Below are 55,734 nucleotides of genomic sequence, written 5' to 3' on the forward strand. Positions count from 1 at the left end.
CTTGTTCGGGAACGGCGTGTGGACGTACATGATGTTGCCGATGATCAGAGGGCCGCCTTCGTGGCCGCGCAGCACGCCGGTCGAGAAGGTCCAGGCCACCTGGAGCTTGCCCACGTTTTGTGCGTTGATCTGATTGAGCTTGGAGTAGCGGGTATTGGCGTAGTCGCCGGTCGGCATCACCCAGTCTTTCGGGTTCTGCGCCATCTTGTTCAGCTCCTCATTGGCTGAAGCGCCTCCGACGGCAAGAGCCGCCGCGGAGCCAAGAAAGGTCGCCAGTAGTACCTTGCGCATAGTCATTCCTCCGTTGTCTCGTTTTATTGTTTCCGAAGCATTGCTCAATCACCGGGCTTCTCGTCCGGCGTCTGCTCGTGCAGGGCGGTCACGGTTGGGACCAGAAACGATGCTGTGGTGGTTCCTCCTCCGGATCAGAGCCACGGGTCCACGTGCAGAAGCGGCCCGTTCTTGTTGTTCCTGACTCAATCCCTAACGACTTCGCCATCGGGAAACTTGCCCAAGAGAGAAGCTGCTTTGCTTGACAGCGCACGGACGCGAAGATTTTGATTTTGCAGTAGCGAATTCAGCGGCTTCGCACTGCTTCGCGACCGCGTTCGATACTCAGGTTCCCCTTGACGGCGCTGCAACTAAGGCGGAGGATTAACCTTCAAGGGTGGCAGTGAAACGATGGCGCTCGTTTCAAAAGACCGCTCAAATTCGAGGTAAACGTCATGCAATCACGGCTGAGGGCTCCGGCAGCGCTGGTCGCGATTCGCATCGAATCTCCGGATCAAACCAGTGGCTGGATTAATGTCCGACACAATACATACGCTCTCGACGACCGGTATGACGCCGAAGCGGCAGATCCAGAGCTGGATCGACGGGCTGACGAGCCTGTGTGGGCATTTTGACGTCGATCCGCTGGAGGCGTCCTCGCTCGAGGGCCGCATCGATTACACCAGCGTCTCGCGCCTGAAGCTCTGTCAGATCGAGGTCAGCCAGCATCGCATCGCGCACACGCTGGCGCGCGCCAAGGCCAATGAGCACCCGTACATCAAAATTCACTTCCAGACCTATGGCGTGTCCTATTTCGAGCAGGAAGGCCGCCACATCGAGATCAATCCCGGCGACATCATCGCCTATGATGTCTCCTGCCCGCATTCGATCATCAGCCCCGCCTTCACGCGCCACGACGTGGTGATCGTGCCGAAGGCACTGCTGCGCGACCGCGGATTCCCGTCGCAGCGGATGCCGGCCTGCAAGCTGTCGGCGAAGACGGGGACGGGCCGGATCGCCCATGATTTCGTCCATGCGACCTTCGACGAGGCGGCCAAGTTGTCGGCGAACAGCGCCGTCGGCGTTGCCGATTCGCTGATCGACCTGCTGCTGCTGCCGCTGCGCGAAGCCGACACGATGTTCGACCGCGTCGGCCCCGAAGCGATGTATGTGCGTGCGCAGTTCTTCATCCGCGAGCATCTGCGCGATCCGGATCTGTGCATCGACCAGATCTCGGCTGAGCTCGGCTGCTCCAAGCGCTACCTTCACATGCTCTTCAGCGAGCGCGGCACCACGGTCAGCGATTACATCTGGCAGGCCCGCTTGCAGAACTGCCGCCAGGAGCTCGAGGCCCACGCCGGCAAGACCATCACCGACGTCGCGTTCTCCTGGGGCTTCTCCAGCTCATCGCATTTCAGCCGGGTATTCCGCAAATATTTCGGCGTGGTGCCGTCCTCGATCCACAAGGCGCAGCAGGGTGCTGCGGCTGCGGGCGAGCATTAGACGGGCGGCCGCCTCGAGGTTCAAGCCGGCTCGAGGCCGAGAGATTTTGCGCTTTCGATCCAGATCGGCAGCTCGCGCTGATACAGGGCATTGGTCTCCTTGAAGCCGATCGCGGGTTCGAGCACGAAGGTCGCGAGAACCTCCTTCACCTTCGGATCGCCGTTGGCGGCGACGCAGAGTTCGGCGAGGCGGTCGACCACCGGCTGCGGCGTAGCCTTCGGCACAGCCCAGCCGGTAAAACCGCTCACGGTGAAGAATTTTGACGTCGCGCCCTGCTCGGGCAGGGTCTTGACGGTGGGGATCGCATCGACCTTCTTGGAATGCACCGCGAACACGTTGCCACGGTCGCTTTGCAGAACCGATTGCGCTGCCGTGTAGCTGCCCATCGCGGCATCGAGCGTGCCCTCCAACATGCCCGTCCACATCGGCGCTTCGCCACGATAGTGGATCGGCTCGATGTTGAGGCCGTATTGCTTGTTGAGCTCGTGGATCGTCATGTGTGGCGACGAGCCCGCGCTGTAGGTGCCGAAATTCACCTTGCCGCTCTTGCGCGCGAAGGCAACGAAATCGTCCAGCGTCTTGACGCCGGTTTTCGGGTTCGCCACCAGCAGCAGGCCGGCGCCCGGGATGACGCTGACGAGCGTCAGGTCCTTGTCCATGTCGTAGCCGGGAGTCTTCATCACCACCCGGTTCATGATGTAGGTGGTCGAGATCGAGCACAGCATGGTGTGGCCGTCGGGCTCGGCGCGGGCGACCTCCGCCGTGCCGATCGCGCCGGAGGCGCCGGGCTTGTTCTCGACGACGACGGTCTTGCCGACCTGCTTGGAGATGAATTCGCCATAGGCGCGCGCGAGCAGGTCGGTCTGTCCGCCGGCGGGATAGCTGCAGATCATGCGGATCTGCCGCGACGGCCACGCAGCTTGCGCCGAGGCGCTGCGCGCGACGAACGGCATTGCGAGTGCGCTGGTACCGGCGGCGATGAAGTGGCGGCGATCGAGTTTGGCGGACATGATTCCCTCCTGATTTTTGCCGAACCTACTGCATCAGGGCGTCTCTGCCATGACCGGCAGGCGAGACAGATTGGCGCATTCGAACGATGACGCAGTGCTCAATTGCACGTTATCCGGGCGATCGGGGTCTCCGCAGGACCCGCAGCCAGACGATCTCGGTCAGGGCCACCGCAATCAGGCCGAAGGTACCACCGATCAGCACGTTGACGATGCGCTCTTCCGCGATCCCGCTGGCGCCGCCGGCAAAGGACGCGGCCAGCGCGATGAAAAAGCAGCGCAGGCCGAAGCCGAGGACATAGCGGGAAAACGAGATCAGCGTGAGGGTGGCCGCGAGGACCGCGAGCGCATAGCCGACCCGGCTCTGCGGCAGCACCATTCCGGCCAGGAAGCCCAGCGGCACGCCGACGAAGGCGCCGATCGCGCGCTGCTTCAGCTTGTCGGTAGAGGCCGTGAGATCGCCGACCACGACGCTTGCGGCCGACCACATCACCCATTGCCCTTGCGCGAGGTCGAGGATTTCGACCAACGCTGCGGCTGCGAAGACCGCCATGGCGGTTGCCAACGCGGGCAGGAACCACGCGGCGGCGGGCCGTCCGAACGTGGTTGCGACGTCGCCTTGCCGTCGCTGGTCGTAAATCCTGATAGCGCAGACCAGAGCCAGCGCGATCGGCGAGGAGGCGATAATCACGCCGGCATGACGCAGCGCTTCGGAGGCGCTGACGCCCTCTCGCACCTCGCAGGCGAGATAGACGGCGGGGATGAACACCCAATTGCCGGGCGTGCGGAAATGTTCGCCATAGCGTGTCGCGGCGACCGCGAGGAAGCCGGCAAGCGCCGTCAGCACCACGAAGAGCGGCTTGACGGGCGCGGCGAGAAAGAGCGCGGCAAAGGTGACGAGGATGGCAAGGTAGTGCCAGGCGATGGCCTTCGGCGGCAGGTGCAGCCGCAGCGCCGGAATCAGCAGCGAGACCGCGACGAGTCCGAGATTGAGCAGCGCCGTCTCACGTGCGATGAAATAGGCGGCGACTATAGGGCCTACGACGATCAGCGCGCGCAGCAGTTCGGCGATCTTGATCTCCCGGGAGAGGACGTCGCGCAGGCTGGTGGTGGTCGGCGAATTCAAGGATGCACCAAAGGGGCGAATGAAACGCCTAGCATAGCACGGAATGCGAACTCGGCGTGTGGAGTGACGGCGTTGCCACGTCCTCGGTGTCATCGCCCGGCTTGACCGGGCGATCCAGTACGCCGTGACGGGTGTGGTTCAATCGATGAGCTGCGGCGTATTGGATGCCCCGCCTGCGCGGAGCATGACAGCGGTGATGTGGCGGCACGTGCGGCTGCGTCACCGCTGAATGATCTTCATCCAGACATCACCGAGGATCGCAGGCTCGCGCGGCGGCAGATAGGTGAGGCCGGCCTGCTTGCCGAACTCCGCGATCTTGCCCTCCGCGGCAAGCGCCGTCAGCGCCTTGTTGACAGCGTCGATCAGCGCGCCATCGCTAGCAAGCCCGACATAGCCGCGATTGGCGCCGATCGGATAATAATAGCCGGACGCGGTGATCGCGGTGTCGGGATGGGCGGCCCGATGGGCGTCGAAGCGGGCGAGGTCGATCAGCGTTGCGTCATAGTCGCCGCGATTGAGCGCGCCGAGGAGATCGTCGCGGCCGGGGACCAGGTGCGTGATGCTGTCGATCAGGCGGCCCTTCTCGAAGGTCATCAGGACGGCATCGCCCAGCGATCCGCTCTCGATCGCGAGGCGCAAGCCTGCGAGGTCGCCGATATCGTTGATCTTGCGGCCCTGCGCCTTCGGCCCCACCACGACCGTCATCGGCGAATAGACGTAGGGCTGGCTCGGCGAGAGCACACCCAGCGCGACGCGGCGGCGGCGGTCCTCGCGCGTGGCGCCAGCGAAATCCGGCAGGCGCGCCGTCTTCATGCCGGGCTTGACGAGAGAGTCCGTCGTCAGCGCATAGCCGCCGACCAGCGAGCAGCGTCCGTCTGAGAGCAGCGCATTGGCTTCGAGCTGCGGGCTGGAATCCTCGTCCAGCTTGCTCTCGAACCACTGGATCTTCAGCGGCCGTCCCATCCGCTCCGTGACCGCTTGCGCCAGCTGCACGTCGAAGCCGGAGTCGGGAGTGCCCTTGTGATGCATCGAGAGCGGTGGCCGGTCCTCGTCGAGGCAGATTTTTAGCGGATCGTCGGCCGCGTGCGCAGCCGTGAGTGCCGCGAGGACCGCAGCAACGTTCCACGGGGCGAGCCGACGCCTCATGGCTTCCTCCGGCTTGAGATGAAGGCCCAGAGGTTGCCGATCTCGTCGTCGCTGAGGATATCTCCCCAAGGCGGCATCTTGTTGTTCTTGCCGTTCTTCACCGTGGTGACGAAGCGCGTCCTGTCGTCTGGGAAGGTGCGGAGGTCCGGCGTGATGGTGCCGGGGTTCATCATGTTGGGGCCGTGGCAGTGCGAGCATTTCTCGGCATAGGTCGACTTGCCATGGTCGATCTGTGCCTGCGCGGGATTGCCGGTTGCGTCGTCCGCGGCACGAACGGTCGCCGCAAGCGCGACCGTCAGCACCGCGACGGTGGCGAGGATCGCCACCGTCTTGTGAGACATGTCTTTCAGCATCGTGCCGCGGTTACTGCTTGACCGCAAACACCCACAGCGAACCGCCGGGCGGCACTTTCGCAAGTCGCTCGTCACCCGAGAACAGCGAATAGACGCCGCCATAGCCGCTGGTGACCGCGACGTACTGCACGCCATCCTGCTGCCATGTCACCGGTTGCCCCTCGATGCCGGAGCCGGTCTGGAACTGCCAGAGCTTCTTGCCGGTGTCGGCATCGAAGGCCTCGAACTCGCCGGTCAGCGCACCCGAGAACACGACGCCACCTGCGGTCGACAGCACGCCGGAGAAGCGCGGGATGTCGCTTGGTGCTTCCCACTTCGCCTTGCCGGTCATGGGATCGATCGCTTTCAGATGACCGCGGGGGCCGTCACCCCACTCCCAGAGATCGGTGAGGTCCATGCCGAGATACCATTCACCCTGTTTGAAGGTGACGGGCTCGGTCTTGTATCTGCCGCCGAAGGCGAGCGTGTTGGCGTAGGCGAGCCCGGTCTGGGGGTTGAACGACATCGGCTCCCAGTTCTTGCCGCCGAGGATCGACGGATAGACGGTGACCTTCTTGCCGTCGCGCGCGTCCTTCGACACGTCGGTCTCGATCGGCCGCCCCGTCTTCATATCGATGCCGGTCGCCCAATTCACCTTCACGTAAGGATTGGCTGCGAGCAGCTTTCCGTTGGTGCGGTCGAGCACGTAGAAGAAGCCGTTGCGGTTGGCATCCATCAGCACCTTGGTCGGCTTCCCCTCGACATTCATGTCGGCGAGGACCATCTCGGCCACCGAGTCGTAGTCGAACGGATTGTTCGGCGAGAACTGGTAATGCCACTTGATCTTGCCGGTCTTGGGATCCATCGCCAGCACGGAGCAGGTGTAGAGGTTGTCGCCGGGACGTACCGCCGAGTTGAACGGTCCGGGATTTCCGATGCCCCAATACACCGTGTTCAGCTCGGGATCGTAGGAGCCGGTGATCCAGGTCGAGCCGCCGCCGAGCTTCCAGGTGTCGCCCTTCCAGGTGTCGCCACCGGGCTCGTCCGGCGAGGGGATCGAATGGGTGCGCCACAGATGCTTGCCCGTTGCCGGGTCCCAGCCGTCGATGAAGCCGCGGGTGCCGAACTCGGCGCCGGAGATTCCGGTGATGACGACGCCGTCGGCGACCAGTGGCGCCACGGTCATCGAATAGCCTTCCTTGATGTCGGCCACCTTCTGTCGCCACAGCTCCTTGCCGTCCTTGGCGTCGAGCGCGATCACATTGGCGTCGAGCGTGGTGCGGATCACCTTGCCGTCGTAGAGCGCGGCGCCGCGGTTGATGATGCCGCAGCAGACGATGCGCGGCGTCTCGGCGGGATATTCGACCTTGCTCTTCCAGATCTGCTTCCCGGTCTTGGCGTCGACCGCCATGGTGGCGTTGTGGGAGGTCACGTAGATCACGCCCTGATACACCAGCGGCTGCGATTCCTCGCTGCGATCGTCGTTGAAGGAGTAGTTCCAGACCGGGACGAGGTTCTTGACGGTGTCCTTGTTGATCTGGTTCAGCGTCGAGAAGCGCTGCAGATTGTAGCCCATCCCGTAGTTGAGAACGTTTGATGTATCGGTCGCGCCCTTGACCAGTTGCTCGGTGGTTTGGGCGTTTGCATACGTCGATGCAAGCATGACGAGGCTCGCGGCCATCGCAAGGCGTTTCATCCGTTCCTCCCAATATGCGCGTCTTTTGACGCTGCGGCTGCAACACTCCGCCCGAATGCAAAACGCGTCAATACGAAAGTCGTAGCTGCGTCGCCGATATGTTGGATGCCAAGACGCCGGTCACCTGACGGAAACCTGACAATCGACTTTCACTTGTGCGCAGACGCTGGAAAAATTCCGCGGCATGAAGCGGTGCCGGCTTGGGCGGCCCTGCTCGGACGGTCGGGTTCCGCGAGTTGTGCGGTGCCCAGGTTGCAATTCCGGGCTTGAACCGGGGCTCGCTTGTAGACTTATGTCGTTTCGATCCCGCGCGAATCGGGGGTCTTGGCCAGGAGGGTTTGATGATTTCACGTCGCTCAGTTGCGCTTGCGCTCACGATTGCAGTGCTGTCCGGTCCAGCGTGGGCTGCCTCCGGCAACGCCGTAAAGATGTTCGATACCGACAATGACGGCACGCTCGATCTCGCCGAGGTGAAGAAGGCCGCCGCCGCGTTATTCGCCAAGCTCGATCCCGATCACGACGGCACGCTGGACGCGCGCGAATTGCGCGGACGGTTAACGGCGAAAGAACTTGCCGCCGCCGATCCCGATCACGACGGGACTCTCACGCTCGACGAATATCTCGCGGTGGTGGAGCAGCGCTTCAACGCGGCGAATCCCGACAAGGATGGAACGCTGGATGCGAAAGAGTTGAATTCGCGCGCCGGCCGCGCGCTGTTGCGCTTGTTGCGGTGAAATCAGCAGCACTTGACTGGGAGCGAAGGCGCTTTGCCCGAGAGGGAAATTTGCGAGCGCGATGCGACAGTTCGCTGTGTCCGTGGTCCGATTCCATGCTTGCGCTGTACCTGACGCAGCCCTAGTTTTTGGCCCGCGCGATGTCGCGCTCAATACCTTGGGAGACCCCCGAATGGCTTGGAAAGCTCCGAAGATCGTGGAAGTGCCGGTCGGCATGGAAATCAACATGTACGCCTGCGCTTCGCGCAAGTAAGACTGACGGACCTGCCGCGGCTTCGGTGGCGAATGCCATCGAAGCCGTGGTAGTGTCAGGAATGCGCGCGAGAGCCCGAGCATTCTGGATCATAGTTGCCTGCACAGGCACGCTTGCGCCGGCATGCGTCAGTGCCGAAGAGGGCTTTGATACCGAACATATCTTCGGCTTCATGATCGGCACCGACGTCGGCAATCCCGGCGAGCGCGAATTCCAGACCGAGACGACGGGGCGCTTCGGCAAGGGCGGCGGCACCTATCGCGCCCTCCAGCAGGAAGTCGAGATCGAAATCGTTCCGCTGCCGAACTTCCGCATCGAACTCGGCGGCACCGCCAGCCTTCACGACATCACCGGCGTTCCAGACATCGGCGATCGCCGTCAGTTCAATTTCCAGGGCGCTTCGCTCGACCTGCGTTATCGCCTGCTCGATCGCGAGCGCGCGCCGTTCGGCATGACCGTTGCCGCCGAACTCCATGGTGACCGCATCGACGAGACCAGCGGCGCGAAGGGACGGATGTACGGTACTGATTTCACGCTCGCCTTCGACCGGGAGCTCGTTCCGAACTTTGTCATTGGCGCGCTCAATCTGATCTATCAGCCGGAATGGGCGCGCTTCGAGGTAGCGGGGCTGTCCGAGAAGAGCTCGACCATTGGCGCAGCGTTTGCGGGCCTCGTGCGTGTGCGCCCCGATGTGCTGCTTGGCGGTGAGATGCGCTACTTCCGGCAGTACGAGGGCATCGGTCTCGGCGAATTTTCGGGCCAGGCGCTGTTCGTTGGCCCCACCGCCTATTTTCAGCTTTCCGAGAAATCGCGGCTCACCCTGAGCTGGAGCATGCAGGCCTGGGGCCGCCCGGCCGGATCGGCCGCCAATCTCGACCTCGTCAATTTCGAGCGGCATCAGGCGAGGCTGGTGTTCGGCGTTAATTTTTAGTGGCGGAGGTTCCGCCGGTATTCCTCCAGCGAGATTGAAACTTCACGTGATTTGAACCGTAACCTTTTGTGCTATTCTCCATCGCCCCATGCGAGAGGATCCCGACATGAACCCGATTGACCTGGTGGTGACTGTATGTGCGGTGCTCTCGCCTGCGAACTGCGAGGAGCAGCATATCGTATTCAACTATGCGGGGTCGCCGCGGCAATGCGTGATGGCGGCGCCGCCCTATATCGCGCAATGGATCGGTGATCATCCGAAGTGGCAGGCGGTGCGCTGGCGCTGCGAATATCCGCACCCGAACGACAAGGCGTAAAGCGTCAGCGCTATTTCGTGCAGTCCTTCAGATCCTTGTCGGCGATCGAGAACACGGCGTCCGCCTTGATCTCGATATCACGGACCACGCACTGACGCGCATTGGGATAGCTGATCTTGGCGTCGTAGCGGCCGGGCTCGACGCCGGTGATGCGGAGCCGCTCATCGTGGTCGACCTCCTTGTCCTTGTCGTTCAGGCACTGGTTCGGGCCCCAGTCGGTCTTGCCGGCCGGCGAGAGCTGGAAGCCGGAAATCGTCTCCGTCGTCAGATTCCACAGCCGGATGCCTTTGCCCTTGGCCTGCGCGAGCGCTGCGCCCGGCATCGCAACCAACAGGATGCCGATCGCAATCAGCGTACGCCGCATGGTGAACCTCCCTCGACACTCTCGTTGGGTCCAGTTGACCACGAGTTCTCATTTCGATTCAAGCTGCTGCACTGCCGCGAGCTCGGCCCTGATCCTGCCGAGGTCGGCCTCGCTGCGCTCCGCGCGCGGAACGGCAATCGGCACCTCCTGCACGATGCGCGCCGGGCGTGGCGACAGGATAAACAGTCGGTCACCGAGGCGGATCGCATCATCGAGGCTGTGGGTGACGAGCAGCGTCATCACCGGGCGCCTTGCCACCAGCGTTGCGATCTCGTCACGCAGGCGGCCGGCGAGCGCGTCGTCGAGCGAGGCGAGGGGCTCGTCGAGCACGAGAAGATCGGGCTCGACTGCGAAGGCGCGGGCCAGCGCAACGCGCCGGGCGAGGCCCAGCGACAATTCGCCGGGAAAATGGCTGCGATGCGCGTCCAGCTCCAAAATCCGGAACAGCTCTGACAGTTTTGCGTCGGAGACGTCGGGCGCAGCCAACCGCACATTCTGCTCGACCGAGCGCCATGGCAGCAGCCGGGGCTCCTGGAACACCATGCCGATGCGCGCTTCCGGCGGGCGCGCGATGCGTCCCTGAAATTCGTGATCGAGCCCGAGAATGATACGCAGCATCGTGCTCTTGCCGCAGCCGGACGGGCCGATCAGCACGCCGACCTCGCCGGACTGAAGCGCGAATTTCAGCGGCGCCAGCACATCGTGCGTTCCGCCCGCGGCGCTCCTGTAGGTTTTGCCTGATATCTCGACCTCAAGCCGCACGGGGGCGCCACCGGGTTGCGCGGGCTTCGAACGGCTGCACCAGCACGGTTTCGATCACGAGCACGATGGCGGCGAAGGTCAGCGAGTAGGCCAGCAGCCGCGGCGTGTCGAACAGCTGGAAGGCGACGCCGATCTCGAAGCCGACGCCGTTGGGACGTCCGAGCAATTCGGCGACCAGCACGATCTTCCACACCAGCGACAATCCGGAGCGGGCGGAGGCCGCGATATACGGCGCCAACTGCGGCAGCACGACATGGCGGAAGGCGCGCCAGCGCGGCATCGCGAACACGGTTGCCATCTCGTCAAGCGAGCGGTCGAGCGCGCGGGTGCCCTCGCGCAAGGTGACGATGGCGGTCGGCAGCTTGTTGATGGCGATCGCCGTGATGGCGGCCGCCTCGGTGAGGCCGGCCCAGATATAGGCGAGCACAATGACGACCAGCGCCGGCAGGTTCAGCAGCAGGATCAGCCAGGGATCGCCAAGCCGGTCGGCGAGTTTTACGCGCCCCATCAGATAGCCGATGGCGCTGCCGAGCGACATTGCCAGCACGAAGGAGAGCGCGACGCGGGCGAGCGTGGCGCCGAGATGCAGGAATAGTGCGCCGCTCGATGCTTCTGCGACGATGACGTTGAGCACGGCAGGCGGAGAGGGCAGCTTTGCGCCGCCGACGAACAGCGCGGCAATCCACCAGATCGCAAGAAACAGGGCAAACGAGAGCAGCCGCAGCACCTCAGTCTCCGGGGACTGCGTGATAGAACGTGCCGGGATCGAGCTCCGCCGCCGGCCCGACCAGGTCGCGGCCGCCGGTCTCGGCCAGCACGCGGTAGAGCACGCGCGCGTCCGCCTCCTCGTCGACGATACTCCGGCGCGGAATGCCGTCGCGGTAGCGGTCGCGATAGGTTTTGAGCATGGCTGGATCGGTCGCGCCGGTGAGCGGGACGATCTTGTCCCAGGCCGCATCCGACGTGACCAGCAACTGCTTGGCCTTGCGGGTCATCGCGATGAAGCGCGCCACGGCGTCTTTATGGCTTGCTGCCCAGCTCTCGTCGAAGACATAGCCGACCGCGGAGACCGCGCCCTTGGCGCCCAGCTTCGGCAGGATGTCCTCGATGCCGGCGAGGCGGCGAAAACCCTTGGCCTCGAGCTGGGCGCAGAAATTCCAGAAATTGAGGCTCGCATCCATCTCGCCGTCGAGCGCCTTGGCCGCGATCAGGGGCGGGGCGCCATAGACGATGCTTGCATCCGACTTCAGGTCGATGCCGTCCTGTTTCATCCGCGCCTGCAGCAGCAGCCAGCTCTTGTCGATGGGACCGCCGCCGATGGCGAGCTTGTGGCCTTTGAGATCCGCGAGCGTCTTGATCGGCGAGGCCGCCGGCACCATCACCGCGCCGAGCGCGCTAGAATAGGGATAGAAGGTCAGTTTGGCGCCGAGCGCGCGCTCGCGCGACACCCACAGCCAGTCCGACAGCATGATGTCGGCATTGCCGGCGCGCAACGCGATCTTGCCGGCCTCGGGGCTCGCAAGCTCGGTGACCTCCAGCAACAAATCGGCCTCCTTGTCGAGACCGGCGCTCCGGATCGTCGCCAGCTCCCAGGAGAATGTTCCAGTCTTCTGCACCGCAAGGCGGATGGTATCCGCGGCATGGCCGGGAGTGGCCAGTGTCAGCGCCAGGATCGTCGCGAGCGCCAATGTTCGTCCCAAGATTCTCATCGCCTTGTGAGCCGTTTCCTCAGATAGGGTGCTTTTCAGGACAATACGCATAGCATAGCTTTCGTCGCAACCAGCGGGAGGACGCTCATGAATATGGCGGGACAGCTACGACCGATTGTCGCCGTATTGGCGGTGCTGGTGGGGGCCGTGTACGCCGCGCGCGCCGAGGAGGCTAATGATTATCCGACCGCCGCACGTGCCGAATACGTCTATGGCTGCATGAAGGCCAATGGCGAAAGCCGGCAGTCGATCGAGCAATGTTCTTGCTCGATTGACGTGGTGGCCTCGATCGTCACCTACGAGCGCTACGTGACTGCCGAGACGGCGCTCAGCATGTCCCAGGTGCGCGGCAATCTCGGGGTCCAGTTCCGGACGTCGGAGCAGGCGAACTCGGCGGTGAATGATCTAAGGCGCGCGCAGGCGGAAGCTGAGGTGAGGTGTTTCTGATTTAGCACCGTCATTCCGGGGAGGTCCGCAGGACCTACGTCCCCGGCTTCTCCACATCCCACTCATTGCGGAACACATGTCCATCCGTGTCCTTCGCCTCCGCGCGGAAACGTTTCGCGCCGTTGGACACGTAGGTGAACCGCAGATTGGGATCTTCCGAGATCGAGATGCCGCCTTCCATCGACAGCACGGGGCTGTCGTCCTGCGTCAGCTTGAGCTGGTTAACGAAGAAGGCGGGAATATAGAGTTGCGTGACCTGGTCCATCTGGAGGCCGGAATTGTTGGGATGGCCGATCATGATCTGTGCCTCGCGGATGCGGCTCGCGGGAGCTTGCTCGCGCGCGAATTGGCGGTAGCGCATCTGGCCGAGGCGGTTGTTGGCTTCCTCGGCATTCTTTCCTGCCGGTGCGGAGCAGCCGCCTGAGGCCTTCACATAGACCTTCGAGACGTAGAGCTGGCCGTCACTGAGCTCGGCGACCGCGTGGACGTCGGTATAGTTGTTGACGCGCACCCGTGTGGAGATCTCGGTGACATTGGCATCCGCACCGAGCTCGAACTTTGCCGCCATTGGCGCGGGATTGCGATCGATGACCAGCGTGATCGAGCGAATGCGGCGGCTATCTGCGGGCGAGAGCTTGCTGCGCAGGGTCACGGGCACGATGGCCGCGTCCTCGGCGCGATAGGGCATCTCGATGGCGATGACGTTGCTGCCGTCGTTGATCGGGCGGTTGTTGAAGATGTCCTGCACCAGGCCCGGCCAGGGATCGTAGGCCTCTTCGGCGCTCGCCGGCACAGCGAAGGCGAGGCCGAGCAATGCGGCGATCAGGGGCAGGCGGCGTGTGCATCCCGTCATGGTCAAGGTCCCCGGAGTCAGCGAAGCTGATCTCCCGCGCGGGCGAAGCAGTCTTCCCTATCCAGAGTAGCGCGTCCGCTACTCCCATTCAATTTCCGAAAATGCTGCGGTTGCGTTGCGGGCGTTGTAGTCGTCGAACAGCTCCCAGTGCCGGCGTTCCGAGACTCCCGCCTTGTCTGCGGCGGCTCGGATCGGCTCGCCCTTCTTATTCAACGCCCGGACGTCCGCCAGCAGCGCCGTGAGATAACGCCGTTCGTCGGCCAGCGCGGCCGGCCACTCGCTCACAGGCCCGTGACCGGGGACGACGCGGACCGCCGGAATCTTATCGAGTTCCCCGATTGTGCCGAGCCAGCCGCGGATGCTGCCGTCCATCACTGGAATATGGCGAAGAAAGACGAGGTCGCCTGCGAACAGTGTCTTCGTCGTCTCGTCGTACACAGTCAGATCATTGTCGCTGTGCCCGGCTGGCCAAGCTCGCAAGGTGAGGTGGCGCGATCCGAGATCGAGCATCATGGTGTCCGGAACGAGCACAGTCGGCGGCACGATCTTCACGGGCGAGATCAATTCATCGCCCATGATGCGTCTAAAATTGTCCAGATAATACGGCCCGCGCGTCGCCAGCGCCTGCGCAAGCTTGCTGTGTCCGACAAAGCTGGTCCCCTCCGCAACAAAGGCCGCATTGCCGAAGACATGATCGGGATGGCCATGGGTGTTGATGACGTAGCGGATCGGCTTGCTGGTGTGCGCCCGCACGGCCTTCAGCAGCGCCTCGCCTTCGCGAAGACTGCCGCCGGTGTCGATCACGGCGACCGCGTCCTCGCCGACGATGAAGCCGACATTGGCGATGCCGCCCTCGTTCTCGCGGGTCATCAGCGCGATGGTCCCCGAGTGCACGAAGATTCCGGGTGCGACTTCGCTCACAGGCAATTCGGCCTGCCCCGCGCGTGCTAGCGTTGATAGCCCCAGCAGGGACAAGGCTGCGATCACAAGAGCGATGCGAGACACTTTTCCGCCTCAGTTCAAAGGATTAGCCACATTGCACTGCAGCAAACAAAGCCAGCATAAAGTTGGTGAAACATAGTGCGTCCCTGCGTTGCATGGATAGCATTCGGATGAAACGAGGAGGAAGCGCGATGACGGAGGCCGGACGACATCGTCGCTGGTTGTTTCTGCTGTGGGGGCTGGTTGCGTCCTGCGCGCTTGGCGAGGTCGCCATGGCGCAGACGAGCGAGACCGGAGACCTCTCGTTCGAGCTGGTCGACCCCAAGGTGCTGCGCGTCTGCGCCGATCCGCGCAATCTGCCGTTCTCCAACGAGAAGGGCGAGGGGCTGGAGAACAAGCTCGCCGAGTTGTTCGCGGACAAGCTCCAGAAGAAGCTCGACTACGTGTTCTTTCCGCAGGCGACCGGTTTCGTGCGGATGACGCTGGGTGCGCATCGTTGCGATGTCATCATGGGCTTTCCGCAGGGCGATGACCTCGTGCAGGGCACCAATCCCTATTACCGCACGTCCTACGCGCTGGTCTCGAAAGCGGGCGGCGGGCTCGAGGACGTCGACACGCTCGAGGACGCGAAGCTCAAGGGCAAGCATGTCGGCATCGTCGCCGGCACGCCACCGGCCACCAATATGGCGCTCGCGGGCCTGATGGGCGACGCAAAGCCCTATCCGCTGATGATCGACACGCGCTACGACAATTCGGCGCAGGCGATGATCGATGATCTCACCAACGGCAAGATCGACGCCGGCGTGCTGTGGGGGCCGATGGCCGGGTATTACGCGAAGAAAGCCGGCTCGCTGCACGTCACGCCGCTGGTGAAGGAGACCACCGGACCAAAACTGGTCTATCGCATCGGCATGGGCGTGCGTCCCGCCGACCAGAACTGGAAGCGGCAGCTCAACAAACTCATTCAGGAGAACCAGGGCGAGATCAACAAGATCCTGCTCGACTTCGGCGTGCCTCTGCTCGACGAGAGCGATCGGCCGCTCGGCGCGGAGACGGCCAAGAAGGCGCCATGAGGCGGCATCTTGCCGCTGCGCTGGTTGCCGCCGCGTTGGCGGCACCGGCCTTGGCACAGCAGCAGGAGCCGTTCGAGCCTGAGGGCTATCGCACCGACAATTACCGCGCGCCGGTGCCGGCGACGCTGGTGCGCGCGCGTGTGCTCACGACTGGGGAGGCCGAGGAGATCTGGCGCGCGAAGAGCGGCGCGTTCATCGACGTGCTGCCGCGTCCGCCGAAGCCGAAGAACCTGCCCGACGGCACAGTGTGGCGCGACATGCCGCGGAAGAACATTCCGGGCAGTCTCTGGCTGCCGGACACGGGCTACGGCGCTCTGCCGCCGGTTATGGACGATTATTTCCAGCGCGGCCTCGCGCGCGCGTCACGCGGCGACAAGGCCGCGCTGCTCGTGATCTATTGCCTCGCCGATTGCTGGATGTCGTGGAACGCCGCCAAGCGCGCATTGGCCTACGGCTATTCCAACGTCGCCTGGTATCCTGACGGCACCGACGGCTGGGAGCGCGCGAAGCTTCCCACCGACGAGGCCCAGCCGGAGCCGCGGCCGGAGCAGTAGGCGCGCCATTGGCTCTGCGATCACGGTGTGAGCGAGGGACGCAACTCTATCCCCGTCATTGCGAGCGGAGCGAAGCAATCCAGAGTCCCTCGGCGGAAAGATTCTGGATTGCTTCGCTCCGCTCGCAACGAGGATGCGGGTGCAGCTTCGCCCTACTGCTTCTGCAACTTCGTCAGCGTGCCCGTGCCATCCGCGCTGGTTGCCGAGTACGTCACCCGATCACCCGCATGCACTGCATCGAGCATCGCGGCGTCCTTGGCCTTGTACTGCTGGAGTGCGCCGGCGCCGCCTGCGCTGCCGCCGACCGTGCCCTTTTGTGTCTCCTGGATCGAGATCGTGCTGTTGAGCCGATCGATCCGCGTGACCATTCCGGTCATGTCGTCAGCAAAAGCGCTGGTTGCGAGGATGCTGAGGGCCGCGGCGCCTGCGTAGATGAATCTAGCTGTTCCCATCGAGGCCTCCCGGTGTCTGTCTAGGGTTCACATCGACAAGCCATCCTAGATCGATTTGGTTCCGGCAGATAGCGCGGCAAAGGTTAACGATCGCGTTGATATCGCGGGAACTTTCCGGACAGTCGTCAGCAAGGCTGACGCTATTCCAATTCCTGCTGGATCATGCGTCCCAGCGCGAACAGGCGCTGGTCGATCGCGGTCGGAACCTCGCAGACGAACCGCACCACCTTGTTGCGGTCCTCGAAAATGCGGGTCTTCCAGATCAGCTCGTTGCTGAGCGCCTCGACCTTGGTGTCGTCACGTGACGCCGCGCCCTGGAGCGCCTGAAGCGCGATCGTTTCCTCGCGAATCTTGTCGGCGGCCTCGCGCTGCTTGCGGCTGACGCGTTCGAGCCCGTTCATCACCTGGGAGCGCTGGGCGTTGAGCGTGTCGAACAGGCCGGCGAACAGCAGTTTTGCGTTCGCGGTCTTGTCGGAAGCAGAGCCGGCCAGAAACTCCTTCACCGACTTCTCGGCCTCGTCCATCGGCGTCTTGCGCGCCGACAACTTTGAGACCAGCGCGGTGACCTTGGCGTCGTCCCTCCATTTGGTCTCGGCGTCGCCGAGTTCCGGGCCGGCCCAGACGGCGGCGAGCGAGATCTCCGGCACCTTGGCCTGCGCGCAGGGCCAGTTGGGATAGCGCGGATCGGCAGCGCGCGCGGCCGGGCTCGCGACTGCGAGTGCCACAACAGCGATGGCCACGATCCGAACCGTCATCCTTCGCCTCCCGCGGGGCCCCGCCGCGCCAGCCCGCGCGAGGGATCATAGGCATAGATCGCGCCGATCATGAAGACGATTGTGCAGCCGGCCACCACCGCCAGCGAGATCCAGTTGATCTGTCCGTAGAGCGCAAAACGTATCAGCTCGACCGCATGGGTGAACGGATTGGCCTCGCAGAGATAATAGAGATAGGGGCTGCCCTCCTGCACCCGCCAGAGCGGGTAGAGCGCGGAGGAGGCAAAGAACATCGGAAAGATCACGAAGTTCATCACGCCGGCAAAGCTTTCAAGCTGCTTGATGCCGGAGGAGATCAGCATGCCGAGCGAGCCCAGCATCAGTCCCGACAGGATCAGCGCCGGCAGCACGGTGAGATAGCCTATCGGAGGCGGGGTGATGTCCCAGAACCAGGCGATCAGCAGGAACGCATAGACCTGGAGCAGCGACACTGCCGTGCCTGCGAGCAGCTTGCAGAACAGCAGGAAGCCGCGCGGCAGCGGGCTCACCAGCAGCGTACGCATATTGCCCATTTCGCGGTCGTAGACCATCGAGAGCGAGGACTGCATGCCGTTGAAGAGCTGGATCATCGCCATCAGCCCGGGCGCGATGAAGACCTCATAGAGGATATAGGTCTCGTAAGGCGGGATGATGGAGATGCCGAGCACCTGGCGGAAGCCGGCGGCGAAGATGAACAGCCACACCAGCGGCCGCACCAGCGCGGAGACGAAGCGCTCGCGCTGATGCAGGAAGCGCAGCCCCTCGCGCCAGACGATGCCGGTGAGGCAGGTCATGTACTCGCCGGCCGAGAAGCCGCGCGGCGCATCTCGCGTGGTGATGCTGCTCATGCGCCACCTCCCGGCATGGTTTGCGCGCCGGTGAGGCGCATGAAGGCGGTGTTGACGTCCTGCGCGCCGGCCTCGGTGATGACGCGGCTCACCGGTCCCTGCGCCAGCACCTTGCCCTGGTGCAGCACGACGAGATCGTCGCCGGCGACGATCTCGTCGAACAGATGCGTGGCCCAGAGCACGCCGATGCCTTGCTCGGTCACGAGCTGGCGGACATGGCTGATGATGTCGGCGCGCGCCTTGACGTCGAGGCCGACGGTCGGCTCGTCCAGCAGCAACAGGCGCGGCCGGTGCAATAGCGCCCGCGCGATCTCCAGCCGCCGCATCTGGCCGCCGGAGAGATCGCGCACCTTGCTGCCGGCGCGCTCGGAGAGCCCGATGCGGTCGAGCAGCTCGGCGGCTCGTGCGCGGGCCTCGCGGCGGCTGATGCCGTGAAGCGCTGCGTGATAGAGCAGGTTCTGCGTCAGCGACAGATCGAGATCGAGCGTGCGCGGCTGGAACACGACCCCGAGCAGCCGCAGCGCCTCGCCGGGGCTCTTGCTGATGTCGTGGCCGAAGATGGAGACGCGGCCGGTCTGGATGCCGAACAGCCGCGTGATCAGCGAGAACAGCGTGCTCTTGCCCGCACCATTGAGGCCGAGCAGCGCTGTGAAGCTTGCAGGCTGCACGTTGAAGGAGACGTCCATCAGCGCCCGGCGCGGACCATAGGAATGGCTGACGCCGTCGGTCGCGAGTGCCGGCACCGCGGCCGCTTCTGGCCTCGGCGTCTCCTGCGGCTCGGCGATGGGGGCGGGGCTGGTCATGGCGCGATCGTGATACCCCAGGGCAGTTCGCCCACCTGAATGGTCTTGATCACCTTTTGCGCGGCGACGTCGATCACCGAGACGTCGTTGGAGACGCCGTTGGTGGTGAGCAGATATTTTTCGTCCGGCGTGAATGCCATGTGCCAGACGCGCTGCCCGACCAGCAGATATTTCGTCACCTTGCGTGTGGCGACATCGACGACGGCGATACGGTTGGCGGGGCCGAGTGCCACGAAGGCAGTCTTGTCGTCCTTGGTCATGCCAATGCCGACTGGCTGGATCGCCTCTTTCCGCAGGCCCGGAATCTCGAAATTGACCTTGCCGATCACCTCGTGCTTTCCGGGATCGATGATTGAGACGGTGCCGCCGATCTCCGAGGACACCCAGACTTCGGACGCATCGTGCTTGAACTCGGCAAAGCGCGGCCTCGCATCGACCAGCACGTTGGCGACGATCTGGCGCGAATTGGTGTCGATGAAATGCGCCATGTTGGTCGTTTCCGACGTGTTGATCAGCGTCTTGCCGTCGGGGCTGATGGTCATGCCCTCGGGCTCGACGCCGACCTGGATGTCGCCGAGGCGGGCGCGCTTCTCGAGGTCGATCACGGTCACCGTGTTGTCGTTCTCGTTGGCGACATAGAGAGTCTTGCCGGCGGCATCCTGCGCGAACAATTCCGGGTCCGGGCCGGAGGGCAGGCTGTCCACCACGGCCTGTGTCTTCGCGTCGATCATTTGGATGGTGTCGTCGTCGCCGACCGCGACCATCACGAACTTGCCGTCGCGCGTGAAATCGATGCCACGCGGGCGCTGGCCGACCTTGATGGTCTTGGTCACGGTCCAGCTGTCGGTGTCGATCACGGAGACCGTGTTGCTCTTCTCGTTCGAGACATAGGCGATGAACGCATGCGCGGGCGCCGCCGCGGTCGCTAGTGCCATCAGCAAGGCTGCACTTAGCATGTGCGATATCTGTCCGCGGGCGATCTTCACCTCCCCCGCTTGCGGGGGAGGTCGTATCGCATCGAAAGATGCGATACGGGAGAGGGCTCTCTCCGCTTGGGGGCTCTCGCGAGTGGAGACACCCTCTCCCCAACCCTCCCCCGCAGGCGGGGGAGGGAGCGCAGCATCGTTGTGGCGGCAGCTCGAACTCATCTCACAAGGCTCACTTCAGCTTGCATTTGCTCTCCGGCCGATCATAGCCGAGCGTGTCGAGCTCGGAGACCTGGTGCAGAAATCCCTCCTGCGGCGACACCGACACCACCATGCGGCCGTCGACCAGCAGGATCGGCTGGCGCAATTGCAGATTCCAGTCGCGCAAGGTCAGCTTCGTGCCCTTGAAGGCGGCGACCGAGAAGTCGGGACCCTTGATGAAATCGGTGACTTTCTTGACGTCGCCGGAATTGGTTCGTGAGGTTGCTTCACCGATCATGCGAACCGCAGTCCAGGCCTGCATGTCGAGCGGCGTCATCCGCCGCGAGTTCAGCTTGACGAAGCGGTTCTGCATCTGGATCGCGCCCCACTGGTCCTGCGAGGCGTCCCAGCTGCGCGGCACCAGGCCGGCCGAGCCCGCGACCGGACGCGGGTCCCAGGTGCGATAGGGCAGATAGGCGCCGAACACTTCGCTCTCGTCGGCGGCGACCAGCACGTCATACGCGGGCGCGCCTTGCGTGAACACCGGCATCTGGCGCTGGATCAGCGTCACGCCGCTGTCGGTGCGACGTGCGCCGCCTTTGTCCTCAAAAGTCTTGTCCTGCACGATCTTGGCACCGAACCGCGTGGCGGTGCGCCTCAGCGCATCGGCAAACAGCTTGTCCTCGTCATGCGAGCCGACCACGAGCAACCAGCGCGACCACTTCTTCCACACCAGGTACTGGCCGAGCGCATCGGCCAGCATCGCGCGCGTCGGCGCGGTGTGGATGACATTGGCGCGGCAATCGGCCTCGCGCAGCCGCTCGTCGATCGCGCCGGCGTTGAACAGCAGTGTTCCGCGTTCGCGCAAGGCGTCCGAGACTTTCAGCAGCGCATCGGCCGGCAGGTCGGCGATGATGAAGCCGTTCTTCTCGGCAAGCTCGGTTGCGGCCTGAACCACGTCCTCGCCTTCCCGAATGCGGCGCTCCTCCAGCGTAAAACGCTGGTTGAGGAATTTTCCGGTGGTGTTGTTGTCCTCGATGGCGAGACGGGCGCCGGCGACGCCGTCATTCTCAGCGGGCTGCTCGACCAGCGACAGCGTCGACCTGGTGCCGGCGAGGCCGAGATAGCCGACGCCGATCATGACAGGGTCGGCCGCGAGCACTTGCGTCGCGAGCAGACTCCAGCCGATCAGGCCGACCAACCATCGGATCATGTTTCCTCCGCAGGCTCCCCGGCTTGACCACCGATGGAGAATTGTTTCTGCTGAAGCATGACCGATTTGTCAGGGCATGCAACCCCGCATTTCGTCCGCACGAGGATTGGAATCACGATCATGCGAGCGTTGATTTGTTTCGCAGCTTTGCTGTTGGCGGGTTCGGTCGCGCTCGCCGACCCGCCGAAGCTCGCGGTGTTCGATTTCGAGCTGATCGACACCAGCCTGCCCGGTGAGTTCTACGGCTCGAAGCCGGAGGAGGCGCGGCTCCTGCGCATCAGCGAGCAATTGCGGAAAGAACTGGCTGAGTCAGGCCGGTTCCAGCTGCTCGATATCGCACCGGTCAGGGACGCCGCCCGTCACGCCAACTTGCAGGCCTGCGGCGGCTGTGACCTCAAGCTTGCCGGGGAGCTCGGCGCCGAGCTCGAGATCACCGGCATGGTGCAGAAGGTCTCGAACCTGATCATCAATCTCAACATCTATCTGCGCGACGTGAAGACCGGCACTATGATCGCCGCCGCCAGCGCCGACATGCGCGGTAACACCGATGAATCCTGGACGCGCACGATGAGCTATCTGATCCGCAACCGGTTGTTGGCGCCGAATTACGGCAAGCGGGAGTAGGGGCTCACACCTTCAACCGCTCCGCATGCCAGTGCAGATGATCGCCCATGAAGGTCGAGATGAAATAATAGCTGTGGTCATAGCCCGGCTGCCGCCGCAGCGTCAGCGGGATGTTCGCCTTGGTGCAGGCGGCCTCCAGCAACTCCGGCTTGAGCTGCTCCTTCAAAAAGTTATCGGCCTCGCCGACATCGACCAGGAAGCCCGAATACTTCGCGCCGTCCTCGATCAGCGCCACCGTGTCGTGGTTGCGCCACGCATCCTTGTTCGGTCCGAGATAGCCAGTCAACGCCTTGATGCCCCAGGGCACTTGCGAGGGCGCCACGATCGGTGCGAAGGCGCTGGCCGCGCGATAGCGGTGCGGGTTGCGCAGCGCGACCGTCAGCGCGCCGTGGCCGCCCATGGAATGGCCCATCACCGATTGCCGCTTGGCATCGACGGGAAAATGTCCCGCCACGAGTTTCGGCAGCTCGTCGGTGACGTAGCTCCACATGCGATAATTGCGCGCAAACGGTGCTTCCGTCGCATCGACATAGAAGCCGGCGCCGAGGCCGAAATCATAGGCATTGTTGGCGTCCCCCGGCACGTCGGGCCCGCGCGGTGAGGTGTCGGGCGCGACGAAGATCAGGCCGAGCTCGGCGCAGGCTTTGCGGAATTCGCCCTTCTCGGTGACGTTGGCATGGGTGCAGGTGAGGCCGGAGAGATACCAGACCACGGGGAGCTTTGCGCCATCCGCATGCGGGGGAACATAGACCGAGAACACCATGTCGGTGCCGGTCGCCTGGCTGGCATGGCGGTATACGCCCTGCACGCCGCCATAGGATGTATTGGTCGAGACAGTCTGAATCGTCATGCCCTAAGCTCCAGTGGCACCTAACCACATCAACATTGCAACGCTTGTGTGACCGAATTTGCGGCGGCGCGTGTCGTCAGGCGACGCCGCTGTCGATCGCCAGCCGCACCAGCTCCACCGAGGTCTTTACGCCGAGCTTCTGTCGCATGATCGAGGAGGTGTTGGCCACCGTCTTGTAGGACGATTGCACCAGCCAGGCGATCTCCGACAGGCTCTTGCCGGCGCTGAGCAGCCGCAAAATCTCCATCTCGCGCGCATTCAGCTTGGAGAGCGGGCTTTGCGCCAGCGCAGGTCCCGCAAAGGCGATGCTGCGGGCGATCGCGCTCGGCAAGTACGTGCCGCCACTTCCGACGGTACGGATCGCCTCGACGAGATCGTCGGGGTCGCCGGTCTTGGAGACGTAGCCCTTGGCGCCGCACTCGATCGCGCGCGCGGCAAACGCGGGATCGTCGTTCATGCTGAACATGATGATACGGGCTTCCGGCGCGCGCTCGAGGATACGGCGCGCCAGCTCGAAGCCGGAGACGGTCGGCAGGTTGATGTCGATGACGCAGAGGTCGGGGCGTTCGACGATGAAAACGCATTCGCCGTCTTCGGCGTCGGCGGCCTCCAGAATCTCGATCTCGCCTTCATCGGCCAGCACGGCACGGCAGCCGGAGGCGACAATGGGATGATCGTCGACGATCAGAATGCGCATAGGCGTTCCCCGCGACAGCGCCAGCCTGTTTCGCGCCCGGCCGGGATTGCTGTACGCTTTCGATTAGATATCGGGCGCTTCGCCTCTGTCAACGTTCGCGGGGTACGGGCAATACCAATGTGGCAAAATCTATCCTTGCGTGGGCGCATCAATCTTCTGCTGGCGCTGCTGCTGGCGCTGGGGCTCGCCGTCAATATCGGCCGCCAGGTCGCGGAAGCAGGTCCGCGCGTGCAGGCCGAGGACCAGAGCGTGATCCGGCTCGCGCGCGAATTCATCGAGATGATCGTTGCCGATCTCAACGAGGCGCCCGATCCCGATGCCCGGCTGAACCAGATCGCGCGCGACCTCAGCCGCCTGCGCCATGTCAGCATCGCACTTCGGGACGAAGACGGTAGTCCGCTGACGCCGCCCCGGCTCGATGCCGATGACGAGGCGCGCGGGCCGCCGGCCTGGTTCGTCAGCCTGGTTCACCCTGAGCAGACCGCGGTCAGCGTACCGGTCTCGATCCATGGCAAGCCGGGCTCGCTCGTCATCACCTCGCATCCCGATGACGAGATCGCCGAGATCTGGGATGCCATCGTGACTCAGCTCGAGGTCGGCTCGGTGATTGCGCTGGCGCTGTTCCTGGTGATGATGAATGTGGTCGGCCGGGCGCTCGCGCCGCTGCAGTCTTTGGCGCAGACCATGACTGAGATCGAAGGCGGGCACTATGAGGCGCGCGTCGCGCCAGGCGGTGCGCCAGAGCTGGCCGCGATCTGCGCCAAGCTCAATCATCTTGCGGCGACGCTCGGCGAAGCGGTGGAAGAAAAGCGGCTCCTGGCGGAGCGCGCGGTGTCGCTTCAGGATGTCGAACGCAAGGAGATCGCGCGCGAGCTGCATGACGAGTTCGGGCCGTATCTGTTCTCGCTGCGCGCGCACGCGAGCGCTTTGGCAAAGCAGGCGGATGGGCGCGCCCCGAGTGCGGACTCCGTGCGGAAACACGGTGCCGCCTTGCTGGAGCAGATCAACGCGCTCCAGCAATTCACCCGCCGTGTGCTGGAGCGGCTCCGGCCCGTGGGCCTTGCCGAGCTCGGCCTCGGCCAAGCGCTCGAATCGCTGTCGCGGCTGTGGCGGGAATCGTATCCTGGCGTCAGAATCGAAACCACAATCTCACCGAGCCTAGGGGCGACTGGAGAGACCGCCGACCTCACCATCTACCGCGTCGTGCAGGAGGCGCTCACCAACGTGTTCCGCCATGCCGGCGCGACCGCGGTCAACGTCGTCATCGAGCCCGCAGACCAGTTGTTGACGCGCGATGGCCGTGGCTGCGCCCGGGTGCGGGTCAGCGACAACGGCCGCGGAATGGAGCCGGGCCAGAAGCTGGGCTTCGGTCTCGTCGGCATGCGCGAGCGGATTTTGGCGCTGGGCGGTACCCTCAATGTCGTCTCGGGCGACGGCGGTCTGACCGTCGAGGCGCTGGTGCCGACGGCGGCCGCCTGATCGCTTCGCAGGCAATCGGGAAAAATTCCCGATTTGGTCGGGAAAACGGGTGCGGATATCGCCCGACCTTTTGTGGCTGGCGTGCTTGCTGCCGCCGATTACACTCCTCTCGACCAACCGACGAAATCAGAACGGCCGGTGGTCACGGGTGGGAAGGCTGGAATGAGCAAGGCTTTTTGGTTCAAGGCTTTTTGGTTCAGGCGTCGTTTGTTGATGGCCTCGGTTTCGACCGGACTGGTGTCCGGGTTGGTCTTCGCGATTCCCGCGGTGGCCGCGCAGGACGAGGAGACTAACGTCCAGAACCTGCCGCCGGTCGAGGTGGCCGCGCCGCCGCCGACTGCGCGGCGTCCCGCGCCAACGCGGCCGGTAGCGCGCGTGGTGGGAGCGCCGTCGTCTCGCCCCAAGACGCGTATCTACGTCTACCCGACCTCGCCGGGCACCGGCAGAGGTCTCGACGTCGACAAGGTTCCGTCGGCAGTCAACGCCGTCGATGCCAACCAGATCAAGCGCACCGGTTCGCTCAACGTCACCGACGCGCTGCGCGACAACATCCCCGGGGTCAGCATCAGCGAAGTCACCGGCAATCCGTTCCAGCCGAATGTCGAATTCCGTGGCTTCCTCGCCTCGCCGGTGGTGGGCACGCCGCAGGGCCTCGCCGTGTACCAGAACGGCATCCGCATCAACGAGGCCTTCTCGGACGCCGTCAATTGGGACCTGATCCCGACCGCCGCGATCCGGTCGGTGACGCTGGTGACCAACAATCCCGCCTTCGGCCTCAATGCGCTGGGCGGCGCGATCAATCTGCAAATGAAGGACGGCTTCACCTATCAGGGCGCCGAGCTCGATCTGATGGGCGGCTCGTTCGGCCGCATCCAGGGCTCGGCGCAATGGGGCAAGACCGTCGACAAGAACTACGGTGTCTACGCCGCGCTCGAAGGCCTGCACGACAACGGCTTCCGCAATTTCTCGCAATCGGACGTGCGGCGCTTCTACGGCGACGTCGGCTACAAGGCCGGCGACAGCGAATTCCACGTCAACATGGGCGTCGCCAAGAACGATTTCGGCGCCAGCGCCACCGTTCCCGCCGAGCTGCTCGATAAATATTGGGGCGCGACCTACACCACGCCGCAGACCACGTCCAACCGCGTCGGCTATCTCAACCTGACCGCCAAGGCCGACGCGACGCCGACCTGGACGCTCGAGGGCAACGCTCATGTGCGTCGCTATGAGCAGAAGATCGTCGACGGCAATCCGACCGACGCGCAGGAGTGCGGTGCGGATCCGGGGCTGCTGTGCTTCGGCGACGACACCACGCCTGCGAATGGCACGAACGGTCTCCAGCTTGCCAATCCCTTTGCGCCGGGAACGATCCCCGGTGAGATCGACCGGGGCTCGATCCGCTCGACCACCTTCGGCGTATCGGGGCAGGCCACCAACACCGATCAACTGTTCGGGCACGACAACCGCTTCGTGATGGGCGCGACCTATGACGCGAGCGTCACGCGCTACAATGCCACCGCCGAAATCGGCTCGATGGGAGAAAACTATGTCGTCAGCGGCAGCGGACTTTTCCTCGGGCCAACCGGCGTACCGGACACCGTTGCCGGTCCTGTCTCGCTGCGGACCGTCAATCAGTATAACGGCCTGTACGCGATGGACACGTTCAACGTCACAGATGCCTTTGCCATCACGGGCGGCGGCCGCTTCAACGCGGCGCGCGTCACGCTGGAAGATCAGCTCGGCACCGATCTCAACGGTGATCACACCTTCTATCGCTTCAATCCGGTGCTCGGCGGCACCTACAAGATTGCGCCGGAGCTGACGGCCTATGCCGGCTATTCCGAGGCCAACCGCGTGCCGACGCCGCTCGAGCTCGGCTGCGCCGATCCGGTCCGTCCCTGTCTCATCGCGGCGTTTCTGGTGTCGGATCCGCCGCTGAAGCAGGTGGTGTCCAAAACCATCGAGGCCGGCTTCCGCGGCACCAGGGAGCTGAACATCGGTACGCTCGGATGGAAGGTCGGCGGCTTCCGCGCGACGAACTATGACGACATCGTCGCCGTTCCCGCGGTCGGACGCACCGGCTTCGGCTATTTCACCAATGTCGGCAGGACGCGGCGTCAGGGGTTCGAGGCCGAGGTCAACATCAAGTCATCCACGCTCCAGTTTCAGGCGAGCTATGCATTCGTCGATGCACGCTACCTCGATGCTTTCGAACTCGGCTCTGAAAGTCCGTTCAGGGATCCTGTCACCGAGACCATCCAGGTCCTGCCCGGCAATCAGATTCCCGCCATCCCGCGCCACCGCGTCAAGGTCGGTATCGACTATGCCGTGACCGACGTCTGGAAGGTCGGCGGCAACGCGCTGTTCGTCTCGAGCCAGTATTTCGTCGGCGACGAGTCCAACCAGTACTCGAAGCTGCCGTCCTATACGGTCTTCAACCTCCATACGTCCTATCAGGTGACCAAGAATTTCCAGCTCTACGGCAAGGTCGACAACATCTTCGACAGGCGTTACGCGACCTACGGACAGTTCTTCGACCGGGGGGCCTTGCCCAACTTCACCAATGGGGGCGCCGATTTTACCGACCCGCGCTCGCTGAGCCCGGCTAGGCCGAGGGCGTTTTATGCAGGGATGCGGGTGACGTTCTGATCGCCAGCACGCCGTCGAGGTCGGAATAGATGACGTCGGCCGTGCGCTGATAGTGCTGCTGAAGCAGACGCACGGCCTGCTCGCTGTCCTTGGCAAGAACCGCCTGAAGGATATCGCTGTGCTCGGCGCCAACCTTGCGCGCCGGATAGGCCTTCGCGATCGACATCATCCGATAGCGATACAGCCGGTCGGCAAGTTGCTCGCAGAAGCCGAGCAGGGGCCGTGAACCGCACAGATCAATCAGCGTCGCGTGGAACGCGCGATGCACCTTCTCCCAATCCGGATTGTCCTCGAATGTGTCGGGCTTGAGCGAGCGCGGCGTACGATCGAGCCGGTGATGCGCAACCAGCAGGGCCTCTTCCCAGGCCTGGGTCGCATTCTGCATGGACTCACGCAGCGCCAGACCCTCGACCCAGCATCTCGTCTTGGTCAACTCCTGGAGCTCCTCCTTGCTGACCTCCTTCACATAGAAGCCGCGCTGCTCCATGCCGACGACAAACTCTTCGGCGGTCAGACGGTTGAGTGCCTCGCGCAGCGGGGTCTGTCCGACATTGTACTGCTCCATCAGGAAGCGCGATTGCAGCTTCCGTCCGGGCTCGAGCCGCGTGGTCAGGATGTCGGCCTTGAGGCGCGCGTAGATCGTGGTCGTCAGCGTCGCCGCTTGGTCCACTTTCTGGCTTGGCAGGTCAGGGCTCATGTCAGGGCTCACGGGCATCCCATCAGAATCTCTGATTTGTGTACATTAGCATGGCTTTGGCCAATTATTTATAAATTTATACTTTACGAGCGACTTTGTACATATTACTGATCGGGCGTTCGCGTTCCCTGACAAGGAAGTCCCATGTCCGACTTTCCGGTGACGGCGCTACGCAGCGTCGAGTTCACGACGCCGCACCTCGCCGGTTCGATCGCGTTCTACACTGAGGTATGGGGGCTCGACGTCGTGGCGGAGGCAGGCGGCACGGTTTACCTCGCCGCAACCGGCAGCGACTTCCACGTTCTCGAGCTCACACCGGGCGAGGTGACGTCGCTCCGCAAGGTCAGTTTTCGCGCCCGCTCGCAGGACGACCTGCACCGCCTGTTCGCGCGTGCGCGGCAATCCGGCTGCGAGGTGATCAGTTCGCCCGTGCCATCGCCTGCGCCGTCGGGCGGCGAAAGTTTCATGGTGCGCGAACCGCAGGGCTGCGCCATCGAGTTCGTCCACGGCGATCGCAACAAGCCGCCGCGCGTGATCGCGGATCACCCCGAGCGGCTGGCGCACGTCAACATCAACAGCGTCGATATCGAGAAGCTCTCGGCCTTCTACCAGGAGACCCTGGGATTTCGGCTGTCGGATCGCTCGAAGCTGATGGCGTTCCTGCGCTGCAACGATGATCACCATGCGGTCGTGCTGGCGGAGGCCCCTCGCAACGGCCTCAATCACGTTGCCTTCTTGATGCCCGATCTGGAGTCCGTCATGCGCGGCTCGGGTCGCATGGTGGATCACGGCTATCCGATCGGCTGGGGCGTCGGCCGTCACGGCCCGGGCGACAATGTGTTCGCCTATTTCGTCGATCCGGCCGGTGCCGTCATCGAATACACCGCCGAAGTCTTGCAGATCGACGACAGCTACGTCGCGAAGGGGCCGGGCGATTGGGTCTGGCCGCCGGGACGAACGGATCAGTGGGGCATCGCGCCGCCCAAGTCCGAGGCCTGCAAGACAGCGCAGCTGGCGGTGCCCTTTGCGACGGCGCGCGCATGACGGATGTCGCCGGCGCCATCGACTATGATGTGCTCGTCGTCGGCTTCGGGCCGACCGGCGCCGTTGCCGCAGGCCAGCTCGGCCGCCTCGGTCATCGCACGCTGGTCATCGACCGGCTCACTGTTGTGTACGACAAGCCGCGCGCGATTGCGCTCGATCACGAAATCTTTCGCCATTTCGACAATATGGGCCTCACTGACGCGGTCTCGCCCTACATCGAGCCTTTCACCGCATCGGAGCATTTTGGCGTCGACGGCCAACTGATCCGGCGCATCGACATGGTCGCAAAGCCCTATCCGCTCGGCTACACCCCGAGCATGGTGTTCAGCCAGCCCGAGGTCGAGGCTGAGCTGCGCCGTCACGCGACCCATTTTTCCAATGTGCGGGCCGAGCTGGGCGTCGAGCTGCTCGATCTCGTTCAAACATCCGATCGCGTCGAGGCACGTCTGAAGGACAGCGACGGATGGCACCGTTCCGTAACAGTGCGCTATGTGATCGGCTGCGATGGCGCTTCGAGCACCGTGCGGCAGATCGCAGGCCTCGGCCTCGAGGATCTCATCTTTGACGAGCCGTGGCTGGTGGTCGACATGCGCGTGAACGAGAGCACGCTGGCCCGCCTGCCGCAGTGCTCCGCGCAATTCTGCAATCCGGCACGCCCCGTGAGCTTCCTGATCGGCCCGAACAACCACCGCCGCTGGGAGATCATGCTGCTGCCGGGCGAAGACGCGCGGGAGATGGAGCGGCCCGACAATGTCTGGAAGCTGCTCTCGCCGTGGATAACGCCGGGTGACGGAGAGTTGTGGCGGGCAGCCTCCTATCGCTTCCACGCCCTCGTTGCAGCGGACTGGCGCAACGGCAGGATCCTGATCGCCGGTGACGCCGCGCATCAGCAGCCTCCCTTCATCGGCCAGGGCATGTGCCAGGGCCTGCGCGATGCCACGAACCTCGTCTGGAAACTGGATCGGGTGCTCAGGGGCGTCTCCTCCGACAGCCTGCTCGGCAGCTACACAATTGAACGCAAGCAGCACGTCATTGAGCTGACCGGCAAGATCAAGGCGATCGGCCAATCGATCTGCGAGCGCGATCCGGCTGCGGCCCGGCGGCGCGATGCGCAAGTGCTAGCCGACGGCGGCGGCAAGCCGCTGCTGCTGACACGGCAGGAAATCATTCCGCCCTTGCGCGCAGGATGTCTGGCGGATCATGAGACGCCGGCGCGCGGCAGCCTGTTTCCCCAGCCGCGCATTGCCACCGGCAGTGCGGTTCGCTTGCTCGACGAGGTGACCGGGTCCGGCTGGCGAGGGTTCATCGACGGTCGAAGCAAGGACGCGGCCGCCATGCTCTCGCTCTGCGCCGAATGCCCGGACATGTTTGCGGCGGCCATCGCACCTGCCGGCGCTGCTGCGCCGAACACGCTCGAAGAGACCGAGGGGGTGCTGGCGAACTGGTTCGACCGTCACGGTGTCGTCGCCGCGATCGTCCGGCCCGATCATTACGTCTTCGGCACCGCGCGCAATGTCACCGAGTTCGGCGGTCTCCTGCGCGAGATCGATGTGCGTCGTCGTGACGTTCCCGCCGGGCTCAACAAGATTTCCGATCATAGAATGGAGAGAACACCGTGAAACTGACCACCGTAGCGATCGACGGCCGCACGAGCTGGGGCATCGTCGAAGGCGAGAATTTTTTGGATGTCGGCACTGTGCTGGCATCGCGCTACGCCGATCTCAAGGCGGCGATCGGCTCCGGCCTGTCAGGCGTTGCAGAGGCAAGATCCAAGGCCGCTGCTATCCCGACCTCGAAAGTCGCTTGGCTGCCGGTCATCCCGAACCCCGACAAGATCCTGTGCGTGGGCCTGAACTACGAGACCCATCGCAAGGAGACCGGCCGCTCCGAGGTCGATCATCCCACCATCTTCTCGCGCTATTCCAACAGCCAGACCGGACATCTGCGTCCGATCCTGCGGCCGCGCGTCTCGACCCATCTCGATTTCGAAGGCGAGCTTGCGGTCATCATCGGCAAGGCGGGACGCTACATCTCGCGCGCGGACGCCACGGATTTTGTCGCAGGCTATTCCTGCTACAATGACGGCAGCATCCGCGACTTCCAGCGTCACACGCATCAGTTCACGCCGGGAAAGAATTTTCCGGACACCGGCGCATTCGGGCCCTGGATGATGACGCCTGACGAGCTTGGTCCGCTGGACGAGCTCAAGCTGGAGACCCGCCTCAACGGGCAGGTCATGCAGGAAGCGCGGATCAAGCAGATGATCTTCGATATCCCGCGCCAGATCGAATACTGCTCGACGTTTACCCGGCTCGAGCCCGGCGACGTCATCGTCAGCGGAACGCCGGGGGGCGTCGGTGCGCGGCGCGAGCCGCCACTCTGGATGAAGCCCGGCGATATCGTTGAGATCGAGGTCGAACGCCTCGGCGTGCTCAGGAATGTCGTCGCGGACGAAACCTGATCGAGCGGCCGCAGCCGGCGACGGCTGCGGCCGACTAGTAAAAATCCGCAAAAGCGGGATCTCCAGGGAGGAACACCATGTCAGGACTATCCCGTCGTCTGCTGCTCGCCGGCGCAGCGCTTTGCCTCTCTCTTCCGGCCTTCGCGCAGTCGTGGCCGCAGAGGCCCGTGACCGTCGTCGTGCCGCAGCCGGCGGGCAACAGCCCGGACGTGATGTGCCGCCTCATCACCGAAAAGCTCTCCCGCACCCTCGGGCAGCAGTTCGTCGTCGAGAATCGGCCGGGTGCCGCAAATCTCGTCGGCACGCAGTCGGTCGCCCGCGCAGCGCCAGACGGCTACACGTTCCTGTTTGCCACGTCGGCCGCGCTCGTCACCAATCCCTACACGTTCAAGAAGCTGCCCTACGATCCCATCAAGGATTTCGTGCCGGTCGCGATGGCGGCCAAAAGCAACCACGTCCTTCTCGTCAATCCCGAAGTGAAGGCCAATACGCTGCCGGAATTGATCAAGCTCGAAAAATCGGCGCCGGGTTCGTTGAGCCTCGCCGTCGACGGTGCGCGCAACCTCTCGGGTCTGATCGCGCAAGCCATCAACAAGAGCGCCGGGACCGGCTTGGTCCTCATCCCCTACAACACGACCACGAATGCGGTTCAGGACGCGATCTCGGGACGTATCCAGGTGACGATCCAATCGGCGTCGATCGCCGAGGCCTTCATCAAGGCAGGTACGCTTCGACCGGTTGCCGTTGCCGGAGCCAAACGGATCGACTCCCTGCCGGACGTTCCCGCGATTGCGGAGACGCTGCAAAGCGTCGATCTCCAGGGCTGGTTCATGTTCATGGCGCCGGTCGGCACGCCGACCGACATCGTTGAAAAGCTCAGCGCCGAGATTGCACGCGCGCTGGAATCGTCCGACGTGCGCGAGCGCGCGCCCACCCTCGGCTTCGATGTCCGTGTTGGCGATGCCGTGACGACGGCAGGCGCGAAGCGCTTTCTCGACGACCAGCTGGCCTCGTCCGGCAAGATCATTCAGGGGCTCGGCATCGAACCTGAATAGCCGGACTTCTAAAATTGCGGGTCTTGCAAAAAATATCCCGCCTCCGGCATGATGGCCCCGGAGGCTCGCTTCGCAGTGTCATTGAAAAATCCGGACGCAGTCGCTTCGATCGTCGCGTCACTTCGACACGTTTACGGTGACGAAGTCGCGCGCCTCATGCTCGTCGAGGGCATGAGCCTCGCCAATTTGATCGATGCAATGTTTTCCGCGGCGCCGACACACCGCGAGGCCGTTCGCTCGATCACCGAGGGATTGGACGATTTTATCATCTCGCCGGACCTGGGTCTCATGTGGCACCTGCGATACATCTACGCAGATCAGCCCGGATCCCTGCATGTCGTGGACATGGAGATCGCTACGCCTGACGGCACGCTGTCGAGCAAGGACGTCTGGCTGCGCCTGTCGTCGTAGAGAAGAGGCCTGGCCCTGTGGGTTCGGACTAAAGGGCTCCTCTCGCCAAGGGCTGAGGCAAATTGGCCCATGGCCGGATTTCCCGCTGAAATAGGCGCAGCTGGGCGACAGGCCGGGCTTGTATCATTGGTTGTGAATAGGTCATACTACACCCGCTGCAAATGGGAATGATTGGCGAGGTCCATACGACGCGGGCTGGGCCATGAACCGGCGGGAGCAGGCCGGGACTGATTTTTGCGTCGATATGTTTTGTCTGTGATTTTGAAGGGCATGACCTTGACGGCATGCCGGCAAGGGGCCCCGGCGCAATTTCAGCAGCGCCGGCGCATGAGCAGAACGAGTTGTTGAGCGATGCGAGAAATGTTGCGAGCCATCGCGGATGGCCTCGCGTCGATGAATTGCGTGGAAATCCTTTTTTGAGCGAGGCGATCGAAGATGGACGCTGCTGCGACGGGCCTGCCGATGCAGGACAATCTCTACTCGCGCGAAATCCGTTTTGGCGTCGTGATGTATGGCGGCGTTTCGCTGGCGATCTACATCAACGGCGTCACGAACGAGCTGTACGAGATGGCGTGCGCGACGCCAAAGCAGAGCGATGATCTGAGCCTTCCGGGCACGCGCTGGGTTTACCGCAAGGCCTCGTGGCTGTTGCGCGACGAGAACCTGCGCGCGCGCTATCTGGCCTATCTCGCCGATCAGAAGTTGCCGCCCGAGAAGCGTACGGTGGAGGACCCGTTCGCCGACATGTCCGCTCTCCCGCCCGGGCAACGCACGCGTTTCGTGGTGGATTCGCTGTCGGGCACCTCCGCAGGCGGCATCAACGGCATCTTCCTCGCCAAGGCTCTCGTCAGCGGGCAGAAGTTCGCTCCCCTGAAGACGTTGTGGGTCGAGGAGGGCGATATCGGTCGCCTGCTCAACGACAAAGCCTCGTACGAGGGTCTGGAGTTCGCCAGGACCGGCTCTCCGCCGCAGTCGTTGCTGAACAGCGATCGGATGTACGTCAAGCTGCTCGATGCTTTCGAGACGATGAAGAAGGAGGACAAGGGAAGGATCGCGCCGACAGCTGGGGGTGAATCCCAACTGGTGGACGAGCTCGATCTGTACGTCACGACGACGGACATTCGCGGAGCTGTCGTGCCGTTGCGGCTCTTCGACAAGGTCGTCTATGAGCAGCGGTACAAGCAGGTCTATCACTTCCAATATTCCGTCGGGGGCGATAATCATTTTGCCGAAAGCTACGTCCCTTTTCTCGCGTTCGCCGCGCGTTGTACGTCGTCCTTTCCCTTCGCATTCGAGCCGATGTCGGTGTCCGACGCGGAGCGCCTGTGCAACGCGCGTCAGACCGTCGCAAACGTGAGTTTCGAACCCTGGAAGTCGTTCTTCACGGGTCTGTCGGTCGCGGACACGACGGGTAACGGCTGGCGCGACCGCGCATTCGGCGATGGCGGGTACCTCGACAACAAGCCGTTCAGCTACGTCGTGGAAGCCTTGTCATGGCGACTGGGCAGCGTCCCGATGGAACGCAAGCTGATTTATATCGAGCCGGCTCCCGCCCATCCCGAGACCGAGCAGGGATCCAGTACCAGGAAGCCTGATGCGCTCGAAAATGCGCTCGCGGCCATGCTCACGATCCCGCAGGACGAGACGATCCGCGAGGACATCGAGGCGGTTCTGGTGCGCAACAGGCGTATCGAGCGGGTCGAGCGGATCGTGCGCCAGGTCGAAGTCGATATTGAAGCGCGCGACAAGGATCCCTTCGAGCGGATCGAGTTCGACGAAAACGGCGAGGTGTTTCCCTGGCGTTCCCGCGACATGCGAAACATGGTCGATTATTACGGGGTGGCGTTCCTGCCGTATCGCCATCTTCGCCTGATGACAGTCACCGACGACATTGCCGACCGGCTGGCCGTCTGGTGGGGCGTCGACCGTCGGTCCGATCAGTTCTACGCCTTGCGCGCCCTGGCTCGCGCCTGGCGTGAGGAGAATTTTTACGAATACAAGAAGAAGGGCGATCCCCGGTCTGAATCGGTCAACGCGTTTCTGGATGACTACGACATCAAGTACCGTCTCAGGCGCACCGGCTTCATTCTGCGCAAGGTGCACCAGCTTCGAAGCCTCTTCCACAAGGCCGAGCGGCCCGGCGAAGAAAATACCTGGTCGGACGTCGAGACGCATCTCATGCGACGTTGGGAGAAGTTCAGGTCCGGCCGGCACATGGATTCAGCGGTGCGTTTTGCTGCGCTGGACCGCCTTGCCGACCAGCTTGGGGAAGCCATTGCGGAGCTCCGTCGCGCGACGTGGCAGTTGAAGCCGCCGAATAACCCCGACAGATCGGAATGTCATGACGCGCTGATCCAGACGCTTCGCTTGATTCTCGGTCAGGAGCCGGATCCGGATCTGAAGGCGCTGACCACGAAGTCCGGCAAGCGAGTGGATCTTCCGAGTGACCTGCCGCCGCCAAGCCCGCTGCGGACGCTGCAGGAGAATGTCTTTGCCAATGCGCAGACGCTGTTCAAGTACACCAAGGGTACCGAGGCGACGACGCTGCAGAAGGCGCTCGAGGCTGATATTCTCGCGCTGAAGAAGGGATACAAGCCGCTGGTCGACAAGGCTGCGGACGGCCAGCTGCCGCTTCCGCAGGCCCTGCTTGGAAATCCGCAACTTCGTCCCTGCAAGGAGACCGACGAAGGTGGACCCAAGGTGCAAATCGAGATCGCGGATGTCACCTTGCCCGGCGATGTCGGCGCGCTCAACACATGGGAAGGAACGTTGGTGCGCCAGTTCCTCGCCGAATATTTCACGCGATTTGACGAGTACGATCAGGCGAGCTTCCCGCTCTACTATGATACGGGCACCGGCGAGCCGTCGACCGTCGAGGTCGTGCGCATCAGCCCGGACGACGCCACCAGCCTGATCGACGAGCGCAACAGTGGGCGGCGCAAGCTTGCGGGGACCGCGCTGATGAACTTCGGTGCCTTCCTCGACGAGCAGTGGCGGCGCAACGACATCATGTGGGGCCGACTGGACGGCTGCGAGCGGATATTGGCGACGTTGTTCCCGGCTGCCGGGGACACGTTGATACGGGAAGCCCTTCTCGCCGAGGCGCAAGGTATCATCGTACGCGAGGAGATGAAGCCGGAGAACTACGACGAGCTGGTCGATGGTTTCACGAAGGCGTTGGCGGACGAGAAATATAAGGCGCTTGAAGACGACTTCAATGTGCTGTGGAACAAGCTGGCGCTTACTGCCGGCGGGCAGCGCCGCACGCAGATTGGTGAGGCGCTAAAGGACGTCCTGAGCGACAAGGGTATGCTCGACTACGTGCGCGATCATTATCAGGTCGAGGGCAAGACCGATACCAAGGGCATGCTGCGGACCGGCTCGCGCGCCCTGACGATTACCGGGCGGATCCTCGATCAGGTGGAGCAGGCGCGTCGGGGACAGCGAGGTTTGATGGTGTGGATCACGCATGTCTGCCGTGCGGCCCAGAGCCTGCTCTCGCTCTCGATACCGGGCAGCTTTGGCCAGGCCGTGTTTCGCAACTGGCTCATGCTGCTGTATGTGATGGAAGGCCTGATATTCGGCGTTGGCATGCTGTTCGGGTGGACCAGCACGCGCAACATCGGCGTGATGGCTCTCTGCATGACGGGGGGCCTTCACCTCGCAAGTGCGATGATCGGCGACTACATCGATCGGCGGCTAAAGCCGGCCCGGTGGCAGGGATGGACCCGGTCTATCAAGTGGACCGTCCGAGGACTGGCGCTGGCCGCCGTGCTGCTCATCTTCTTCGGCGCGATGACGGTGGCCAACAGCGGGCTGCGCGGAATCAGTTGCCCTGCCGGACACAACGTCCTCGGTCCGGTCTTCGACATCTTCTGCAGGCCGAAGAGCGGGTCATGATGTTCGTGCCTGCGCCCGCCGCACAATTAACGATTTCTTAGCGCCAATCATGCGGATGATCTCGCGAGGGAAGATCAGGGGAGACTGCTCCCATGCTGAAGGACGGCACATATGCGGCGTGGTACAAGACGCCGCTCGATCAAGGTGCCGGGATCGTCCATGTCGCAGACGGCCAGATCTGGGGTCGCGACAGCTTGATGACGTATCACGGCTCGTGCACGGTCGATGGAGATCGCTTCACAGCTATTGTGTCGACGAGGCGTCATACCGATGGGCGTGCAACGGTGTTCGGCGTCGATGACGAGCTCACGCTGGCCATTGAGGGAAGCTGCCCCGGCAAGATCGCGACCTACACGGCGACGGCGGAACAAGTGCCGGGAATGATCCTCCATGGGACACTCATTCTGACTGAACAGCCCCCGCCGGTAGGTGAACCAACCGGGCAGGTCCCAGCGTTCAATCCCGACAAGCTTCCAAAGTTGCCGAAGCGTTCGCGGTGATCGCAGGAGCAAGCGTGACCCACGGCAGGCATTCCGGAATGTCTAAGTTCGCCAGGCAACGAGAATAGTCCGTAACTGATCAGGCAACTCCGAGGCAATTCACCCGCGCCGGGACTCCTGCCGTCATCAAGCAGATCACTGTGAATACGAAAGCTGATCTTCCGTAACGATTCGCTCGATTTTCTCCGACTTGCACTTGATGCGATATCGGAGACGTCCATCGGCCTCGATGGGCATATGCTGGACGATGGTGTAAATCATCGGTTGATCAGTTGCGGCACGTCCTTGTGGGCCTTGGGGCTGGTGGCGAACGTCTTCATTTAGCTTGTAGGCATACGACATATATCTACCTCGAAATTCACAGTTGCTCTCACGTGGGGCAGTCGTTGTGGCCTGCCCGAACAGGCGCTTGGTCGAACGGAAGAGGTTACCACAATCTCAAGCGGTTAAACGCGCCAAGAAGGGCTTGGCGCGAGGCAATGTGGCCCGACTGTTCGGGACGGTTGAGGGCCACTCCGAGGTGGTTCAGTCCAGGTTCCGAAGTACCGCGGTTTAATGGAACCCAATTGATTGGGTGGCGTTTCAGTAGACTGCGTCCCAACCCAACTGGGGCTGGGATAGGATTCGTATGGAAACGTCAAACCTCTTTGAGGCCGCTCAGAGCAGCGACGGCCGCTACCGGCTTCTTGTCGAAGCGATCACTGATTACGCGATCTACATGTTAGATCGCGAGGGTCGCGTGACGAGTTGGAACCCGGGCGCCAGGCGCTTCAAGGGCTATGAGGCGGATGAGATTATCGGTCGGCATTTCTCGACCTTTTACACCGACGCCGAGCGGTCGCAGAACGTTCCTGCTCAGGCGCTGGAGGAGGCCGAGCGTACCGGCCGCTTCGAGCGCGAAGGCTGGCGCGTCCGCAAAGACGGAACGCAGTTCTGGGCCCATGTTGTCATCGACGCGATCCGCTCGCCTGAGGGGGAGCTTGTCGGCTTCGCCAAAATCACTCGTGACTTGACCGAGCGAAGGGCCGCCGAGGCAAAACTTCGCGAAAGCGAAGAACAGTTCCGACTGCTGGTTCAAAGCGTTACCGATTACGCCATCTACATGCTGGATGTGAAAGGCCACGTGGCAAGCTGGAACACCGGTGCGCAGCGCATCAAAGGCTATACTCCCGAAGAGATCATTGGCAGACATTTCTCCAACTTCTACACGGAAGCCGACCGCGCCGCCGGGCTTCCGCGTACCGGCCTGGAGACAGCGACCCGAATAGGGCGATGGGAGAACGAAGGTCAACGGGTCCGAAAGGACGGCACTGCGTTCTGGGCGCACGTCGTGATCGATGCCATTCGGGATGACGACGGCAAGCTCGTCGGCTTCGCCAAGGTGACGCGGGATATCACCGAACGCCGCGAGGCGGAAGCTGCGCTCCAAGTGGCGCAGGCGACCATGATCCGATCGCAGAAGCTGGAGGCGATCGGGCAACTCACCGGCGGCGTCGCTCATGACTTCAACAACTTGTTGCAGGTCATCAGCGGAAACCTGCAACTGCTGAGCAAGGATATCGCCGGCAATGCCCGTGCCGAGATGCGGGTCCAAAGCGCTCTCGGAGGTGTTGCCCGCGGTTCGAAACTTGCCTCCCAGTTGCTTGCCTTCGCGAGGCGACAGCCGCTGGAGCCAAAAGTGGTGAACGTCGGCCGTCTTATCAAAGGCATGGATGAGATGCTTCGTCACGCCCTGGGTGGGGAAATCGAGGTTGAAACGGTAGTCGCGGGTGGGCTGTGGAATAGCCTCATCGACCCGGATCAACTGGAAAATGCGGTCTTGAACCTCGCGATCAACGCCCGCGACGCGATGAACGGCGAAGGTCGACTGACGATTGAAGCAAGCAACGCCTTCCTCGATGACGAATATGTCCGGCAGCATGAGGAATTGTCCGCGGGACAATACGTGATGATCGCGGTGACCGATACGGGCACCGGCATTCCGCCGGACATCCTGGAACGGGTCTATGAGCCATTCTTCACAACTAAGGCGGAGGACAAGGGCACCGGCCTGGGCCTCGCCATGGTTTACGGCTTCCTCAAGCAGTCCGGCGGACACGTCAAAATCTACACTGAGGTAGGTGCCGGAACCACGGTGAAGCTTTACTTCCCGCGCGAGGTGGCGAGCGAAGATACTCTGGTCGGGTCTCCGTCCGGCGAGATCAAAGGCGGGGAGGAAACCGTCCTCGTGGTTGAGGATGACGATGAGGTTCGCGGGGTCGCGGTCTCGATGCTCACCGAGCTCGGCTATCGCGTGGTCAAGGCGCGAGATGCGGCGAGCGCACTCGTCGTCGTCGATAGCGGCATCCCGATAGACTTGATCTTCACCGACGTCATGATGCCTGGCGTGCTGCGCAGCCCGGACTTGGCGCGAAAAGCCAAGGAACGATTGCCCGACGTCGCGGTCCTGTTCACATCCGGCTATACTCAGAACGCCATCGTGCACGGCGGGCGGCTTGATCCCGGGGTGGAGCTTCTAGCCAAACCCTATACACGCGAGGCGCTTGCCCGAAAAATCAGACATGTGTTCGCCAATCAAGCTCAAAGGCGCGGCGCGCAGGGATCGCAACACTTGGCCAGCGAAAAGACTTTCAAGAACGCGACCGTGTTGCTCGTCGAAGACGACGACCTCATCCGCCTTACGACGACGGAGATGCTGAGCGATATCGGATGCACGGTAAAAGAGGCCAGCACGGCTCAAGAGGCTCTGAAGATCCTGGACGAGCAACCGGTGGACATCTTACTTACGGATGTCGGCCTCCCTGGAGTTTCCGGTCTGCAGCTCGCAAGGGACATCCACGGGCGCCGGCCCGGTCTACGCCTAATTCTAGCGACAGGCGACAGCGGGGTGCAATCTGAAGCCGCGCGATTGGGCGCGATATTGCTCGTGAAGCCTTACACCCCGCAGTCTCTTCGCCAGGGTTTAGAACATGCGATGAAGAAGCGTCGCTGAACAGATGGGTCTCGTCTGATGAAGTGCTCGGAGAGTGCAGTGTGAGAAGCGCCAAAGCTTGACCCCATCGGCTTTTAACAACGACCCTCGATTTGCCATGGTCCGAAGCGCCATACCGACGGACGTGCAACGGTCTTCGATGTCGACGATGAGCTCACGCTAGACATCGAAGGAACCTGCCACGGCAAAGTCGCGACCTATACGGCGACGGCAGCCGAGGTGCCGGGGATGATCCTGCAGGGCACTCTCATCCTCACGGAACAGCAGCTGCTCGCACCTGAACGAGCCGAGCAGCAGTTGTTCCGCATGACGAGGAAGAGGTACCTCCTTGGAGGCGCGGCGAAGTGCTCTCTTCACACTCGCATCAAAAACCGGAAACTGAGTGCGCTCAAAGCCATGCAATTTGCAGTGAAGGAAGCCGATGCTGCACGCACCCATTGAAACCGGGCACTACAAGATGGATCTCGAGCCGTCGCCGATCGAGCCAACCTGGATTATTGAAGGCAATCCGGAAGCTCGCTCCCGCGTGCTGTCGACGAGCGCATGCAAAACGGCCAAGACCATGATTTGGTCGTGCACCGCCGGCAAATTCAACTGGCATTACGATCTCGACGAGACCATCGTGATCCTCGAAGGATCGATCGTGCTTGAGAGCGAGGGCATGCCGCCGAAGCGCTATGGCGTAGGGGACGTGATATTCTTCCGCAAAGGCGTGAGCGCCAAATGGCACGTCGAGGGCTATGTGAGGAAAATTGCCTTCCTCCGGCTGACCAATCCGTTCCCGTTTGGCATCGCGATCCGAGCTGTCAACAGGCTCAGGTCGTTAATCGCGCGGAACGGCCCGGCAACGTCGGCGGCTGGCATCGTCGTTGCGGAGTGAGTTCGCGCTTCGGGCCAGCGATCGCCTTCTCCCACAAGGGGAAAAGGGAAGGCAACATGCCGCATCCCGGCAATTCTGCATAATCAACACGCGCGCCTCCGCTTCTCAAACGGCTTCCGACCCGGCATGGTGCGGCCGCAACAATCGTCTCGGGAGCACTATCAATGTCGGACAAGGTCTCGCGTCGCCAGTTCGCGAAAATCGCGGGGGTGTCCGCAGCCGGTCTGGCAAGTCCTCTCGAGCTCGCCGAGGCCAAGCCCGCAGCCGCGCCGCGCGGCGACAGCGGCTTCCCCGCCGGCTTTGTCTGGGGCACGGCGACCTCGTCCTATCAGGTCGAGGGCGCGGTCAACGAGGATGGGCGAGGGGCCTCGATCTGGGACAAGTTCGTCCGCATCCCCGGCAAGATCGAGGACGGCACCACCGGCGACCGGGCCAATGAGCACTATCACCGCTACAAGGAGGATATCGCGCTCATTCGGGATCTCGGCTGCAAGGCCTATCGCTTCTCGATCGCCTGGCCGCGGGTGTTTCCGGACGGCGACGGCAAGCCCAATCCGAAAGGGCTCGACTTCTACAACCGGCTCGTCGACGAGCTCTTGAAGAACGGCATCGAGCCGTGGGCGACGCTTTATCACTGGGACTTGCCGCAATCGCTGCAGGACCGGTTTGGCGGCTGGCGCTCGACCGAGACCTGCAAGATTTTCGGCGACTATGCGGGCTATGTCGCCGAGCGCCTGACCGATCGCGTCAAGAACGTGTTCACGCTGAACGAGAGCGGCCGCTTCGTGCAGTTCGGCTACGGCCTCGCCATCGACGCGCCGGGCCTGACGCTGCCGCAAGCCGACGTCAACCAGGTCAGGCACAACACCGCGCTCGCGCACGGGCTTGCGGTGCAGGCCGTGCGCGCCCATGGCCGCCGCGGCACGCGGGTGGGACCGGCCGAGAATATCGACGTCTGCGTTCCCGCAATCGATACGCCCGAGCATGTCCGCGCGGCCGAGATCGCGCTGCGCGAGATGAATGCCGGCTATCTCAACGTCATCATGACGGGCCAGTACACCGACGCGTTCCTGAAATACGCAGGGCGTGATGCGCCGAAATATACCGACGCGGAGCTGAAGATCATCTCCTCGCCGGTCGATTTCCTCGGCCTCAACATCTACGCGCCGCAGAATTACGTGGTGCCGTCCGACCAGGGCGCCGGCTTCATGCCGCTGCCGATCCCGAAATCGTTCCCGCATATGAGTTCGGACTGGCTCCGCATCGCGCCGGAGACGATCTACTGGGTGCCGAAGCTGGCCGCAAAGATCTGGAAGACGGACGCGATCTATATCACCGAGAACGGCACCTCCGGCGACGATGTAGTGTCGCCCGACGGCAAGATCTACGACACCGACCGCATCATGTATCTGCGCAACTATCTCGCCCAGCTCCAGCGCGCCACCGCCGAAGGCGTGCCGGTGCGCGGCTACTTCCTCTGGAGCCTGATGGACAACTTTGAATGGGTGTTCGGGCTGAACAAGCGGTTTGGGCTCTATCACGTCAATTTCGACACACAGGTCCGCACGGCGAAGCTCAGCGCGAGCTTTTATCGCAACGTGATCGCGAAAAACGCCGCGGGGGCGTGATGCCGGATTTTACGCGCGGCGGAAAATCCGGGTGAGGGGCGTAACCGCCGCACATTGACTCCCTCCTCCCCCTGATTCAAAACCGTCCTCAACACTCAGAACAAGAGGACAACGCCAATGACCGATGCACTGATCATCGATGCCTGCCGCACTCCGCGAGGCGTCGGCAAGGCGGGCAAGGGAGCACTCTCGGGCATTCATCCGCAGCAGCTCGGCGCAACCGTGCTGCGTGCGCTCGCCGATCGCACCGGCATCAACACTGCCGATGTCGACGACATCGTCTGGGGTTGCAGCGCGCAGGTCGCAACGCAAGGCGGCGATCTCGGGCGCATGTCGGCACTCGATGCCGGCTATGACGTGCGTGCCAGCGCCGTGACGCTCGACCGCTTCTGCGGAAGCGGCATCACCAGCGTCAACATGGCTGCAAACTCGATCATGGCGGGGTCGGAAGACCTCGTCATCGCCGGCGGCTGCGAGATGATGTCGATGGAGGGACGTCGCGGCGGCGGTCCGATGATGATGGATTCGGGCAATCTGCGCCTGCGCGCGCGGCATCCGCAGTCGCATCAGGGCGTCTGCGCCGATGCGATTGCGACGATGGAAGGCATCACGCGGCGGGACGTCGATGCGCTCGGGCTGGAAAGCCAGAAGCGCGCAGCGCATGCGATCGCGAACGGTCACTTCAAGAAGAGCCTCGTGCCCGTTCATCGCGAAGACGGCAGCCTTGCGCTCGACCACGAAGAATATCCGCGGCCGCAAACCACGATGGAGGGTCTAGCTGCGCTGAAGCCGGCATTCCCGGCGATCGCCGACTATGCGCTCGACGACAAAGGCACGACCTATCGCAGCCTGATCCTGCAAAAACATCCCGACCTCAACATCGACTTCGTGCACCACGCCGGCAATTCGTCCGGCGTCGTCGACGGCGCCGCCGCCATCCTGCTGGCTTCACCGTCCTACGCCAAGGCGCACGGGCTGAAGCCGCGCGCCCGCGTGGTCGCGATGGCCAACATGGGGGACTCGCCGACCCTAATGCTGAATGCGCCGGTGCCGGCGACGCGTAAGGTGCTGGCGAGGGCGGGGCTCACGATCGACGACATCGACCTGTTCGAGATCAACGAGGCTTTTGCGGTGGTTGCGGAAAAATACATCCGCGATCTCAAGCTCGACCGCGCCAAGGTCAACGTCAATGGCGGCTCGATCGCACTCGGTCATCCCATCGGCGCGACCGGCTCGATCCTGATCGGCACGGTGCTCGACGAGCTCGAACGGCGCGACCTCAAGCGCGGTCTCGTCACCATGTGCGCGGCCGGCGGCATGGCTCCGGCGGTCATCATCGAGCGTATCTAGCGCGATCGAAGCTCGTCGCGCCTCCGTAAGAACAGGGTGAGAGAGCGGCTGAGACGCCTCAACACGACAATCTAGCCTTATTTTCTAGGGCGAAACGCGCTCCTCCTTGCACAAATAGGCCGGTCGTCGCTTGTCGAAAGCCGCGAATCAGCTTTAGCAAGGCAGCGTGCGGGCCTTTGAAACAAGGCAAAAACCGCTGCCCGAGGCGCCTCCCGTTCAGGAAGTAGCTAAAAAGCAGGGGTTTTTGCCGCAGGGGGCCAAAAAAGCCCGCAAAAACCGTGACAAAACTGTGCAGAAGGCTATAGGCCTTCGCCGGTTGGTCTAATATGCAACCGGCAACGAATCAGAGGAGACACGATGCCAACCCAAATGTCGAAATCGCAGTTGATCGAAAAGATTGCGACCGCCACCGAGCTTTCCAAGCGTGACGTCAAGAGCGTCATGGAGACGCTGACCGACGTCGGCCACAAGGAGCTCAAGAAGAGCGGCCTGTTCCTGGTGCCGGGCTTCGCCAAGTTCGTCGTCATCAAGAAGCCCGCGACCAAGGCGCGCAAGGGCACCAACCCGTTCACGGGTGAAGAGATGATGTTCAAGGCCAAGCCGGCCCGGAAGATCGTCCGCGCCCGCCCGGTCAAGGCCGCCAAGGACGCCGTGGCCTGATAACGCAAAGGCCCCCTCGGAAGAGGGGGCCTTTTGTATCGAGCGACGTAGGGGCTGATACGGAGGGGATCAGCCCTTGCGGCGTTTGAGCCGGACCGGGACCGGCTGAAGCCGCGGCTCGGGTCCTGCGAGTGCATCACGCACCCGGTCGATGGCGCGATCGAGCAGCTGGCGCAGCCGCTGCGTTGTCCGCGATCGCTTTGCTTCTTCCAGCAGTTTCTTCATCGCATCACTCCGCTGCTTCGATCTTTGCATCGATCTTGGCTTCCGCCGGCTCGAGCGCTGCGGCGATGGCCTCGTCGACGCGCTCCAGCCAGATGAACTCGAGGTTGTCCCGCGCGCTCTTCGGGATGTCGTCATAGTCCCGCTTGTTGCGCGCCGGCAGCATTACCCGTTTCAATCCGGCAGCGGCCGCAGCCACCACCTTCTCCTTGATACCGCCGACCGGCAGCACCAGGCCGCGCAGCGAGATCTCGCCGGTCATCGCGGTGTCGCTGCGTACCGTGCGATTGGTGAGCAATGACGTCAGCGCCGTGAACATCGCCACACCCGCGCTCGGTCCGTCCTTCGGGGTTGCACCCGCCGGCACGTGAACGTGGATGTCGCTCTTTTCGAACAGCGACTGATCGATGCCGAGCTGCGTGGCCTTGCTCTTCACCAGCGTCAGCGCCGCCTGCACGCTTTCGCGCATGACCTCGCCGAGCTGGCCGGTCAGGATCATGCCGCCCCGGCCCGATACGCGCGAGGCCTCGATGAACAGGATATCGCCGCCGACCGGCGTCCAGGCAAGGCCGGTGGCCACACCAGGAATGCTGGTGCGCTGCGCGATCTCGCCCTCGAAATGCGGCTGGCCGAGTACGGTGCCGATGTCCTTTGGCGTCACCACGACCTTCTCAGCCGTGCCCTCGGCGACCTGCACCGCGGCGTGCCGGAACAGCTTGCCGATTTCGCGCTCGAGGTTACGCACGCCGGCCTCGCGGGTGTAGCCCTTGACCACCAGCTTCAGCGCCTCCGGCTCGATCTCGGCCTGCTCGGCGGTCAAGCCGTTGGCCTCGAGCTGCCGCCGCACCAGATAGCGCTTCGCGATCTCCAGCTTTTCCTCTTCGGTGTAACCGGCGAGGCTGATCAGCTCCATGCGGTCCAACAGCGGACCCGGAATCTGGTCCAGCATGTTGGCTGTCGCGATGAACACCACGCGCGACAGGTCGAACGGCACGGCCAGGTAATTGTCCCGGAACGTCCCGTTCTGCTCGGGGTCGAGCACCTCCAGCATGGCAGCCGAGGGATCGCCCTGCACGCCGCGGCCCATCTTGTCGATCTCGTCCAGCATCATGACGCAGTTTCGCGTGCCGGCCTTCTTGATGCCCTGGATGATGTTGCCCGGCAGCGCGCCGATATAGGTGCGCCGATGGCCGCGGATCTCGGCCTCGTCATGCACGCCGCCCAGGCTGACGCGCACGAAGGGGCGATCCATCGCGCGTGCGATGGACTGGCCGAGCGAGGTCTTGCCGACGCCGGGCGGGCCGACGAAGCACAGGATCGGCGCCTTGCCCTGCGGCGCGAGCTTGCGCACCGCCAGATATTCGATGATCCGGCTCTTGATCTTCTCCAGGCCGAAATGATCGGCGTCGAGGATGCGGCGCGCCTCCTTGATGTCGATCGGCTTCTCCGCGGGCAGCGCCCACGGCAGCTCGATCAGCCAGTCCAGATAAGTGCGGACCATGCCGGCTTCGCCGGCAGCCTCCGGCATGCGCTCGTAGCGGCGCAGCTCCTTCTTCGCATGTGCGTCCGCCTCCGGTGGCATGTTGGCCTTGGCGATCGCAGCCGTCAGCTCGGCGACCTCGGCCGCCTTGCCGTCGCCTTCGCCCAGCTGGCGCTGGATGGTCGCCATCTGCTCGCGCAGGATCGCCTCGCGCTGCCGCTCGTCGAAGCTGGCGCGGGTCTTCTGGCCGATTTCGTTCGAGATGCGCAGCACCTCCAGCCGTTCGGCCAGATGCTTCGACACCTTCTCGACACGCAAGGCGAGGTCGATGGTCTCCAGCACCTCCTGCTTGTCCTGCGGCTTGATGTCCATGAATGAGGTCGCCAGATCGGCCAGCGCGCCGGGCGCACTGGTGCTCTGGAACAGCGCGACCAGCTCGGGCGGCGCTTGCGGCAGCAGCTCGACCGCCTCGATGGCCAGGCGCTGCAGGTTCAGCGCACGCGCCTCGATCTCGGGCGAGTTCGTGGTCGGCTCGGGGATCTGCTGGAAGCGTGCAGCCAGGAACGGCGTCCCCGGCAGGAAGTCGAGGATGCGCGCGCGCTGCACGCCCTGGCAGACGATGTGATGGGTGCCGTCGGGCGCGGTGATGTAGCGCACGATGTTGGCGATGGTCGCGACCCGGTAGAGATCGTCCGGGCCGGGCTCCTCGGTCTCGGGGCTGCGCTGCAGGACGATGCCGATCGGCCGCTGCTCGCGCAGCGCCTGCTGTGCGGCGGCGACCGATTTCGGCCGCGCGATCGCGATCGGCCCGATGGCGCCGGGAAACAGCACCATGTCGCGCACGGGGATGATGATCAGTGCGTCTTCGGGGATCTTCACGTCGGACTCGTTTTGCGTGGTATTCATCTGTTCGGTGGCCATGATCGACCTCAGGATTTGGCGAGGCGCAAAGCGACGCAGCCGTCCATCACGAAGCGGCTGATGGCGTAGCGGCCAAGGGGCAATGCAATGCGGCGCTCAAAACGCCCCTGCGGCAGCTCGAGCCGGTGGATGCGGGCGTTGCGAAGCTCCGGTGGCAGCGTGCGCTGGCCGGAAATGACGAGCACGCCGTCATGGATGACAGTCTCGACATTGTCAGGATTGACGCCGGGAAGCGCGACCAGGATCAGGAGCTCATGCTCGGTCTCGAGCACGTCGATCGGCGGCTCCCAGCAGGCTTCCTGACGGCCGAACTGCTGACGCAGCCGTTCGGCGCGGGTCAGCTGGTCCAGGGCTTCGGACAGCATCCAGTCGAGGGGATTTTTAGGTTGCATGGCAAAACTCGGGGAAGGCGCTGCGGTTGGAAAACGGGATATGGGGATGGTTCCCCAAAATTCCAGCATCGCGCGTTTGAGCATGCCTGCCTCTCAAACCGGAAGAGGCCCTTGCAGTCAGACGCTTCGACGCCGCGGAAATGTTCCGCGGCGCGAAGGCAACAATTGGGCGCGGCGCGCTGATCAGGCGGCGGCGCGATATTCCTCTTCCGCTTCGAGGTTGATGACGGAGGTCGCGAGCTCGCTCAGCGCGTGATCGGTCGCCTCTTCCTCGTCCAGCGTGTCCTGAAGCAGACGCGCCGCCTCGGGCATGCCGAGCTCCTCGGCCCAGGTGCGCAGCGTGCCATAGCGGGAGATCTCGTAATGCTCGACGGCTTGCGCCGCGGCGAGCAGGCCGGCATCGAGGGCAGGGGCGTTCTTGAAATCCTTCATGATCTCGGCGCCCTCGTCGGTGATGCCGTTGATCGCCTCGCACGGCTTGCCGCGCGCGGGCTTGTCCAGCATCTTGAAGATCTGCTCCAGACGTTTCACCTGGCCCTGGGTCTCGCGCAGGTGCTTGTTGAAGGCCGCCGCAAGGTCCTTCGAATGCGCGGCCTTGGCCATCTTGGGCAGCGTCTTGATGATCTTGTTCTCGGCGAAATAGATGTCCTTCAGCGTTTCCAGAAACAGATCGCTGAGCATCTTCGGCGCCTGACGCGTGCGGCGCGATGCCGTCTTTTTCGCGTTCGCACGTTTCTTTGCTCGTTTAGCCATAAATCCTCTCCTCATGAGGCGACACGGGAAGGCATGCCCTTCCTCAATCCTCGGGCGATAAAGACTCTTCGAAACAATTGTTCCTCGCGAAGGCTTCTGGCGGGCGATGCTGGCTACGGACCGAAGCTTGCCGCGATCATCGCAATCGTCCTCGCGGTATGTTGGCTTGCATGCTCTGCTTTATCTCAGCGAGCCTGATCGGGCGTACCGGCAACGCCGTGCTCTCGCGCGTCCTCGGCATGCTGCTCGCGGCCTATTCGGTGCAGGTCGTGATCAACGGGATCGTGGCCGTCCGGGCGAGCTTTTCGTAAAGCTGCGAAATCTGTTAATCTATTGATTTTTCAGTGAAATTTTCGGTGTAGCGGTACATCCGGCAAGACCGCGCCCGATCCGGGCCGCTTTCTCTTGCACTGCCATATTGCTTTGACGTACTTCCGGTCTAACAAACGTCCATCGCCGGAAAATCCAGATGTCGATGACAGCGGACGAGCTCGCCAAGAGACAGGCCATCATCGACGCATGCCGCCGTATGAACGCGCTCGGCATCAACCAGGGCACCTCGGGCAATATCAGCGTCCGGCACGGCGACGGGGTCCTGGTCACGCCGACCAGCGTGCCCTATGAGGCCATGACGCCCGACCAGATCGTGTTGATGGCGATGGATGGCTCGCATGCGCCCCATCAGAAGCCGTCCAGCGAGTGGCGCTTCCATCTGGACATCCTGAAGGCGCGCGATGACGTCGACGCCGTCGTCCACGCCCATCCGACCTATTGCACCATCCTGGCGATCATGGGCATGGATATCCCGCCCGTGCACTACATGATCGCGGCAGCCGGCGGCGACAGCATCCGCTGCGCGCCCTATGCTACCTTCGGCACGGCGGAGCTGTCCGAGCACGCGCTCCGGGCGCTGTCAGGCCGGCTCGCCTGCCTGCTCGACCATCACGGCATGATCGCGGTCGGCAAGACGCTGGACAAGGCGATGTGGCTCGCCGTCGAGGTCGAGACGCTGGCGCGGCAGTATCACGGCTGCCTCCAGATCGGGACACCGCCGCTGCTGTCCAGCGACGAGATCGAACGGGTCCGCCAGCGCATGGCCGGCTACGGCATGTCGGACGGGTAGGGCGGGCAAACGGTGTTCATGCGGATCAGACATATCGTCGATCGCAAGGGGACGAACCGCACCATGGTTCGGCTGCGCGCGCTGCTGCGCAGCAACGAGTTCTACCTCATCCCGCTCGCGCTGGTGATCGGCACGCTTGCCGGTGCCATCGTGACGCTGATGGCCGAGATCGCGCAGATCGCGCATGTGGTGATCTACGGTATTCCGATCGACGTTCGTCTCTCCGCCAATACGCGCGTCAGTCCCTGGGCGGCGCTGCTCGCGCCCGCGCTCGGCGGTCTCGCGCTCGGTATCATGGAATGGTGGCGGCGGCGCCTGAAGATTTCCAATGCGGTGGACCCGATCGAGGCCAATGCGCTGCGCGGCGGCAATCTGTCGATGCGCGACAGCGTGGTGGTGTCGAGCCAGACGCTGATCTCCAACGGCTGCGGCGCCTCGGTGGGACTCGAGGCCGGCTATACCCAGATCGGCTCCGGCATCGCCTCGCTACTCGGCAAGTTCTTCAATCTGCGTCGCAACGATTTGCGCCTGATCGTCGGCTGCGGCGCCGCTGCCGCGATCGCAGCCGCGTTCGGCGCGCCCATCACCGGCGCCTTCTACGCCTGCGAGCTGATCGTCGGCGTCTATTCGGTCGGCAGCGCCGCGCCGATCCTGGCGGCCTCGCTGGCGGGCGCGCTGACCGCGCAATGGCTCGGCGGCGCGCCATATTCCATCGAAATACCGAAGGTCAGCGCCGTCGGCATCGAGCAATATCTGACGCTGATCGGGCTTGCGCTCGTCACCAGCGGCGTCGGCATCGCGGTGATGCGCTCCTCCTCGATGTTCGAGCGCCTGTTCAAATGGCTGCCGGTCTGGCTGCGCCCGGTGATCGGCGGCCTCATCGTCGGTAGCTTTGCCATCGTCACGCCGCAGGTGCTCGCGGCTGGCCACGGCGCCATGGTGCTCGACCTCTTTCACGACATGACGATCGGCCTGATCGCGATCATCATCGCCCTCAAGGTGACGGCCTGCCTGATCTCGCTCGCCTCGGGCTTCCGCGGCGGACTGTTCTTTGCCTCGCTGTTCGTCGGTAGCCTGATCGGGAAGTTCTTTGCCGCGGTGCTGTTGCTGATCAGCCCGGAATTCGTGATCGATCCACTGGTGGCGATGCTGACGGGCATGGCGACGCTCGGCGTCGCCATCGTCGGCGGCCCCCTGACCATGTCGTTCCTCGTGCTCGAGATGACGCGCAATGTCGACGTCACCGCCGTGGTGCTGGCCGGCTGCATCGTCACCTCGATCTGCGTCCGCTTCATGTTCGGCCACTCCTTCTCGACCTGGCGCCTGCATCTGCGCGGCGAGACCATCCGCAGCGCCAACGATGTCGGCTGGCTGCGCAACTTGACCGTCGAGCGGCTGATGCGCTCCGATGTCGGCAAGGTGCCGTCGACCACGACGATAGCCGCTGTGCGCCGCGAATTCGCGCTGGGGTCGCGGCCGGGTGTGGTCATCGTCAACAATGCGGACGAATATGTCGGCCTCGTCCTGCTGCCCGACCTGTTCTCCGGCGATCTCGACACCATCGCCGACGACATCCAGGTGATCGAGCTTGCTCGACTGACCGAGATCGTGCTGATCCCGGAAATGAACGTGAAGTCGGCGATGGCGGTGTTCGACGAGGCCGAAGCCGAGATGCTGGCGGTGGTCGATTCCACCGACAGCCGCAAGGTGGTCGGCTTCCTCACCGAAACCTTTGCCCGCCGGCGCTATGTCGAGGAGATCGACAAGGCGACGCGCGGCGTGCTCGGGGCGTTGACGTAGGCTTCGGCTGTCAGCCTGGTTGAGATGGCGAGGCAACGACGCAAGCCACGATCCGGCGGACCAGCGGCAGCATCATCAGCAGCGTTGGAAAGGCGACGAGCCATGACAGCGCCCAGGCGCCCGGCCAGGTCGCCAGGAACGCCGGCGTCGCGCCGAGGCTTTTGAGCGTTGAAATGACCGACACCACGGCTGTCATGAGGATGGACAACACGAACGGCATCACGATCGGCGCATAGCGCGCCGGCAGTTTGCGAACCGCAATCATCTGATTTCTCTTGGGGAATAGGACGCGTCAGTCACAGTGAACCCTGCAAAACGGCATCGATCCCGACGGCGTCGGTTGATGCGTTGGTTCACGTAAAACGCTTACGGCGACCGCAAAAACGGCGCGGCTGTTCATTATCCGCTCAGGTTGGGTGGCGCAAGCTGGATCAGGTCGTTCGGTTTACAATCGTTCAAAGCGTGGCAGATTGCCGCGATCACGAAACCATTTCAGTGGTTTGCGCGTTTTGCGTCGTTTGCTTATGTCTCTTTGGGCGAGAACAGAGGAAGGTCGAAATGAGTGCTAGAGCCATGATTTCCGCGCCGGGCCGCAACATGATGGTGGCGGCGTTCGCAAGCTTCGCCTTGATCGCGGCCTCGGCATCACCCTCGGCTGCGGCGTCCTCAGGGCCGGCCAAGCCGATCTCTGAAAGGGCTGCGACGACAGGTCAGCATTCCTCCAACGCCACTGACTTCAGTGCCGCTCGGCGCCATCGCTATTATCGGCGCGGGCCGAACGCCGCAGGCCTTGCCTTCATGGGCGCGGCGGCGGGCATCATCGGCGGGGTGATCGCCGAGCAGCGGCGCCGTGACTACTATGAGGACAATTATTATTACGGCCCGCGTCCCTATTACGGCGGCCAGGGCTATTACGGCGGCGGACCGTACTACGGCCGCGGCTATTACCAGCCATATTAAGTCACGCGGCCGATTTCGGCGTAGATTCATGGACGACATCGGTTAGATCTGCGGGGAAGCTTCCCGGATTTCGGAAAGGGGCGGTGCTTTGCATCGCCCCTTTTGGTTCTCCGGATGATCGGCCCGCCAGTCGTTCTGTTTCGCCCGCCTGTCAACCCATAGCGCTAAAAATATTCCGCTTTACCGAAATTCGGTTTTGTCGTATGTGTCGCCCATCCCGGCTCATCCTTGAGGGGCGATCTTGTGGTCGTCATTTTCGCGAGCCGGGCTTGCGGTGGACGCGGCAGCGTCGGGCACGAGAGGCGTGGGCGGGGCGGATTGCTCTCCGTGAGCCCAAACTTCGTGCCGACGAGCGGCGCTGTTAGGCTTCGTCTCGCCTGTAAGTTTCCGGCTCCGTCGACAGGGCTGGGAAAACTGCGGCGAAATGGCGGGCCGTGCGTACGGCAAAACCGTGTGGTCCTGGCCGTCGTTGCTACGGTCAAGCCTTTGCGGAGGCGGCATTCGCGTCAACCGGCGCAGTGCCGGTGAATTTCGCGAAGGCGAGGGAGGCCAGAACGAACTCGGCTCCCGGGAGAGCACGGCATAAGCCGTCCAACCACTGCGCAGGGAAGGCCGAGTGATTGGCTACACCTGTATGCCGCTGTGCGGTTCTCTTGCGCTACCTTTCGCGCAGCGGACCGCGGGTGCCAGCCGGCACCCGGCCTTCCCTGCGCCCTCTTGGCTTGAGAGGGTGAAGAGATCAAGCAAAGCTCGGGCGAAATGCGCCGCGAGGCTGCGAAGGCATGTCTGCGAGTTGGTTGACGTAGGATGGGTAGAGCCCTTGCGAAACCCATCATGCTTCCGCGGTGATGAGAGATGATGGGTTTCGCTTCCGCTCTACCCATCCTACAAGTGCGCGTCGGGGAGTTGCGATGCCGCCTCGTACTCCGCCATTGCGAGAAGCTCTTGCGACGAAGCAATCCAGAATCTCTCCGCGGTGGCAGTCTGGATTGCTGCGCTTCGCTCGCAATGACGATGTCGAAAGAACTGGGCTTTATCGCCCTACGTGTCCAGCATTACCGTCCTGCAGGCGCCGACATCGCACCATTTTCGTAGCGCTGCCAGTCTGGTGTGCTCTGCTGCGACGGCCAGAAGGCGTTGGAGTCGCGGACGGACTGAGTGACGGGCGCGGGTTTTGCCTTGCGGGCGTGGTGGCGGTCGTTCGCTGCGGCGGTCTGAATGGTCGCGGCGGCGATCAAGGTCGCGCCGAGAATGGCAAAGGTCTTTCGCATGATTGTTTCTCCCGTGACGGCAGCTCCGGCTATGTGTGTTCGCCGTCACGCAGGACATGGCGACGCGCCCGCCGAATATCAGCCGCGCTGGCTTCACGATCACCATGCGCGGCCATCACGTTGGAGCGAGCAAATTTTTTGGTCCCGGCTAAATATTCGGCAGCCGCACCGGTGGCCCCGATGGACTTGCCCGCCGCAATCCGGTTCAATGGGGCGAATAGGCTCTCAAGGCGACAACGATGTCGAAATATCTGCTGGTTCTTCTCCTGATCGCCTCGCCGGCGGCTGCGCAGGTCAAGCCGACTGCGAAGAGTTCGGCGGCGCATCCCGACCCCTGCGCCCCGATCGGACGGACCGCGGACGGCAAGCTGGTCTATTCCATGAAGTGCGAGAACCTGCCGGCGCCGCCCGCGCCGCCGCCGCAGGCGGAACTCAAGGAGGCGCCGGCTCCGGCCGCCGCCGAGGCGGAGCCGGAGACGCGGCGGAGCGGCATTTTCGGCTGGTCCTACGACCGCAGGTGAGGGCCCAGCGCCCCTTGCGCGAACCTGTCTGGAATGCTCTTTGCTTGAAAATTCCAAGCTTGAAAATACCAAGTGGGGCCTTTCGCCCTCGATCCAGAGAGATGAGATGAGCAAACTCGTTATCCGCGCCGGCGATTTCACCTTCGATGCCCGCTTCGAGGAGCAGGCGGCGCCCAAGACCGTCGCGGCGTTCCGTAAGGCGCTGCCGTTCGAAAGCCACATCATCCATGTGCGCTGGAGCGGCGAAGCGGTGTGGATGCCGCTCGGCGACCTCGATTTCGGCGTCGGTTACGAGAACCACACCAGCTATCCCGCCCCCGGCCAGATCATTCTCTATCCCGGCGGCATCAGCGAGACCGAGATCCTGATGGCCTATGGCGGCGTGAGCTTCGCCAGCAAGATGGGCCAGCTCGCCGGCAATCACTTCATCACCGTGACCTCGGGCCTGGAGAATCTCGCGACCCTCGGCAAGAGCGTGCTGTGGAAGGGCGCTCTCCCGATCCGCTTCGAGGAAGTCTGAGTTGCCGGACGCCCGCTACCCGCGCGATCTCCGCGGTTACGGCCGTAACCCGCCGCATCCGCACTGGCCTGGCAACGCGCAGGTCGCGGTGCAGTTCGTCGTCAATTTCGAGGAGGGCGGCGAGAACAACATCTTGCACGGCGACCGCGCCTCGGAAGCGTTCCTGTCCGACGTGCTCGGCGCACAGCCCTGGCCGGGCCAGCGCCATGCCAATATCGAATCGATGTTCGAATATGGCTCGCGCGCCGGCTTCTGGCGGCTATGGCGGATGTTCAGCGAACGCAAATGGCCGACGACGGTATTTGGCGTCGCGACCGCGCTGAAGCGCAATCCCGAGATCGTCGCGGCGATGAAGGAAGCAGGCTGGGACATCGCAAGCCACAGCCTGAAATGGATCGAGCACAAGGACATGACCGAGGCGCAGGAGCGCGCCGAGATCGCCGAGTCGATCCTCGTGCATACCGAGGCCACCGGATCGCGGCCGCTCGGCTGGTACACCGGGCGCTCCTCGATCAACACCAACCGTCTGTTGATGGAGGAGGGCGGCTTCCTCTATCTCTGCGACTCCTATGCGGACGATCTGCCCTATTGGGTCAAGGGCACGAAGGGCAAGCAGCTCATCATCCCCTACACGCTCGATGCCAACGACATGCGCTTCATCAACCCGCAGGGTTTTGCCGA

At 63.3% G+C, this 55,734-nt stretch carries 57 protein-coding genes and 1 pseudogene (2 of these 58 running past the window's edge); 31 read left to right on the plus strand and 27 right to left on the minus strand.

Going from position 1 to position 55,734, the window contains the following annotated elements; all coding sequences use genetic code 11:
- Nucleotides 1-291, minus strand: the 5' portion of a protein-coding gene (xoxF5, locus tag B5V03_RS33830) for a lanthanide-dependent methanol dehydrogenase XoxF5 (protein ID WP_129274703.1). Its footprint begins 1,515 nt before the window's first position; the window shows 291 of its 1,806 coding nt (coding positions 1-291); it begins with the start codon at nt 289-291; its stop codon lies beyond the left edge, outside the window.
- A 513-nt stretch (nt 292-804) separates the two neighbouring features.
- Here xoxF5 and B5V03_RS33835 point away from each other — a divergent pair.
- A complete protein-coding gene (locus tag B5V03_RS33835; RefSeq protein ID WP_129274704.1) occupies nt 805-1,773 on the plus strand; it encodes a helix-turn-helix domain-containing protein in 969 nt (322 codons plus the stop codon).
- 20 nt (nt 1,774-1,793) lie between these two features.
- On the opposite strand, the gene B5V03_RS33840 is transcribed toward B5V03_RS33835, so the two are convergent.
- The 5 genes from B5V03_RS33840 to B5V03_RS33865 form a co-directional block, all read right to left on the minus strand.
- Nucleotides 1,794-2,783, minus strand: a complete 990-nt coding sequence (locus B5V03_RS33840; protein ID WP_129274705.1) for a Bug family tripartite tricarboxylate transporter substrate binding protein — start codon at nt 2,781-2,783, stop codon at nt 1,794-1,796.
- Between the two features lie 109 nt (nt 2,784-2,892).
- Nucleotides 2,893-3,906, minus strand: coding sequence for an FUSC family protein (locus tag B5V03_RS33845; protein WP_129274706.1), 1,014 nt, complete (start codon nt 3,904-3,906; stop codon nt 2,893-2,895).
- A gap of 219 nt (nt 3,907-4,125) precedes the next feature.
- Complete coding sequence (locus B5V03_RS33855; protein WP_129274707.1) at nt 4,126-5,052, minus strand: substrate-binding periplasmic protein; 927 nt, start codon at nt 5,050-5,052, stop codon at nt 4,126-4,128.
- Nucleotides 5,049-5,405, minus strand: a complete 357-nt coding sequence (locus B5V03_RS33860; RefSeq protein WP_129274708.1) for a c-type cytochrome — start codon at nt 5,403-5,405, stop codon at nt 5,049-5,051. Before B5V03_RS33860 ends, B5V03_RS33855 begins: the two co-directional genes overlap by 4 nt.
- A 10-nt stretch (nt 5,406-5,415) precedes the next feature.
- Nucleotides 5,416-7,080: a methanol/ethanol family PQQ-dependent dehydrogenase gene (locus tag B5V03_RS33865; protein ID WP_129274709.1), complete on the minus strand. Its 1,665-nt coding sequence runs from the start codon at nt 7,078-7,080 to the stop codon at nt 5,416-5,418.
- A 341-nt stretch (nt 7,081-7,421) separates the two neighbouring features.
- Between B5V03_RS33865 and B5V03_RS33870 the strand changes: the two genes are divergently transcribed.
- From B5V03_RS33870 to B5V03_RS33885, 4 genes are all read left to right on the plus strand, one after another.
- The gene (locus tag B5V03_RS33870) at nt 7,422-7,814 is read left to right on the plus strand and encodes an EF-hand domain-containing protein (protein WP_071911675.1); all 393 of its coding nucleotides are present in this window, start codon (nt 7,422-7,424) and stop codon (nt 7,812-7,814) included.
- 172 nt (nt 7,815-7,986) lie between these two features.
- Complete coding sequence (gene pqqA / locus B5V03_RS33875) at nt 7,987-8,067, plus strand: pyrroloquinoline quinone precursor peptide PqqA (RefSeq protein ID WP_008562446.1); 81 nt, start codon at nt 7,987-7,989, stop codon at nt 8,065-8,067.
- 25 nt (nt 8,068-8,092) lie between these two features.
- The gene (locus B5V03_RS33880) at nt 8,093-8,998 is read left to right on the plus strand and encodes a hypothetical protein (RefSeq protein WP_129274710.1); all 906 of its coding nucleotides are present in this window, start codon (nt 8,093-8,095) and stop codon (nt 8,996-8,998) included.
- Nucleotides 8,999-9,104: 106 nt separating this feature from the next.
- Nucleotides 9,105-9,314: a hypothetical protein gene (locus tag B5V03_RS33885; protein ID WP_129274711.1), complete on the plus strand. Its 210-nt coding sequence runs from the start codon at nt 9,105-9,107 to the stop codon at nt 9,312-9,314.
- Between the two features lie 10 nt (nt 9,315-9,324).
- On the opposite strand, the gene B5V03_RS33890 is transcribed toward B5V03_RS33885, so the two are convergent.
- Genes B5V03_RS33890 through B5V03_RS33905 form a run of 4 tightly spaced genes read right to left on the minus strand, consistent with a single transcriptional unit; the run spans nt 9,325 to nt 12,149 of the window.
- Nucleotides 9,325-9,678: a hypothetical protein gene (locus B5V03_RS33890; protein ID WP_129274712.1), complete on the minus strand. Its 354-nt coding sequence runs from the start codon at nt 9,676-9,678 to the stop codon at nt 9,325-9,327.
- A 48-nt stretch (nt 9,679-9,726) separates the two neighbouring features.
- On the minus strand, nt 9,727-10,440 hold the full coding sequence (locus B5V03_RS33895; RefSeq protein ID WP_129274713.1) for an ABC transporter ATP-binding protein: 714 nt from the start codon (nt 10,438-10,440) through the stop codon (nt 9,727-9,729).
- Nucleotides 10,430-11,167, minus strand: a complete 738-nt coding sequence (locus B5V03_RS33900) for an ABC transporter permease (protein WP_129274714.1) — start codon at nt 11,165-11,167, stop codon at nt 10,430-10,432. The genes B5V03_RS33895 and B5V03_RS33900 overlap by 11 nt, the downstream gene beginning before the upstream one ends.
- Nucleotide 11,168: 1 nt before the next feature.
- Complete coding sequence (locus tag B5V03_RS33905) at nt 11,169-12,149, minus strand: ABC transporter substrate-binding protein (RefSeq protein WP_129274715.1); 981 nt, start codon at nt 12,147-12,149, stop codon at nt 11,169-11,171.
- An 87-nt stretch (nt 12,150-12,236) separates the two neighbouring features.
- Here B5V03_RS33905 and B5V03_RS33910 point away from each other — a divergent pair, with 87 nt between their 5' ends.
- Nucleotides 12,237-12,596: a hypothetical protein gene (locus B5V03_RS33910; protein ID WP_129274716.1), complete on the plus strand. Its 360-nt coding sequence runs from the start codon at nt 12,237-12,239 to the stop codon at nt 12,594-12,596.
- Between the two features lie 34 nt (nt 12,597-12,630).
- Here B5V03_RS33910 and B5V03_RS33915 read toward each other — a convergent pair whose 3' ends face one another.
- Entirely contained in the window at nt 12,631-13,449 is an 819-nt protein-coding gene (locus tag B5V03_RS33915; RefSeq protein ID WP_164988463.1) for a quinoprotein dehydrogenase-associated SoxYZ-like carrier, read from the minus strand.
- Nucleotides 13,450-13,527: 78 nt separating this feature from the next.
- The gene (locus B5V03_RS33920) at nt 13,528-14,454 is read right to left on the minus strand and encodes a quinoprotein relay system zinc metallohydrolase 2 (RefSeq protein WP_129274718.1); all 927 of its coding nucleotides are present in this window, start codon (nt 14,452-14,454) and stop codon (nt 13,528-13,530) included.
- Between the two features lie 128 nt (nt 14,455-14,582).
- Here B5V03_RS33920 and B5V03_RS33925 point away from each other — a divergent pair, with 128 nt between their 5' ends.
- Both B5V03_RS33925 and B5V03_RS33930 read left to right on the plus strand, forming a co-directional pair.
- Nucleotides 14,583-15,464, plus strand: coding sequence for a substrate-binding domain-containing protein (locus tag B5V03_RS33925; RefSeq protein ID WP_129274719.1), 882 nt, complete (start codon nt 14,583-14,585; stop codon nt 15,462-15,464).
- Nucleotides 15,461-16,018 carry a PQQ-dependent catabolism-associated CXXCW motif protein gene (locus B5V03_RS33930; protein WP_129274720.1) on the plus strand — a complete coding sequence of 186 codons (558 nt, stop codon included), beginning with the start codon at nt 15,461-15,463 and terminating at the stop codon, nt 16,016-16,018. The genes B5V03_RS33925 and B5V03_RS33930 overlap by 4 nt, the downstream gene beginning before the upstream one ends.
- 152 nt (nt 16,019-16,170) lie before the next feature.
- Here the strand turns inward: B5V03_RS33930 and B5V03_RS33935 are convergent, their stop codons facing one another.
- The 6 genes from B5V03_RS33935 to B5V03_RS33960 all read right to left on the minus strand — a co-directional run bounded on the left by B5V03_RS33935 (nt 16,171) and on the right by B5V03_RS33960 (nt 21,213).
- On the minus strand, nt 16,171-16,470 hold the full coding sequence (locus B5V03_RS33935; RefSeq protein ID WP_092022544.1) for a copper-binding protein: 300 nt from the start codon (nt 16,468-16,470) through the stop codon (nt 16,171-16,173).
- A 140-nt stretch (nt 16,471-16,610) separates the two neighbouring features.
- Nucleotides 16,611-17,225 carry a hypothetical protein gene (locus B5V03_RS33940; RefSeq protein ID WP_129274721.1) on the minus strand — a complete coding sequence of 205 codons (615 nt, stop codon included), beginning with the start codon at nt 17,223-17,225 and terminating at the stop codon, nt 16,611-16,613.
- Nucleotides 17,222-18,070 carry an ABC transporter permease gene (locus B5V03_RS33945; RefSeq protein ID WP_129274722.1) on the minus strand — a complete coding sequence of 283 codons (849 nt, stop codon included), beginning with the start codon at nt 18,068-18,070 and terminating at the stop codon, nt 17,222-17,224. Before B5V03_RS33945 ends, B5V03_RS33940 begins: the two co-directional genes overlap by 4 nt.
- A complete protein-coding gene (locus B5V03_RS33950; RefSeq protein ID WP_129274723.1) occupies nt 18,067-18,873 on the minus strand; it encodes an ABC transporter ATP-binding protein in 807 nt (268 codons plus the stop codon). The genes B5V03_RS33945 and B5V03_RS33950 overlap by 4 nt, the downstream gene beginning before the upstream one ends.
- Nucleotides 18,870-19,808, minus strand: coding sequence for a YVTN family beta-propeller repeat protein (locus B5V03_RS33955; protein WP_245502424.1), 939 nt, complete (start codon nt 19,806-19,808; stop codon nt 18,870-18,872). The genes B5V03_RS33950 and B5V03_RS33955 overlap by 4 nt, the downstream gene beginning before the upstream one ends.
- A 223-nt stretch (nt 19,809-20,031) precedes the next feature.
- Nucleotides 20,032-21,213 (minus strand): ABC transporter substrate-binding protein, encoded by a 1,182-nt coding sequence (locus tag B5V03_RS33960; protein ID WP_129274725.1) that lies wholly within the window; start codon nt 21,211-21,213, stop codon nt 20,032-20,034.
- A 57-nt stretch (nt 21,214-21,270) separates the two neighbouring features.
- On the opposite strand from B5V03_RS33960, the gene B5V03_RS33965 reads away from it, so the two are divergent.
- Entirely contained in the window at nt 21,271-21,837 is a 567-nt protein-coding gene (locus B5V03_RS33965; protein WP_129274726.1) for a DUF3280 domain-containing protein, read from the plus strand.
- A gap of 4 nt (nt 21,838-21,841) precedes the next feature.
- Here B5V03_RS33965 and fghA read toward each other — a convergent pair whose 3' ends face one another.
- Complete coding sequence (fghA, locus tag B5V03_RS33970) at nt 21,842-22,687, minus strand: S-formylglutathione hydrolase (RefSeq protein ID WP_129274727.1); 846 nt, start codon at nt 22,685-22,687, stop codon at nt 21,842-21,844.
- A gap of 76 nt (nt 22,688-22,763) precedes the next feature.
- Nucleotides 22,764-23,384: a response regulator gene (locus B5V03_RS33975; protein ID WP_027546488.1), complete on the minus strand. Its 621-nt coding sequence runs from the start codon at nt 23,382-23,384 to the stop codon at nt 22,764-22,766.
- Between the two features lie 117 nt (nt 23,385-23,501).
- Here B5V03_RS33975 and B5V03_RS33980 point away from each other — a divergent pair, with 117 nt between their 5' ends.
- Together B5V03_RS33980 and B5V03_RS33985 are read left to right on the plus strand one after the other, a co-directional pair.
- The gene (locus B5V03_RS33980; protein ID WP_164988465.1) at nt 23,502-24,863 is read left to right on the plus strand and encodes a histidine kinase; all 1,362 of its coding nucleotides are present in this window, start codon (nt 23,502-23,504) and stop codon (nt 24,861-24,863) included.
- A gap of 162 nt (nt 24,864-25,025) precedes the next feature.
- The gene (locus B5V03_RS33985) at nt 25,026-27,512 is read left to right on the plus strand and encodes a TonB-dependent receptor (RefSeq protein ID WP_206736228.1); all 2,487 of its coding nucleotides are present in this window, start codon (nt 25,026-25,028) and stop codon (nt 27,510-27,512) included.
- Here the strand turns inward: B5V03_RS33985 and B5V03_RS33990 are convergent.
- Nucleotides 27,469-28,209, minus strand: a complete 741-nt coding sequence (locus B5V03_RS33990; protein WP_129274729.1) for a GntR family transcriptional regulator — start codon at nt 28,207-28,209, stop codon at nt 27,469-27,471. The two genes, B5V03_RS33985 and B5V03_RS33990, sit on opposite strands and share 44 nt — an antisense overlap.
- A gap of 144 nt (nt 28,210-28,353) precedes the next feature.
- Here B5V03_RS33990 and B5V03_RS33995 point away from each other — a divergent pair, with 144 nt between their 5' ends.
- From B5V03_RS33995 to B5V03_RS34060, 13 genes are all read left to right on the plus strand, one after another.
- On the plus strand, nt 28,354-29,253 hold the full coding sequence (locus B5V03_RS33995; protein ID WP_129274730.1) for a VOC family protein: 900 nt from the start codon (nt 28,354-28,356) through the stop codon (nt 29,251-29,253).
- Nucleotides 29,250-30,872 (plus strand): bifunctional 3-(3-hydroxy-phenyl)propionate/3-hydroxycinnamic acid hydroxylase, encoded by a 1,623-nt coding sequence (locus B5V03_RS34000; protein WP_129274731.1) that lies wholly within the window; start codon nt 29,250-29,252, stop codon nt 30,870-30,872. The genes B5V03_RS33995 and B5V03_RS34000 overlap by 4 nt, the downstream gene beginning before the upstream one ends.
- Nucleotides 30,869-31,714 carry a fumarylacetoacetate hydrolase family protein gene (locus tag B5V03_RS34005; protein WP_129274732.1) on the plus strand — a complete coding sequence of 282 codons (846 nt, stop codon included), beginning with the start codon at nt 30,869-30,871 and terminating at the stop codon, nt 31,712-31,714. Before B5V03_RS34000 ends, B5V03_RS34005 begins: the two co-directional genes overlap by 4 nt.
- Before the next feature lie 77 nt (nt 31,715-31,791).
- A complete protein-coding gene (locus tag B5V03_RS34010) occupies nt 31,792-32,769 on the plus strand; it encodes a Bug family tripartite tricarboxylate transporter substrate binding protein (RefSeq protein WP_129274733.1) in 978 nt (325 codons plus the stop codon).
- A 51-nt stretch (nt 32,770-32,820) separates the two neighbouring features.
- Complete coding sequence (locus B5V03_RS34015; RefSeq protein ID WP_129274953.1) at nt 32,821-33,180, plus strand: hypothetical protein; 360 nt, start codon at nt 32,821-32,823, stop codon at nt 33,178-33,180.
- Nucleotides 33,181-33,615: 435 nt separating this feature from the next.
- Nucleotides 33,616-37,080: a patatin-like protein gene (locus tag B5V03_RS34020; RefSeq protein WP_129274734.1), complete on the plus strand. Its 3,465-nt coding sequence runs from the start codon at nt 33,616-33,618 to the stop codon at nt 37,078-37,080.
- A gap of 92 nt (nt 37,081-37,172) precedes the next feature.
- Complete coding sequence (locus B5V03_RS34025) at nt 37,173-37,580, plus strand: hypothetical protein (RefSeq protein WP_129274735.1); 408 nt, start codon at nt 37,173-37,175, stop codon at nt 37,578-37,580.
- 628 nt (nt 37,581-38,208) lie between these two features.
- Complete coding sequence (locus B5V03_RS34035; protein WP_129274737.1) at nt 38,209-40,572, plus strand: hybrid sensor histidine kinase/response regulator; 2,364 nt, start codon at nt 38,209-38,211, stop codon at nt 40,570-40,572.
- A 228-nt stretch (nt 40,573-40,800) separates the two neighbouring features.
- The gene (locus B5V03_RS42610) at nt 40,801-41,013 is read left to right on the plus strand and encodes a hypothetical protein (protein ID WP_245502425.1); all 213 of its coding nucleotides are present in this window, start codon (nt 40,801-40,803) and stop codon (nt 41,011-41,013) included.
- On the plus strand, nt 40,994-41,452 hold the full coding sequence (locus B5V03_RS34045) for a cupin domain-containing protein (protein ID WP_129274738.1): 459 nt from the start codon (nt 40,994-40,996) through the stop codon (nt 41,450-41,452). The genes B5V03_RS42610 and B5V03_RS34045 overlap by 20 nt, the downstream gene beginning before the upstream one ends.
- Nucleotides 41,453-41,616: 164 nt before the next feature.
- Complete coding sequence (locus B5V03_RS34050; protein WP_129274739.1) at nt 41,617-43,080, plus strand: GH1 family beta-glucosidase; 1,464 nt, start codon at nt 41,617-41,619, stop codon at nt 43,078-43,080.
- 117 nt (nt 43,081-43,197) lie between these two features.
- The gene (locus B5V03_RS34055; RefSeq protein WP_129274740.1) at nt 43,198-44,430 is read left to right on the plus strand and encodes an acetyl-CoA C-acetyltransferase; all 1,233 of its coding nucleotides are present in this window, start codon (nt 43,198-43,200) and stop codon (nt 44,428-44,430) included.
- Between the two features lie 357 nt (nt 44,431-44,787).
- Complete coding sequence (locus B5V03_RS34060; protein WP_129274741.1) at nt 44,788-45,090, plus strand: HU family DNA-binding protein; 303 nt, start codon at nt 44,788-44,790, stop codon at nt 45,088-45,090.
- A gap of 69 nt (nt 45,091-45,159) precedes the next feature.
- Here the strand turns inward: B5V03_RS34060 and B5V03_RS41815 are convergent, their stop codons facing one another.
- The 4 genes from B5V03_RS41815 to B5V03_RS34075 all read right to left on the minus strand — a co-directional run bounded on the left by B5V03_RS41815 (nt 45,160) and on the right by B5V03_RS34075 (nt 48,858).
- Nucleotides 45,160-45,315 carry a hypothetical protein gene (locus B5V03_RS41815; RefSeq protein WP_164988466.1) on the minus strand — a complete coding sequence of 52 codons (156 nt, stop codon included), beginning with the start codon at nt 45,313-45,315 and terminating at the stop codon, nt 45,160-45,162.
- Nucleotides 45,316-45,319: 4 nt separating this feature from the next.
- On the minus strand, nt 45,320-47,713 hold the full coding sequence (gene lon, locus B5V03_RS34065) for an endopeptidase La (RefSeq protein ID WP_129274742.1): 2,394 nt from the start codon (nt 47,711-47,713) through the stop codon (nt 45,320-45,322).
- A gap of 8 nt (nt 47,714-47,721) precedes the next feature.
- Nucleotides 47,722-48,105 (minus strand): Hsp20/alpha crystallin family protein, encoded by a 384-nt coding sequence (locus B5V03_RS34070; RefSeq protein ID WP_092022588.1) that lies wholly within the window; start codon nt 48,103-48,105, stop codon nt 47,722-47,724.
- 183 nt (nt 48,106-48,288) lie between these two features.
- Complete coding sequence (locus B5V03_RS34075) at nt 48,289-48,858, minus strand: ferritin-like domain-containing protein (protein WP_129274743.1); 570 nt, start codon at nt 48,856-48,858, stop codon at nt 48,289-48,291.
- 93 nt (nt 48,859-48,951) lie between these two features.
- Between B5V03_RS34075 and B5V03_RS34080 the strand changes: the two are divergent.
- The 3 genes and pseudogenes from B5V03_RS34080 to B5V03_RS34090 form a co-directional block, all read left to right on the plus strand.
- Nucleotides 48,952-49,169 (plus strand): annotated as a pseudogene (locus B5V03_RS34080) (MarC family protein); the annotation flags it as partial.
- Nucleotides 49,170-49,327: 158 nt separating this feature from the next.
- The gene (locus B5V03_RS34085) at nt 49,328-49,981 is read left to right on the plus strand and encodes a class II aldolase/adducin family protein (protein ID WP_206736229.1); all 654 of its coding nucleotides are present in this window, start codon (nt 49,328-49,330) and stop codon (nt 49,979-49,981) included.
- A 12-nt stretch (nt 49,982-49,993) separates the two neighbouring features.
- Nucleotides 49,994-51,781 (plus strand): chloride channel protein, encoded by a 1,788-nt coding sequence (locus tag B5V03_RS34090; RefSeq protein WP_129274744.1) that lies wholly within the window; start codon nt 49,994-49,996, stop codon nt 51,779-51,781.
- A gap of 10 nt (nt 51,782-51,791) precedes the next feature.
- Here the strand turns inward: B5V03_RS34090 and B5V03_RS34095 are convergent, their stop codons facing one another.
- Nucleotides 51,792-52,046, minus strand: coding sequence for a DUF2798 domain-containing protein (locus B5V03_RS34095; protein WP_129274745.1), 255 nt, complete (start codon nt 52,044-52,046; stop codon nt 51,792-51,794).
- 293 nt (nt 52,047-52,339) lie between these two features.
- On the opposite strand from B5V03_RS34095, the gene B5V03_RS34100 reads away from it, so the two are divergent.
- Nucleotides 52,340-52,741, plus strand: a complete 402-nt coding sequence (locus B5V03_RS34100; RefSeq protein ID WP_129274746.1) for a hypothetical protein — start codon at nt 52,340-52,342, stop codon at nt 52,739-52,741.
- Nucleotides 52,742-53,796: 1,055 nt separating this feature from the next.
- On the opposite strand, the gene B5V03_RS34110 is transcribed toward B5V03_RS34100, so the two are convergent.
- Complete coding sequence (locus B5V03_RS34110) at nt 53,797-54,012, minus strand: hypothetical protein (protein WP_129274747.1); 216 nt, start codon at nt 54,010-54,012, stop codon at nt 53,797-53,799.
- 239 nt (nt 54,013-54,251) lie between these two features.
- Between B5V03_RS34110 and B5V03_RS34115 the strand changes: the two genes are divergently transcribed.
- The 3 genes from B5V03_RS34115 to puuE all read left to right on the plus strand — a co-directional run.
- Nucleotides 54,252-54,533 (plus strand): hypothetical protein, encoded by a 282-nt coding sequence (locus B5V03_RS34115; protein ID WP_129274748.1) that lies wholly within the window; start codon nt 54,252-54,254, stop codon nt 54,531-54,533.
- Between the two features lie 106 nt (nt 54,534-54,639).
- The gene (locus B5V03_RS34120) at nt 54,640-55,053 is read left to right on the plus strand and encodes a DUF3830 family protein (RefSeq protein WP_092022597.1); all 414 of its coding nucleotides are present in this window, start codon (nt 54,640-54,642) and stop codon (nt 55,051-55,053) included.
- A 1-nt stretch (nt 55,054) separates the two neighbouring features.
- On the plus strand, nt 55,055-55,734 hold the 5' portion of the coding sequence (gene puuE / locus B5V03_RS34125; protein WP_129274749.1) for an allantoinase PuuE. 256 nt of this gene lie beyond the right edge of the window; 680 of the gene's 936 nt are visible here — the first part of the coding sequence; the start codon lies at nt 55,055-55,057; its stop codon lies off the right edge, out of view.

It is taken from the genome of Bradyrhizobium betae, from assembly GCF_004123905.1.
GTDB classification, from domain to species: Bacteria; Pseudomonadota; Alphaproteobacteria; order Rhizobiales; family Xanthobacteraceae; genus Bradyrhizobium; species Bradyrhizobium betae_A.

Coding starts and splice junctions, on each gene's coding strand:
- B5V03_RS33835 (WP_129274704.1), top strand. CDS start 805: ATGTCCGACACAATACATACGCTCTCGACGACCGGTATGACGCCGAAG.
- B5V03_RS33840 (WP_129274705.1), bottom strand. CDS start 2,783: ATGTCCGCCAAACTCGATCGCCGCCACTTCATCGCCGCCGGTACCAGC.
- B5V03_RS33855 (WP_129274707.1), bottom strand. CDS start 5,052: ATGAGGCGTCGGCTCGCCCCGTGGAACGTTGCTGCGGTCCTCGCGGCA.
- B5V03_RS33860 (WP_129274708.1), bottom strand. CDS start 5,405: ATGCTGAAAGACATGTCTCACAAGACGGTGGCGATCCTCGCCACCGTC.
- B5V03_RS33865 (WP_129274709.1), bottom strand. CDS start 7,080: ATGAAACGCCTTGCGATGGCCGCGAGCCTCGTCATGCTTGCATCGACG.
- B5V03_RS33870 (WP_071911675.1), top strand. CDS start 7,422: ATGATTTCACGTCGCTCAGTTGCGCTTGCGCTCACGATTGCAGTGCTG.
- pqqA (WP_008562446.1), top strand. CDS start 7,987: ATGGCTTGGAAAGCTCCGAAGATCGTGGAAGTGCCGGTCGGCATGGAA.
- B5V03_RS33885 (WP_129274711.1), top strand. CDS start 9,105: ATGAACCCGATTGACCTGGTGGTGACTGTATGTGCGGTGCTCTCGCCT.
- B5V03_RS33890 (WP_129274712.1), bottom strand. CDS start 9,678: ATGCGGCGTACGCTGATTGCGATCGGCATCCTGTTGGTTGCGATGCCG.
- B5V03_RS33905 (WP_129274715.1), bottom strand. CDS start 12,149: ATGAGAATCTTGGGACGAACATTGGCGCTCGCGACGATCCTGGCGCTG.
- B5V03_RS33910 (WP_129274716.1), top strand. CDS start 12,237: ATGAATATGGCGGGACAGCTACGACCGATTGTCGCCGTATTGGCGGTG.
- B5V03_RS33915 (WP_164988463.1), bottom strand. CDS start 13,449: ATGACGGGATGCACACGCCGCCTGCCCCTGATCGCCGCATTGCTCGGC.
- B5V03_RS33925 (WP_129274719.1), top strand. CDS start 14,583: ATGACGGAGGCCGGACGACATCGTCGCTGGTTGTTTCTGCTGTGGGGG.
- B5V03_RS33930 (WP_129274720.1), top strand. CDS start 15,461: ATGAGGCGGCATCTTGCCGCTGCGCTGGTTGCCGCCGCGTTGGCGGCA.
- B5V03_RS33935 (WP_092022544.1), bottom strand. CDS start 16,470: ATGGGAACAGCTAGATTCATCTACGCAGGCGCCGCGGCCCTCAGCATC.
- B5V03_RS33940 (WP_129274721.1), bottom strand. CDS start 17,225: ATGACGGTTCGGATCGTGGCCATCGCTGTTGTGGCACTCGCAGTCGCG.
- B5V03_RS33945 (WP_129274722.1), bottom strand. CDS start 18,070: ATGAGCAGCATCACCACGCGAGATGCGCCGCGCGGCTTCTCGGCCGGC.
- B5V03_RS33950 (WP_129274723.1), bottom strand. CDS start 18,873: ATGACCAGCCCCGCCCCCATCGCCGAGCCGCAGGAGACGCCGAGGCCA.
- B5V03_RS33955 (WP_245502424.1), bottom strand. CDS start 19,808: ATGGCACTAGCGACCGCGGCGGCGCCCGCGCATGCGTTCATCGCCTAT.
- B5V03_RS33960 (WP_129274725.1), bottom strand. CDS start 21,213: ATGATCCGATGGTTGGTCGGCCTGATCGGCTGGAGTCTGCTCGCGACG.
- B5V03_RS33965 (WP_129274726.1), top strand. CDS start 21,271: ATGACCGATTTGTCAGGGCATGCAACCCCGCATTTCGTCCGCACGAGG.
- fghA (WP_129274727.1), bottom strand. CDS start 22,687: ATGACGATTCAGACTGTCTCGACCAATACATCCTATGGCGGCGTGCAG.
- B5V03_RS33975 (WP_027546488.1), bottom strand. CDS start 23,384: ATGCGCATTCTGATCGTCGACGATCATCCCATTGTCGCCTCCGGCTGC.
- B5V03_RS33980 (WP_164988465.1), top strand. CDS start 23,502: ATGTGGCAAAATCTATCCTTGCGTGGGCGCATCAATCTTCTGCTGGCG.
- B5V03_RS33985 (WP_206736228.1), top strand. CDS start 25,026: ATGAGCAAGGCTTTTTGGTTCAAGGCTTTTTGGTTCAGGCGTCGTTTG.
- B5V03_RS33990 (WP_129274729.1), bottom strand. CDS start 28,209: ATGAGCCCTGACCTGCCAAGCCAGAAAGTGGACCAAGCGGCGACGCTG.
- B5V03_RS33995 (WP_129274730.1), top strand. CDS start 28,354: ATGTCCGACTTTCCGGTGACGGCGCTACGCAGCGTCGAGTTCACGACG.
- B5V03_RS34000 (WP_129274731.1), top strand. CDS start 29,250: ATGACGGATGTCGCCGGCGCCATCGACTATGATGTGCTCGTCGTCGGC.
- B5V03_RS34010 (WP_129274733.1), top strand. CDS start 31,792: ATGTCAGGACTATCCCGTCGTCTGCTGCTCGCCGGCGCAGCGCTTTGC.
- B5V03_RS34015 (WP_129274953.1), top strand. CDS start 32,821: ATGGCCCCGGAGGCTCGCTTCGCAGTGTCATTGAAAAATCCGGACGCA.
- B5V03_RS34020 (WP_129274734.1), top strand. CDS start 33,616: ATGGACGCTGCTGCGACGGGCCTGCCGATGCAGGACAATCTCTACTCG.
- B5V03_RS34025 (WP_129274735.1), top strand. CDS start 37,173: ATGCTGAAGGACGGCACATATGCGGCGTGGTACAAGACGCCGCTCGAT.
- B5V03_RS34035 (WP_129274737.1), top strand. CDS start 38,209: ATGGAAACGTCAAACCTCTTTGAGGCCGCTCAGAGCAGCGACGGCCGC.
- B5V03_RS42610 (WP_245502425.1), top strand. CDS start 40,801: ATGATCCTGCAGGGCACTCTCATCCTCACGGAACAGCAGCTGCTCGCA.
- B5V03_RS34045 (WP_129274738.1), top strand. CDS start 40,994: ATGCTGCACGCACCCATTGAAACCGGGCACTACAAGATGGATCTCGAG.
- B5V03_RS34050 (WP_129274739.1), top strand. CDS start 41,617: ATGTCGGACAAGGTCTCGCGTCGCCAGTTCGCGAAAATCGCGGGGGTG.
- B5V03_RS34055 (WP_129274740.1), top strand. CDS start 43,198: ATGACCGATGCACTGATCATCGATGCCTGCCGCACTCCGCGAGGCGTC.
- B5V03_RS34060 (WP_129274741.1), top strand. CDS start 44,788: ATGCCAACCCAAATGTCGAAATCGCAGTTGATCGAAAAGATTGCGACC.
- B5V03_RS41815 (WP_164988466.1), bottom strand. CDS start 45,315: ATGAAGAAACTGCTGGAAGAAGCAAAGCGATCGCGGACAACGCAGCGG.
- lon (WP_129274742.1), bottom strand. CDS start 47,713: ATGGCCACCGAACAGATGAATACCACGCAAAACGAGTCCGACGTGAAG.
- B5V03_RS34070 (WP_092022588.1), bottom strand. CDS start 48,105: ATGCAACCTAAAAATCCCCTCGACTGGATGCTGTCCGAAGCCCTGGAC.
- B5V03_RS34075 (WP_129274743.1), bottom strand. CDS start 48,858: ATGGCTAAACGAGCAAAGAAACGTGCGAACGCGAAAAAGACGGCATCG.
- B5V03_RS34085 (WP_206736229.1), top strand. CDS start 49,328: ATGTCGATGACAGCGGACGAGCTCGCCAAGAGACAGGCCATCATCGAC.
- B5V03_RS34095 (WP_129274745.1), bottom strand. CDS start 52,046: ATGATTGCGGTTCGCAAACTGCCGGCGCGCTATGCGCCGATCGTGATG.
- B5V03_RS34100 (WP_129274746.1), top strand. CDS start 52,340: ATGAGTGCTAGAGCCATGATTTCCGCGCCGGGCCGCAACATGATGGTG.
- B5V03_RS34110 (WP_129274747.1), bottom strand. CDS start 54,012: ATGCGAAAGACCTTTGCCATTCTCGGCGCGACCTTGATCGCCGCCGCG.
- B5V03_RS34115 (WP_129274748.1), top strand. CDS start 54,252: ATGTCGAAATATCTGCTGGTTCTTCTCCTGATCGCCTCGCCGGCGGCT.
- B5V03_RS34120 (WP_092022597.1), top strand. CDS start 54,640: ATGAGCAAACTCGTTATCCGCGCCGGCGATTTCACCTTCGATGCCCGC.